This is a genomic window from Phormidium tenue FACHB-1050, assembly GCF_014696925.1.
GTDB lineage: Bacteria > Cyanobacteriota > Cyanobacteriia > Pseudanabaenales > Pseudanabaenaceae > Pseudanabaena.
Genome location: NZ_JACJQY010000008.1, coordinates 1 through 57,671 on the forward strand (window position 1 = coordinate 1; position 57,671 = coordinate 57,671).

Below are 57,671 nucleotides of genomic sequence, written 5' to 3' on the forward strand. Positions count from 1 at the left end.
TCCTTGTTAGACTTGGATTCTACTTCGATTAAATCTCATCCTAGATTTCCAGACCTTTGTTCATACGGTGCTATTGCTTACTAATTTTGTCCGAAGTATTGTACTTATACTAATTCACAAAAGTGTGGCGACACTTTTGTGAATTGAAAATCAAACTCAGCAAGGGTTTTAAAAGCACAAAATGGCGGAGCCATTTTGTGCTTTGGTATTAGACGGACTGACGATTGCTATACTTTTTGATACCGCGTTAATATCGCAACTTCTCCGTTCGCATCGACTAAAAACTGGTGGTATGTCATGGCGCTCAAAATCGGCAGACTTGAGATTGGGTATCGCTTGCTAATTTCTCTAACCGCGATCGCGATCGCCTATGGATATCTAGGCAGCTATATATGCTTGTTTTGGCTAGAACAGAGTTATTGGACCGCAGGCTTATTGTTTTTGTTAGCTGCTAGTGGCATATTTGCGATGCCTCGCAGCTTAGGTGGCTTAATCGCCGCGATCGCCGCCATAATTACAATTTATATTAATGCCAATCTAAATGAAAGCCTAATAGGGGCTGCTATCTGCTTATTTCTTTATTGGGTTGGCTTTCAAGATATCCGTTATAATCCTGCACCCAATAAAAAACTTAGCATTATCGATCTGATCGCCACAGCACTCACAATTGCTCTAATGATCGCGCTTACTATTGCCACATTTCAAATCCCTTTAAGTTGGTTAGCGAGTTTAACGATTGGCATAATAGCGGCTGCGGTAACCCTAATCGGCAAACAAATCGAGTATCTCGAATTATCAACAAAAGACAATTTTATTCTCCTTGGCATTTTGACTGGTAGTAGTTTGGTGATCGGAATTGCGATCAGAGTAATTTTCTATCTGCCAAAGCCCAACATTTTTTTGTAGCACCAAAACACAAAATGGCATAGCCATTTTGTGAATTAAAAATCAAACCCAGTAAGGGTTTTTAATTCACAAAAGTGTTGTCACACTTTCGTGAATTGGTATTAAATATCCTTTTCGATCATCACAAGTTGATCTATAACTAGTTCACCAAGTAAAAACCTTAATTCTTCACTAGCTTGGCGATCGCTGAGCTTACCTGTAGGTGTAATCCTGCCACTAACAATAGTTGTCGAAACCTTACGATATGCTTCTAGTCTGGGTTTATGTACACTCCAATAGGTGACAAGCTCAGAGAATTTACATTCGCATTTCCAGAGAAATCGCAGACATAGAGTTACCGTTAGTGAGTCAAGCTTAGAATTATGTAATTTTTGAATATTAGAGTCAGGTCGAAGTTGAGCGATCGCCTGCTCCAGAGTCTTAAAAAATGCTTCTGTTCGTAAAATTGGATGTAAATGGACTGTTGCTGATTCCCACATCGTTGCTGTCCACTGACTAATTTCTGTATAAGCAGAACGTCCTGAATGTCCACACCAAATATCAAGCAAACGGTTTACAGGATGTAGAAGTTCATAGGCATGAAGATTTTGTTCAGGTGTCGCATGATCTAAAAATTTAACAAATCCATCTGGAATATGCTCAGGAAATAGATTTGTCAATCGCCAGTCCGCAGGGTTGATCATACTGACAAATTCTAAGTTTGAACCTCTCAGCATCTGAAAGACTTCGGGAATTGTAAAGCCTTTATCTTCTTGAATGGCATAGTTTGCCAAAAAGAATCCCAAAGACTTATCAGACGGAGACCAAGTGTTAGCTTTGAGTAAAGTTCCATCTCCCAAAGCTTCCATAATTGCGTAAATCTGTTGATATTCATCCTCTGTGGGGTTGCGATCAAGGAATCCTAACAAACGAGAAAATGCCTGAGCGCGGAAGAAATCAGTACGCTGATAAAGACTATGTACATTGACTCGTAACAAGCCTTCAGGGGCAAGCACTGCTCCCATGATTTTCAAGCCAAGTACTGGATCATTCAAAAGATAAAGTGTATCTTCGCAGTTAATATAGTCGAAATGTAAACCCTCTTTATCTTTTAAGTTAGGAAGTTCTTCGATCGGCAATTTATGAAATTCAGCATTGGGGAACCCGTGATAATTCAGACGATCTCTTGCCAAGCTTAAAGAAGCTTCAGAAAGATCAATTCCTATAATTTTTGAATTGGGGTTTGCCATCGCAAGAGCCAAAGTGGTTACCCCTGAACCACATCCGACATCTAAAATAGTCAGATCTTGGCGATCGCCTACCCGTTGAGTTTTGGCATACCAAGCTGATGCAAAAGAATGCAAAATTAAACCGCGATCGCCATCACCACCAGTTTGATTTGCGGGCAAATTTGGATAAGGCATCAAATCAAACTGTTGCCGAATTTTTTCGTTGGGGTCAATGTTCATATTTAGAAAATCGTTCAATTTCAAAATTGTTTAAGCAAAACTTCTAGACAAGTGATTTCTATTTTTCTATGACAATGGGGTAACATCGCATAAACATTAACAGAACTATGACCGTAAACCCACAAATACCATGTAGCGTTATTCTTGGTGCTGGGCCCGCAGGGCTTGCTGCTGCTTACACTCTATCTAAGCACAACAAAATAATTACAGTTGTAGAGCGAGAAGCCCAAGTTGGCGGATTGGCAAAAAGCTTTCATTTTCGTGGGTTTATTCTCGACTATGGACCTCATCGTTTTTTTACCAAACTTTCACCTGTGATCCGTTTATGGAATGAGGTTTTAGGAATTGAGCAAGTTACTGTTAAACGATTAACACGCATATTTTATGGGGGGAAATATTTTAGCTACCCAATTCACGCTAAGGAAGTTTTATTTGCTTTAGGAATTAAAGAAACATTTCATATTCTTTACTCTTACTTAATTAGTCGTCTTTTTCCTAATTTTAATCCTCAAAACTTTGCTGAATGGATCATCGCTAGGTTTGGTAAGCGCTTATTTAGTATTTTTTTTGAAGGCTATACCGAAAAACTTTGGGGAATACCTTGCACTGAAATCGAGTCAGAATGGGCTGTGCAACGCATTAAAGGATTATCTCTTAGCAAAGCGATTCGCAATGCAATTTTTGGCAATAGCGGTAAAGTAAAATCTTTAATCGATCAATTTCAATTTCCGCGATTAGGTTCGGGGCAACTATACGATCGCATTTGCGATCGCCTCCATGAACAAGATCAATCAATTTTGCTCAATACTGAAGTCATCAGTTGCCATCATGATGGTTTCAAAATCACCCATGTTGTCCTACGCGATCGCCAGACAGGAAAAGAATCTTTAGTTAGCTGTAGTCATGTTATTTCATCAATTCCCCTAAACTTACTAGTACAGCAAATGCAACCAGCACCACCACCCGAAGTAATGGCGGCGGCAAAATCTTTACAGTTTCGCAATACAATTCTGGTGTATTTAATTGTTGATAGCGAATCCTTATTTCCTGATAATTGGCTATATATTAATGACGCAAAAGTAGGCTTAGGTAGAGTTACTAACTTTGCAAATTGGTCGCCAGATATGTTACCCAACTCATCAATTTCACAAACACCTTTATGCTGTGAATATTGGTGCAATAGTAATGAAGCGATGTGGCAAGAGTCTGAGGATATATTAATAGCTAATGCGATCACCGAACTACGTCAGATCAAATTACTAGGCAATCAAACCATAAGTGATGCTTTTGTAATCCGCTTACCGCGTACCTATCCAGTTTACACAGGTAACTATCGAGAAGCGATCAATACAATTCAAAACTATTTATCCCAATTCTCTAATCTGCAACTAATTGGACGCTACGGATCATTTAAGTATAATAATCAAGACCATAGTTTATTAATGGGGATTTGGGCAGCCGAAAATATTATTGGTCTATCCAAACATGATCTCTGGTCAGTCAATTCAGATACAGAATATGGAGAAGAAATGAATTTAGAAGCCGAGAAAACTAATGAAGCTAAAATCCCAGAAATACAAACACAAACTCAAAAAAAATGGCAAGAAAATTTGCAACAACTAAGCAGATATTTCTTGACAGGTGGTATCGCTACTATTATCGATGTCAGCATATTTTCACTTTTACGGCAATTAGATATCTTCTATATCTACGCCTTGTGTATTAGTTATTTCTTTGGACTTACGACAAATTTCTGGTTGAGTCGTAATTATGTTTTTGGCGTTTACTGGCAAAATGGATTGCTTCAATATCTTGTTTTTACGGCGATCGCTCTCAATAGTCTATTAGCAAATTTGGGAATGATTCAGCTATTAGTTAATGAGCTAAAGTGGCAACCAATTCCTGCAAGGATTATTAGTGCTGGTTGTATTGTATTTCTGAGCTTTATTGGTCATAAATTATATTCATTTAGTTCGCAGCAGGATGTTCGTAGTTCTTCTGTAAGTAAATAATCAAAAAAGATAAATATGAACCATTTAAAAAAAAGAATATATGAATTATTGCAAAAATATAAAATACCTATTGCTGTTTTTATATTCTTAGCTATAGTTTTAGGTTTAACAACTCCATTTAATAGTGGTGATAGTCCACCAATATTATTAGCAAAAGAACTTTTACTGGGTAAACCATATTTGCCTGAAAAAATATCTTGGATTGAAATGTTGGAATGGGATGGGCATCATTACATTGCCTATCCGCCCATGGTGACTTTTTTAGTTGTTCCCTATGTCTTACTTGGTGGTCAAAATTTAGGTGGTGCGCCTATTAATTCCATCTTTATTTTTGGGTCAGCAATCTTGTTATTTCTGTTAGTTAAGAAATTGCAAGGAATTAAACAATGGGCTAATTTAGCAGCGATCGCTTATGTACTTGGTACAACTAATTTGCATTCGGCGCATATTGGTAGTGTCTGGCTATTAATGCATAGTCAGGGAAATTTCTTTTTACTATTATCTCTATGGCTATTTATTAGCAGACGAGCATATTTTGGGGCAGGACTATGTTTAGCGATCGCCTTTCAAGTGCGCTATGTGATTTTAGCGACTATTCTCGTATTTCCTATATATGCCTTCATGTATTTTCGTCCATTCCCCTCTATTCAACAATGGCGTAACTTCATTTTAGGCATAATACCACCTTGTTTAATGTCTTGGGCTTTTCAATGGTGGACATTGGAAAATCCCTTTACATCTCCCTATACTATTGCATGGCAGCAATGGGGACCACCTGAATACATTTTTTCTCTTACTTATTTTCAGCGTAACTTTCAAATTTATTTTTGGGGAATGCCGACCATATTAGACAAATTTCCTTACCTACGGTTTGAGTGGGATGGTCAAGCAATGTGGGTAATTAGTCCATTCTTATTGGGACTTTTATTCTTAAATTTTCGATTTAGGTTTGTATGGGCTTTTTTGCCATCTGCACTTGTGATGTTAATTGCTTATCTTTGCTATTTTCATACAGGATTTACGCAATATGGAACTCGTTATATTCAAGATCTTTTCCCACTGTTAATCCCTCTTGCTTTTACAGGATTTAGCAGAAAGAGTCTATGGATACGCCAATTATTACCTATAGCAGTTTTAGTTTCTTGTTTAATTAATATATATGCTTTACTTTTTGCACTTGATACTAATTGGACATAAAATTTATCACGACAGTATCGCAATAATATTATAACAATAGTTTCAATTTCTCATTTCGACATAAATGCACTTTTTTGTTCATAATTCTTTCGGGGATGGCTTGCCATGAATCATGACAAAATTCTTCTATTTGTGAGCTAGCAGCTTCATCTTCATAGCTAAGAAATACTGGATTTAAGTCTTTTAAATTAGACAGATGTAGGCGATCTTTTATATAAGTTAATCCTTGAGTAGTGTAAACAAATCGATTAGCATACCAAGTTGGTTGCGGTGGTACTGAACCAATAAAAATCATGGGAGAATCGGAGATTGGCAAATCATCAGGTGTAATATATTTTTGAATAATCGCACCAACTTCTCTTGGAAAAGCTCCGCCTGATCCTGCAAATTTTACAAACTCCGAGGAAACATCTTTATTTGTAAAAATACCTAAAGTTCCTATGATAATCAGAGCTAACCAAGGCAAAGTAGAGAAAGATATTGACAATGAGTTTGACAAATAACTGATTAAATACTGTAGCAATATAAAAATAGAAATTGGGATAACTATCCAAATAATAAATATCGTCGGTAAGCCAAGCTTAAAAGCCGAGAAATCATGAATAGTTGAATGTTGTTTTAAAATAGCAATTTGTAATAGTGGCGCACCCAATATTAATAAACAGGTTGACATAAAACATAATTTAGCTTGACTATGCCAACACAGCCAAATTAGAAGTGTAAGGCTACCAATCGAGAATATTGGTAGAGAAAATTTGCCAGCATCCCATAGTTCTTTTAAGTAATGGGGTAAATAATAATGCCAGTATAAACTCATCACAAATATATCTTGACTCAGGTTAAATTCAAGGTTTATCCCTACTCTTTCTAGTGCAATATTCGTGATTTGATGAAAGCCATCTTTATAGTAAATCAGTTGGGCAGTAAACCAGAGAGAAATAACAGCGATCGCTATTACAATCGGCATAACAGCTCTAAATGCTGACCATATACTTTTACGCACTAATGGCACGAATATAGTTAGCATTAGCAACAGCAAAAATACCCATCCATACCAGTCAAATCCTGAGGCACACAGAGAAGATATAAAGAGAATTACTTGTTTAGGTCGCGATAAGTTTTCAAATTGAAATCGTTGCTTAATTGCAAATAAAATTAGGACATAAATTGGTAATAAAACTGCTTGATCGCAAAAATAAACATTCTGTGACCAATAGAGCACAGCAGGAGTTAACATCCAAGCTGATGTACCTATAAAAGCCAAAATTTTGCCACCCCAATTCTGTAGAAAATCAATCTTTTTAAATAGTAGAATGATTTCTAAAAATAGAAAGTAGATAGCTAATCCGCTAAATAAGCGATCGCATATTAAATGATAAATCTGTAAATTAGCTACAGTAGTAGAAATTGCGAAAATTTTAAAAACTATATAAGGAACAACTAGCCATAGAGAAGGATAACTAAGATAAACTCCATCACCTTTGTCAAAAATAGTGATGTCAGCTTGGAGATATTCCATACTCTTAGGTACAAGTACAGAAGCACCTAATAAATTCCCAATCCCCCATTGATCTAAGGCTCTTAGGCTAACTAAACTATGTGCAGTCAGATATTCATGATGAGCGTCAATATCTAAGGGACGATTAAAAACTGAACTAGATAAAAAAAGGCTAATCAACCAAATTATAATAACAATCAATACTTCCCAAACCCATGATTTTGACTCTTTACTTATTTGATATTTGTAGTTTTCAATTAAACTGGTATATTTCGCGATTTTTTCTCGTAGATACATAAATTTAAGAGTGATAATTTAAGCTGTTGATATGAATAAAAAACTTTTTATAGTCTGCATCCTAATGATAATTACATCTTGGGTGACTTTTTCTCATATCGATTGGTTAAACCAAATTCAGAAAATTATCCTAGATGCAGGGTCTTGGGGTGCTGTAATTTTTGTTGTCGCTTACGCGATCGCTACTTTGCTCATTTTACCTGTGACTGCTTTTAATATTGCAGGCGGGGCAATTTATGGAGGGGTTGAAGGATTATTATTAACTTCTTTGGGGGCTTTACTCTCAGCATTGCTTGGTTTTGTTTTGGCGCGATCGCTTGGTGCAAAATTCATTAACAATGATCGATGGCCAAACGTGAGCCAAAAACTCGCCTCAGGAGGAATTGCTTACTCCTTTGCCGCAAGGCTATTGCCCCTGATTCCTTACGGTGTGGTTAGCTTTGCCGCAGGTTTGAGTGCAATTAAACGCCGTGATTATCTATTAGGCACTTTATTCGGTACGCCTTTGGGGATTTGTCCTTTTGTGTTTTTGGGTAGTGCTGGCGTACAAGTGAGTTCAGGACATGATGTGCTACCTTTAGTGGCTAGTAGCATGGGACTAGCAATTCTGATTGTGGCGGGTACATGGTATAGCTCCAACAAGAAGGACGAATTAGTGCAGAGTGATTATGCAGAACCTACAAAATAATTTAGAGAAGAATGCATCCCAAGAGCCAGAGAGACAGTTTCATATTCAATCAGGACGGGATTGGTATTTAGTTTTGGGTGCTTTAGGCATTTTCATAATTGCTTTGTTTCTACATTTTTGGCAATTAGGAAAAATTCCCTATCCAGTTTTTGATGAAATTTGGTTTGGGCGATATGCCGAAGAGTATCTAGAGGGTAAACCAACATGGGAAGGTCATCCGCCACTAGGTAAATATTTCATCATGATCGGCATTTTACTGTTTGGACATAATGAAATTGGCTATCGGTTTCTTGATGCAAGTTTTGGGTCGATTATGCCTTTGTTAGTGATTGGGCTAGTCTATCGTCTGACTTACAAACGTAATTTTGCACTTTTGACAGGTTTATTTGTCAGTAGTGATGGTTTGTTTTTAGTAGAATCTCGATTAAGTTTGATCAATATCTTTTTGGTTGGCTGTGGCGTGACATCACAGATATTTTTGATTGCGGGTTTAGAGAATAAGGGGAAATTACGCACATTTTTACTTTGTTGTGCAGGGCTGATGCTTGGTGCAACTGCATCAGTGAAATGGAATGGATTGGGATTTAGTTTATTGCTGTTTTTATTGGTGATGTTAGTATGGGCGATCGCCAAATTTTTTCCAAAAAATTTGGAACGTTTAGGAATACTTGCCGAAATTATTAAATTGCATTGGTGGCAGTATTTATTTTGTTTTGTAGCCATGCCGATCGCCTTTTATCTAGTGCAGTGGTTACCTCTTTTTATGCTCAACCCTGGTGGTACTGCACTATTGAATGGCTGGGAATCGATTCCAAATTTTGGGAAGTTAATAGTTTCAGTACATCAACATATTCTCTGGTGGCATTCCTCGGACATTGTGACAAGTATTGATCCTGAGCATCCCGCCCATCCATACTGCTCATCGGCAATTTCATGGGCTGTCTCTGCCAGACCAGTTGGTTATTACTTCCAGAATAACGATGGATATTTTTCGGTTATTCAAGGACTGGGGAATCCGATTTTGTGGTGGTTCTCAACTTTGGCGATCGTAGTCACAACCATCACTTCCTTCTTGTCTAAATTTTTACCGAGATTTCACAAATCTACCAATGGCAGTAATGACTACTTACTTTTGGGCTATTTCTCTAACTATGCACCTTGGCTAATTGTGAAGCGTTGCCTATTTATCTATCACTATATGTCTGCTGCGGTGTTTAGCTTTATGGCTTTAGCATGGCTAGTTAGCCAAATGCTTGAACAAAAAGGGATTCTACGTTATCTGGGATATGCAATTATTTCCGCTGTAGTGCTAAGTCAGATTTTCTTTATGCCGATTTGGTTAGGTTTACCCATATTATCTGACGATTTTTATCATCGGATTTGGTTTATGCCAGAAAAAATATCTGGGTTTAATTGGATTTAAAATCTATAGCTATAGCTACCTGTATCAGGACAAATCAAAACCCAAATAGTGTGAGGCGGTGCGAAGCACCGCCTCACACTATTTGGGTTTAAGAATGGCGACAGCTATAGAAAATGAGATTTACTGCATCTCATTTTTGAGTAACTACATTGGAGATCTCGATATGATCACGGCATTCTTTTTTTAATTGCCAACATTCCCAAAACATTTTTAAGATTACTTTGATGTTAGCTCCTGTCGCTGTGCCAAATTTCCGAGGGAAGTGCTGCACAGGTAATTCGATAATCGGGAAATGTTGTAATTTTAAGAGAAATTCGGCGCTAAATAAGGCTCCATCAGATTTGATCGGTTTGATCGATTTGTAAATGCTGCGTGGAAATAGTTTAAAGGCGCAATCAATGTCTTTGGCTCGGATACCCAGTACCACTTGAATAAATTGATGATACAGCCAAGCATTGAGCGATCGCACAAAAACATCGGCACGTTTAGCTCGATAACCGATCACGATCTTGGATAATATTTGTCCTTGTGAATTGTAGATATATGGAAAAAATTGATCGAGATCGCTAATCTCAAACTGTCCATCTCCATCGGTTAAGAAAATATATTCATGCACAGACTGATCAAAACCAGTTCTCAAAGCTGAGCCATAACCCAAATTGTGCGGATGATTAATCAGTCGAATCTGTGGATTTTTCACTGCTAATTCAGACACGATCGCTTTAGTCGCATCAGTAGAGCCATCATTGACCACGATGATTTCATAGCAAATCTGGAGATCGCTTAGGTAATCAATGGCATTGGTGATCACCCGATCAATATTTTCCGCTTCATTGTAAGCAGGCAATACCACAGATAGAGATAGAGAATTGCTCATCGGTTTATGGCTCATGGATGCTAAGGCTGGTTAATAGATAGTGCTTGTATTGGTTGCCAGCGAATCGTATGGGAGAGCAGAACTCCAAATAAGATGATATTTACAGCACTGATTATTATAGATCACACTTTGACCCCACACTTCTGGAATGGCATTGAATAAGGCTTCATAGTTATATTGCAGATAAACATAGCCCACATTTACCGATCCTGTGATGGTAAAGCCCCAATAGATCCACTTGATTGTGGGAATTATAGCGATCGCAATTGCTATAAAAGCCAAACCATACAACATGTAACGTTCATGCATTCGCGTTGGCAACATAAAAAATCCGATCAACATCGTCGCTGCGGCTAAGCAATTAGCTGCAAAGTGTCGTTGTTGGTATAGAAAGATTCCTAACCACATCGTAAGGATTCCCAAAAATGCTAAACCAATTACCTTGTAACTAATTCCCAAAAATGTCGTAGCATCGCGCTGCCAATTTGCCCATCCCCAAATATTGAAAGCATTGACCGAGGCAAAATCATAATAATTCGCTGTACCTTGCAATCGTTGATATAAACCAAAGAATGGGGTGAGCATACCATTTTCAAGTCCATAGAAAGGCAAGACAATTGACCAAATCAATGCTAAACCACCAACAGCGATCGCCATCCATTTCCACCAAGTCTGACGAAACCATTGAGAGATTACCAAGAATGGTGCAAGAAAAAGTCCTTGTGGTTTCACAATGACCATCACGGCAATAAGTAGTCCTGCTCTAATTAGAAGATTTTGCTGAATTAAGTAAAAAGCCCATAGCATTAATAAAACCATGACACCATCTACCTGTCCCCAAACTGACGAGACAAATATCATTAATGGATTAAAGGCGTAGATTAGGGCTATTTTGTGAGCAACATCATGCGTTGTGTATGGCTTTAAGATTCTTGCGATTAAAAAAGCTGATCCAATATCGGCAAGTACAGGTGGTAATTTGATCATCGCCATTAGTATTACTCCATCAGTATGACTAAGGGTAGGATCGAAAAGTAGTTGATAAATCTTGCCAATCAACCACGATATATAAAGATAAGCAGGTGGATAGTCACAGTTTGAGAAGTTATAGAAATTGAAAAACCCCTGCTGAATCAAGTCTATTGACCAAGCCTTAAATAGATTCATATCAATCCAAAAGGCGATCGGTAGACTGATTAGCAGTAGATGTAAAACTAGGGCGATCGCCAATCCTAGATAAAACCTAGATGAATTTAGTTCTAATGGGGCTTTTGCGATATTGGTCATTTTTTCCGATATGTAACCAGACAAGTAATATAGCAAAGCAAGAGTTTAGCTAGTACCAACCAAAATCCAAATAGTGTGAGGCGGCGCTTCGTGCCGCCTCACACTATTTGGGTTTTGGCTATGGCTTATAACAATCGCTAGTCGAGAAAGTAGTGGTAATTCACGAATTACCACTACTTTCTCGATTCTGATCAAAATTTTTTGCAACTTTTACAACTTGCTTGGGTAACATATTGCAGTCAGGTTGGTAGAAACTGTTATGTCCGACTCTAAGCAAAGCCGCAAACTCAATCGTTTTTTTGCCGAGTTTCTTGCAAAAATCAGGAAATGGCTGAATAAAATCGGTAGTCCGATTAGGCTTAGTCGCCGCTTTATCCGTGCGTTGTTAAATGGCAGTAGCGGTAAAAGACGAAAGGCGGGCGGTTTTGTGTTGCCAACTGTGACGATGGTTACCCTAGTGGTGAGCTTGCTAGTAGTCTCGATGGTGGCGAGATCAGCTGATCGCGCTAGAGAAGCATCTAATGCCAGAGTTGAGCAAGTATATCGCAGTGCCAACTCCACCATTCTTGACCGAGCTAGGGCAAAGATTAGCGCCCTAATCGAAGATCCCAGCCTTCCTGGTGGTACTCCACCCGAATCTTCCCTCTACCAAGCCATTACTCAAGACAATGGCAACTACACATTTGCTGATGAAATAAGGCTGCAACTTGTTGATCCAACTTTAAATGGAGGAGCAGCTGATACTAATATTAACTGGGGTTCTCTTGCCATTGCCAATAACGATGTTGTTAGTACTGCTTGGAAGTTTCCTGTAGATACTGATAGCAATGGTAGATATGATTCCTTTGCTATCTATAGCATTTTGTTTCGGACAACGCCACGAGATAGCATCTCTAACCTAAATACCCGTCCAGTTAGTCCCCTTGAAGTGCGGACTCCGCCTATGGACAACGGGATCTTGAGTGGAGCTTGTGTCAGTGCAGCCCAATCTGGAGCTAGTACGACTGAAGGTTGGGTAACTACTTCTGACAATTCACTCAAAAAGAGTTTCTTTGTTTATGCACTTACAGTTCCAATTACCACCCCTCTAGATGATCCCTCTAGCCCTTTAACTGCGGCGGAGCAGGCAAGTGGTAACTATGAAGTTTATACCGGCAATCCATCATTTAGCGCCCTAGAGCTACAACAAGATCGGGCGCGATCGCCTCAAAATACCAACGCGGTTTGGTTTGAAGGTGACTTAGAGATCTCCCGCGCCGCTCGCTTTGACCTTAACGGTAGAATCTATACCGCAGGGAACTTGATGTTGGGAGCTACTGCACCAATTAGGTTGTTTCAGGTAAGCAGTCCTGAATCTTGTTATTACAAAGAAGAAAATAGCAAAATCCTTGTTGCAGGGAATGTAGTTGAGGGGGATGCGCTAGTTAGTGACAACTCCTTAAGTGTTGATCCTAATGTGGTTTCAGTTCACCTGTTCCGAGGAGCTGGAGCTGGCAAAGATCCAACGCAGGATGGCACTGGTTCAAACCCAGCACAAATTAAGTTAATCAATAACACTACCCAAAGTCTAGTTGACGACAACACCAATCGTGGACGTGACGTTGCCTTTAACGATTTTGCTTATAACTTCCGTGTTGATGCTTTAGTTACTCAAGCAGTTGGGACATTTTCAGGCGCTAGCGTTATTAATCCGTCTCTCACTGTCTTTGCAGATGTCAACGACACTGATGTCTTAACTAACGATCCAGTTGCTGTCAAAAAAGACATTGTCAGCCGCATCAAAGACGAAGGTTTGACCGCAGACGCTGACTTCAGAGAAGCAAGACGTAAATCTATAGAAGCTTACTTTAGATTAAGGACTCGTAAGGTTCCCTATCGAGAAGTTCCATTTGGCGCTCCAGACACTGTGATCTATGGTGGTGTCACTCCAAATTTTACGACTATTACTACTACTAGTGGCACTGAATGGAAGCCTCCAGTAGAATGGATGATTCCGGCCTATGCTAATACCACAGCGCTAACCTCTACGGCAACGGCTGACATTGAAGCTGGTAGAGCTTTGCGTAGAGGGACGGCTGGCGTTGCTATCACTGCTGCCACCGTACCACCAACTACAGTCGCCAAAATTGGAGACCTGACCTTAAGTGCATCAGGCAACATAGCCGCTTTACCCGCAACCAAGCCAGAAGTTGAGAAGACAACTAAGGAACAGTTCTTAGGCGATCGCGTTTTAGTTGGAAATAACCTTCCTGCACTTTGGCTCAAAACCGAGGGTTCTCTGAATCGGTATGTTGGTGCAACTGAGCCTCACGAACTTACCAATAACAACTCTATTTTTTGGAATGGGGCAGAAGGTTCGGCAGCGAGTACTAATGTTGCTGATGCTCGCAATCGCTTTACTCAGTCAAATTCACTCAAGTCTTTGGGGGTATCGGATCGTGGTGGTTTCTGGGAACTAAATGCTGCTGACAACCCTGCCATTGATGCAACAGGAACTGCCACGCCCACCCAAGCTCCAGTTAGTGGTGGACTTAGAGTGGTTACTGGTGCTGGGGTCTATAGTCGGGTAAGTACTCAAACATTTTTACCTCAGCCGCCTGCGTTAACAGATAACACCAACACTCCCGAAGTAAATGAATCGTTGTTTCCTGTTGTCTGGAGCGATGCGATGCCGATGACGGGTGTTGATACTGCGACTACAGCACCTAAGGGCGACTTGCAGATGCGAGCAACCGCAGTTTATCACTACAAAACTTCAGCTTACGATCCTGCTGTACCTGCAACCTATCAAACGCCACTCGCCTGTGTCAGTAGCTACTACGACCCTACCAACTCAGTTACAGCCCAAGACATACTGGTCACGGGCGGTCGCTCAAACAATGGGTTTACCTACAATGTTGGGACAACTGCCTCAGGTGTCACAGGCATTACCTATAACGCTACAACCAAGTTGTTTACTAGTAGTGCTGGGGGCGAGAATCCTCTAGCAGGTACATTAGCTCAAAGGCTATCCTATCAAGGCAACTTGATGTTTCCTAGTGGTCGATTTGTGAATGAGCCATTAAGAAATGCTCTGATCAAAATCGCGGCAACCCAGAGATTGACTCTGCCTGATCAGTCCGCAGTGGATTCTACACTTTGTGCTTTACAAATTCTTGATGGAACGATTACTAGAAATGCGGCAAATTTCCCTAACAATGCTGTCAAAGAGTCATCTTTCTTAGATGGACGTGAAGTTAAAGCGCTGAATAAAGACGAATCGTTAACTTCGCAAATTACAAATAACGCCAATCGTTCTGATCTATATGATCTTGAAATAGAGCAGCGTCAGCCCTTAGAGATTAGGGTGACTGATCTAGATATGAATATTTTGCGGGGAGCTACGATCTCTGGTGGCAATAATGCCGCTAGTTTAAATACAGACTTTTTACTTCCCTACAGTGGTGTTGTCTATGCAACTCGTGATGATGCCCTGCCCGATCTGAGCTACTTTGACACTAATAACTTAACTGGGGCTTCTGAGGCGACAAACCTAAGTAAACGCAAAGCTCTCAGTTCTACCGATTTTCGCTTAGATGCATCTCGTCGCGCTAATGGTATCCGTTTGATTAATGGAGCTAGGCTCTGGCGTGGTACAGGAACTGACCAGCCAAACTTCACTCAAGCAACACAAGGTGAAAAAGGACTGATTTTAGTTTCTAATAACCCTGTTTATATCAGTGCGGCTAATGCTACTGGTGACATTGGGTTTAACTTACATACAGCCGAAGAATTTACAACGGCGCTAACTAGTAACTGGAGTAATTTCTATACTCGTACAGCTGCGAATCTTAACCCCAACTTTGCCTACCGTCCTAGCCAAGCAAATGCAGCAGCAAGTCCTGCTGGTGGTGATCAATGGCGACCTGCAACAGTAATTGCAGATAGTATCACGGTGCAGTCGGCTAGCTTTAATGCAGGATTTCGCAATCAGGGTGACTATGACTTGCGAAATAACCGCAATACATCAACAGCCACGAATTGGCAGAGTCGCAGTGTCGCTACTAAGTTGATCAGTCAATCAGTTGGACAGACTAGTAGTGATATCTCTGTACTCCAAGATTTGCCTTCGATCAAACGCCTCAGCATGGGCTTCTTAAATAATAACTTTGTCACTAGTTACAACTGGTTGCCTAGTGCCTCGGCTGCTGATTCGATCTCTGGTGGGGCTACAGGGGTGGCAAGTACTGCTTCCAATAATGCCACTAATCTCTGGCCAGGACTGACTACTGCTAATAGCAATAGCTACTTCTCTAATGGAGTCACGCCTGTACAGCGTCGGGTGATCTTTGGGGAATATGGCATGGAGATTTGCCGCAAGGTTCCCACATCAGAATGTACTTTTAGTGATTGGGTGATGGCTGGAGCAGGGACGACAGCTCTGCCTAGTCGTACTGGTGCTGCTGGCATTATCACTCCAACGGATGCGCCGCGTTATATTGATCCTGCTGATGAGCGCTTCCCCCGTCGAGTTTCATTCTTGCGCTATGACGACATCTATAAGGATGGCAACAAAGCGCTAATCATGGCGGCGGGTAATTGCCCTCAACTCGACAACTGGTGGCCGATGCCAATTGGAGTCGCCTATGGCAACAACTCATCAACAATAACCACAAATCCTGGATACACCTATCCCAAAGTGTTGGGCGATCGCGACACACCTTTTAATGCATCTGGCTCGGCAAGCACGGCTTATGGCAATGTCGGCTGTCCTGCTACTAAACCAGTGGTGAGATTTGACAATAACAATGACATCTCAGGAAATGAAGGGCGGAGAATTTACAAACTGCCTCAGTTTGGCTTTAAGGATGCAACTGATCCTGTGATCGTCTCAGCACCAATCACTAATGATCCTGATCCTCAACATCCACCATTGAGAATCGGTGACAATCTACCCACTGTTTACCCTGCTACGGCTACTTCAACTTCGCTTGCATCAGACTACGTTAAGACAGCGGCTTTATATTCACCGATCGCGATCGCACCTGCTGGTGAACTCCTAGCACCTAACTTTGTTGCCCCTCTGACCAATGGAGTTGCCGACAACCCACCAACTCCTTGGGCTGGTCATACAAGACGTAATGTGGTTCGCAATTATCCTCGCACAACTTCACCTTTACAAAGTACTACTTTAGTTACCAATGAAGGGGATGGAAATACAGTTGCCAATCCACCAGCGACTGCCTTAACTCTAAACAATAATGCGGTTTATCGAGCATATACCTTTAGAGTAGTTGTTGATAATGCCAATAGCGCCAATAACGTCTCAGGGTCTGGTACACTTCCCGATCCGATCACTGTCGAGATATCCACTGTAGTTCCACCCTTAGCGAGCTTACCTGGCTCAGCAAATACTGACAATGGCAAATCACATATTGCCAGAAGAGGCGATTATCTTGGTACTGGTCCAACAGGGCTACAACCACAGGTTAGAAACACTCGCTATGCCAATAACACCACTTGCGGCACTCCCATCAATGCGATTGGTGATGAAGAAGCGATTCCTGGCTGTTCCACAGCAGCTGGGCGAGGCGAGGGCACTGGCGTAGACTATCTATCGACCATTTATCGCTGGAACGGCACAAATTGGGTTCCTGCGGACTATGTGGGCGCTCCTACTGCGGGTGGTAAACAAGTTCTCAAATTCCCTGACTCTACCAATCCTCAATGTTCAACTATCAACACTGGAACCTCCGCTACTGATAGCTGCTTCCAATGGGTCACAGTTCTCGTTGTTAGAGACAATGCGAACGAAGAACAAGAACGCTTCCGCGTCAAGATTGACAACCCTAATACTGCGGAGTCTGGTGCAGTATTAAGAACTGTAACTCCTGATACAGCTACTGGGAATAACTGGGACTTCCGTTGGGTGAGAATTGACAACGACGACTCTGCAACATCCTTTGGTACGGCTACACCAACCCCAACCCCAACGCCAACGCCAACGCCAACCCCACCCCCAGCAACCCCAACCCCAACACCGAAGCCAGCAACCCCAACCCCAACCCCAACCCCGAAGCCAACTGCTACCCCAACACCGAAGCCAGCAACCCCAACCCCAACCCCAACACCGAAGCCAACTGCAACCCCAACACCGAAGCCAACTGCTACACCAACACCAACACCAGCACCAACCCCAACACCACCCCCAACCGGAGGCACATTATTCCCACGTAGGTACTTCTTTGAAGGTAATATGCGCTTACCATTCTCTGCGCTTTTACCTCCTTTCTCTGACTCCATCTCACTTGCAGCCGCCTATCCTGCAACAGATGCAAGTGCAGCTCGCAACTACCCCTACCCTGGAGTAACTACAAATAAAAACTATGGTTTCGTTCCTAACACCAACAACAATAGTGTATGGGGCGAAGATGTTAATAACAACAATGTGTTAGATACAGGTGAAGATCTGAATGGTAATGGCATTCTAGATCGTGAGCAATTCCCTGATATTTCTCCTGATGGTGCTCCTGTAATCTCTGGTGGTGCTACTGATAATGGTCAAGTACCAATGCTTCCAGGTATGAATAAAGCCATGCCTCAGAGAGTAGCGCGATCGTTGTGGTATCGAGTTGTCAATAACAATAATGAGGAAACTGGAGATAGCAGCACTGTATGGTATGACAATGATGGTGACTTATTTATTTACAACACCAGTTACAACTCCTCCACTGCTAACACAAATGGAACCTTCAACGTCAATCAACCCGCACCGTTAATCTTGCCTGAAACGGTCTGTATTGAGACAGGTACTACCACAAACGGCACGATTGACAAAACCTGTACTGCTTCAACATTGCTCAATCTCAATTTACCTGCAAATCCTGTATTCCCCAATAATAGTGGAACTAATCAACCAGCATCGTCGTTTACAGTGTGCGGTGTTACAGGTAATTCCAGAAGATATCAAGCGGTTGAAAGAGTAGGTACTAACTTCTTATTCGATATCACAGGTAGTAGTTGCCCAAGTACTTTGGGTGATCCTCGTAGTGCGATCGTTAACTTTGCGGATGGATTGAAGGCGATCTCCTCTGCGGCTCCTGCCACAGCAAACACTGCACAGACTGTAACCCTTGGTGGTACTGGTACAACTCGCATAGTAAATGCGCTGAGCAGCACCAAGCTCAATGTCTTAGATTTGACTGCCGCCAATATCAATACAGATCTCAAAGATGCCACCCTCACCTTGAGTGCAAATGGCAATCCTGACCCGACCTTCTTGCTCCGCGCTCCTAATGCTGACGTGACGATCGATGGCTTGTATGTCAAGTTAAATGGAGTTGATCCAAACAAAGTATTTTGGGTATTCCCAAGGGTTGGGCTTAAGGCTCTGACCATCCAAGGTGGTAGCAGTGCGGCGGCGAAACCAACCGTATTGGTGGGTAACTTTATTGGTACTATGCCTGCCACTGCTGGCACAGCAGCAAACAGCACAGGACTAAACATTGGTTCCACGGGCGGTGGTAAGGGTGTATCGATCAGAAGTGCAAGATTCCTTGGCTTTAGAGCAGTAAATGTCGCAACTGCTGCCACAGAATCCGCTACTGCTTCGATAACCCCAGCGGCGATCGGGATTGACTCGACTGCAAAAATCACGGCGATGACCACAGTTAATCAGCCAGTAGTTGTACCAGTCTTACAAATCCACGCACCAGTCACCACTACTGTTGCCGCATCAGGATCTGAGGCGACCTTACCACAGCCAACCGTTGGATTTGCTAAGTATCTACAAGGCACTAATGGTATCCCCAATACTACCGACGGTACTGGACAATGGACGCAGCGAGTAGCTGCACCCGCAACTACAGTCAATGTTTACTTTGTGGCAGGAAATACGCCTTCCCGATCCTATGTGCCTTACCTCACCTCTGCAAATGCTGGTAATGCAAATCTTTCACTCTACACAGGTGAAACTGGTGGTGGTTTACATAACTTCGTCCGATTTATGGAAAATTGGACTAGCACGTCACTACAAATTGCAGGTGGATTTATTCAAAACACTCGCAGTACATTTGCAACGGCTCCGTTCTCTAGTACTGCTCCTTACACCAGCTTAGATTTAGCTGGATGTCTCTCTCCAACTGCTACATATGCGACTCGTGCAACCTGTATTGATACAAGTAGTGACACTCAAAGTTGGTTTACCAATCCTAGTGCTGGTAGTAATGATCCTCTAATTAACTTTGCTAAGTATTACCAATCAACTAATATTCAGTCGATTCCGTTCTACACAGCGCCTACTCGCTTGTGGGGATTTGATGTTGGACTACTCGTACAACAGCCTGACTTGTTTGCCCAACGCTTCTCGCAAGCATTACCCAACCCTAACGAGTTCTTTAGAGAATCTAGTAGGGAAGATCCTTGGGTAACAACGATGCTCTGCGCCTTGCAGCCTGCTCCAACCGCCTTGAATACCAACAACGTGGCGGCTGATGGTATCAATGTCGGACTTGCACAGCGCTTGGGTACTAGAGTCACCAATTACACAAACTTTGCCCTAGGTCAGAGGGATCGTCCCGCAGACTGTAATACTAGCGCAGTTCCAACTACGACTTATTCTCCTGCTACTTAGCGATCGCTATCTCAAAAATGGTTTCTGGGTAATATCCTAGAAACCATTTTGCTTTAGAATCTAAGGCTAAAAAAAATCAAGTAAAATCAAGCAAGTTTTGCAGATTTGTACTAACCAATCTCAACTATGGTGAACCGCTATGCGAAAACAAAATACTCGTTTGTTACTTATAAAGTATTTGCTATCTACACAAGCAGGCTTTTCGCTGATCGAGTCACTTGTAGCTGTAGTCGTAGTTGCTATTTTGCTGGCTGCGATCGTGCCTATGGTCGTATTATCCACTGCTTCACGAGTACAAGCAAGGCGAGTTGACTTAGCCACGCAGGCTGCTCGTAGCTATGTTGATGGTGTCCGCGCTGGCGTGATTAACATTGTCAATCCTGTGGCATCTTTTCCCTATATTGATAATGGTTCAACTTGGGTCGGGACATCTCGAAGCCAGTACTTTCAATCAGTACCTGCTCCGACCAACGCTACAGTGGCAGCTTTAAACGCGCTTCCTGGTATTAAAGTTGACACTAATGGTGATGGCTTTAGTGCTGATGATCCTCAAGATTTAGTGATTCAACCCATGCGTAGTGGTGCGCCTGATGGGAATAATCTAGACAGCCAAGGATTTTATATGGCGGTGCGAGTATATCGAGCCGATGCATTTCTAACAGATACCGCAAATCCTCCCAACCTAACTGGGATTAGAACAGGAGTCACCTTACAAACAGGGAATAATGAGGCAGACTGTCCTAATGGTAGTCGAGTTTTTACAAGTACAAATGGCTCACTCACCTGTCCTTTGGTAGTCATGAAAGTTGATATTTATCCTGCTGATAGTACTCTCGATCAGATTAGAGGTCGCTTATAAATTTATCTAAGTTTTAATTAAAGGTTTGATTTCACATTCTCCATCCCAATTCTTGGTAATGCCATGATTTTCTCAAGTCGCAAATTCTGGAAGCTTGATCGCTCTAATAAAAAGCAACGTAGTAATCGCTCATCTCTGATTATTTCTTGGGTTAGAGACATGAAGCGGTTAATTGCGAAGATGTTTGTGATCAGCGATCGCAAAGCTCTGCAAATAGGTGGTTTTACTTTAATTGAGCTTTTGGTTGCGATGTTGATTGCGACCTTAATCATTAGCACCATGCTCGCCTTTACGATCAATATCATGGAAACTGATCGCCGCGAACAAGCAAAGGTAGAGACACAAGGAGAGGTGCAGGCCGCTCTTGACTATATTTCTGACGATCTGCAAGAAGCTGTTTATATCTATAATGCCGATGGTCTAGAGCGAGTTAGTCCTAATGGGATTAGCAACCAGATTCCCACTTTTGCCAACAGCACACCAGTTCTCGCCTTCTGGAAGCGCATCTACTACGATCCCAATGAGAATGTGCCTGTAGGTGGAGGTAATACCAAAAGAGTTGGATGTTTGGAATATGGTACATCGATTACTAACTCTACAGCTGCTTTAACTTGCGATGCGAATAACCCAACTGGCTCTGGACGTTATTCTTACTCCCTCGTTGTTTACTATCTAACTTACAATAACGCCAATGGCGCAAATCAAGCTTGGTCAAGTGCAGCAAGACTAGATCGTTGGGAAGTCAGAGATGGTATTCGGGCAAGTTGTCAGTTAGGCGCGGCTGGTAATCCTTCTCTCATTTCGCCTACCTGTCCTGAGCCTGTGCCAATTAGCCGAGTTGAAGTCACCCCGAATAACTTTGTTAACTATTGGGTTGCCCCTGATGCTGGATTTAAGCCATTCGATGCTCAAGGTGCAGACCTGACTACGGTGATGAATAGTTGGACAAAAACTAGTGCAGCCTATACAGCTACACCAACCCCTCTATTGGATTTAGTTGACGATACGCCTTTTGTAGCTGGTCAAGATGATGGAACTGCTACAAATCCACCATTTAGGATTGCGATCGGACCAAATACTGGAGTTGCAGGTAACTGGAGTAATGCCAGCTGCTCTGATCCAATGGTTGGTGTTGGTGGTGCTTCAATCCAAGCAGCTCAAAGAATTCCTAGTACATTTACTGTGGGTGGACTGAGTAGTTTTTATGCATGTGTGAACTCAACTAACACAGTTGCCCGTGTCTATTTGCGCGGTAATGCATTGGCAAGACTAAGACCAAATCAAACTCAATCTCAAAGAGCAATCACTGATCAAAACAATACGTTTCTATCAACTAGCAGTGTGAGAGCTTATGGACGCGGTAAGTTGTTCTTCCAACAGTAAGTTGTTTGTGTTGTTAAAACTCGCGAATTTTTAAGGAGATATCTCAGATGCTGTGGCTATTTAAGCAAAATCGACAATCACATAGAAAGTTATCAGGTCGCGATCGCGGTTTTACCTTGATCGAACTGTTGGTAACAATGATCATCATCGGCATTTTAGCCGCGATCGCCGCTCCAGGATGGCTTGGGTTTGTGAATAATAATCGCCTAAGTTCATCGCAAAGCCGAGTATTCGGTACATTAAAGGAAGCCCAATCTACTGCGAAAAGGAGCGGAACTGCGACGATCTTTACCATTGGCAATGACGCAACTAATGGTGCTTATGTGCAGACTAATCGATCTCAAGCGCAATATTTAGAGCAAGGTGTACAGATTTTATCCGTCACCGCAGCAACTACTCCAACTCCAACAGCGATGACATTGCCACTAACCATCACATTTAATTCGCAGGGGTTACCCGTATCTGTAAATGCGACAACGAGTTTTACGGATTATCCACTCCGCATTACTTTAAATACTAGAGACAGCCCTAATCGCAAACGCTGCACAACTATTACAACGATTTTAGGAGCAATGAGATCAGAATCTGATACTGATTGCGACAGATCTCTTTAAAGCGTAAATAAACTAAATAATTCGCTAAAATCATAACTAGCAAATAATTGCATTTAAAAACCGCAACATATTATGTTTTGGACTGTGAATGAACGACGAAAGCAAAAGCTCGATCGCCGTTCTGGAATTAGTGGGTTCACACTGCTCGAAGTTCTAGTTGTGATGGTGATCATTGGCATTTTGGCGGCGATCGCTGCGCCATCTTGGTTAGGTTTTGTGAATAATCAAAGTCTCAATTCAGCGCAAAGTCAAGCGCTTAGGACGCTGCGCTTAGCCCAAAGCAATGCCAAACGCACCCAAACCATGTGGCAAGCAACTTTTAGAAATACACCTAACATTTCTCAATACGCAGTACACCAATCTCCTCCATCATCCATGACCAAAGAATATTGGGACAATCTGCCTTGGCAAAATTTTGATGGAGGAGTGCGAATTGTAGATAACACGGAAGACCAACCTAGAACCACCTTTACAAAGCTAACAGCAGTTCCAGAACCAGATATTTATCGTGTCCAGTTTAAATCTCAAGGCAATCCCAATGGACTAGGAGAGATGGGGCGGATCACTTTGGGAACTAGATCAGGCGATCGCAAAAAATGTGTGATTATCTCAACACTATTAGGCGCAATGCGTTTAGCTGAAAACTCAGACTGCAATCAAACGTAAAGGATATATAAGCGTCGCTTTGCGACGCTTATAGCCGAGCTAACGAATGTCGTAACCAAACAAATTAGGATTGGCTCCGTCTAGCTTTAAATCTGCCAAACCATATTCTGCCCAGCGTCGCGTTACCATATCCGCTACATCAGGATCACTTTCTAAGGGATCTCCCCAATCGCGATCGGTTTCAGGATAGATTTTAGTAGTTGCATCAATGCCCATACGTCCGCCTAGCCCTTCCTTTTCACAGGCAAAATCAAGGCTGTCAAAGGGATTATCAGGCAAGATAAACACATCGCGAGTAGGGTCAACTTTGGAGCTGAGCGCCCAAACTACCATCCTTGGATCGCGAATATTGATCGTATGGTCAACCACAATCACAAATTTGGTATAGGTGAATTGCGGCAAGGCGCTCCAAAATGCGAGGGCGGCGCGTCTGGCTTGACCGGGGTAAGCCTTTTTGATGGAAATAATTGCAGCTTTATAGGACAGTGCTTCCATCGGTAAAAAGAAATCGGTGATTTCAGAAACCTGTTGGCGGAGAATAGGTGTATAAATGCGATTTAAGGCGATCGCCATCATTGCTTCTTCCTTAGGAGGTAAGCCGCTAAAGGTAGTCAGATAAATCGGATCTTTGCGATGGGTCATGCAATGGAATCTGATCAAAGGTGCTTGCTCGTTAATGCCACCGTAATAGCCCATGTGATCTCCAAAAGGTCCATCGGTTCCCACTTCATGGGGCGTAATCGTTCCTTCTAAAACATATTCGGCACAGGCAGGAACTTCCAAATCAAGGGTTTTACATTTGGTAAGTTGTACGCCTTCGTTGCCATAGAGGCCTGCAAAAATCCATTCCGATAGATCGACAGGAATTGGAGTCGCCGCCGCCATGATCAGCACGGGATCAACACCGATCGCGATCGCTATTTCCAGTTTCTTTCCTGCTTCAGTTGCTTTGCGTAAATGTCTGGCTCCACCGCGCACTGACAGCCATTGCACAGTCATTGTGTTTTTGGACTGTTGCTGTAAGCGATAGACTCCCACATTAGGAATTCCATTCTCAACATCTTTGGTGATGACTAGCGCCAAAGTCACGGCTCGTCCGCCATCTTTGGGATAGGGCTTAAGAATGGGAATTTGATCGAGATCCACTTCCTCATCTTTTAACACCACATCTTGACAAGGAGCGTTCCCAAAGAGAACTTTTTGGGGACGGGACTTAACTACATCAAAGAGAATTTTCCCGAATTCGATCGCTTGAGAGATTTTCTTGGGTGGTTTTGGACTTTGCAGTTTCCCTAATTTTGTACCGAGGACTTCTAATTCCGACTGTTCCTTCATGCCCATCGCCCAGCAGACGCGCTCTACTGTACCTAACAAATTTACAGCGACAGGTGTTTTGTAACCCTTGACATTCTCAAATAGCAGTGCTGGCCCAGCTGATTGCAATAGACGATTGCTGATCTCGGCAATTTCTAACTCAGGATCAACAAGGGCTTTGACGCGATGGAGTTGTTTGCGTTCTTCGAGCAGATTGAGAAACGATCGCAGGTCACGGGTCATAGGAATTTGGTGGCGCTTTGGCAATTAGTCAGTAACCTATTGTAACTAAATGTTACACACTCCAATCCCAAAAAGATGAAAGGCGGCGCTTCGCGCCGCCTTTCATCTTATAGTCCTAAAGTTTTGGCATATTCACAGTCAGCATTTGCCCCTTCAGCATCACCAAGCTTAGCTCTAGCTAAACCCCGATTAAAATAGGCGGGGGCAGCATCGGGCGCGAGTTCGATCACTTTGTTATAGTCCTCGATCGCTCCCGCATAATCTTCAAGCTCAGAGCGATCATAGGCGCGGTTATAGTATGCCTCAGCATAGTTGGGATCAAGATCGATCGCGGCGGTGTAATCAGCGATCGCCCCAGCAAAATCTTCATTTTCAGCACGTTCCATACCGCGCTCATTGTAGGCTTCTGCGGAATCAAGTTTGTCCGTCATTGCTTTAAAAAGTAATTACTGATTGTGCTTTTCTTCTAAGATATAGCAATAAAACCCAGAAATTTAGAAAGGTAATCTTTGCGAACCCATTCTAAATTTAATGCCATGTTGATTAAGTTGATCCTTCCTGTATGAATTCCAAGCTCAAACTACCATTCCTCAATGTCTACAGTAAATTTTTGCAGCTAATTAGCCCATTACAGGATTGGCGCGAAGGTAGTCGTTTGTTGAGGGCAAGATTTTTGGGCGGTTTGTTAGTCGTCCTGATTGCAACTTTACCCTTTCTAGAAAATGCTCAAACTGGAGTAATTGGTGCGGCGGTAGCGATCGCTTGGTTGATGTTGTGGCTTAGCGATCGACGTGATGCTGAGGATCAGACAGTACCAATTTGGACACCGATTCATTTACCTCTGATTAGTTATTGGGCGATCGCTCTCATTGCTACATTAATTTCGCCTGTGCGCGTAGCGGCGCTCGATGGCATGGTCAAGCTCACAATTTACATGTTGGCGTTTGTGTCCATGAGTCGGATGATGCGCTTGGGATGGAGATCGATTTTGATTGCCACTTATCTAATTACAGCCCTAATATCAAGTGCCTACGGAGTGCAGCAATGGTATCTTGGCGCACCCGAACTAGCTACATGGACTGATCCTACCTCCGAGGTTGCAGGAATTACCCGCGTTTACAGTTTTTTGGGCAATCCGAATTTATTTGCAGGATATTTGATGCCAGCTTTGCCGATGGGTGTAATTGCAGCAATCCACTGGAAAGGTTGGGGTATGAAAGCTCTAGGGGCGATCACTGCGATTATGGGAGCGTTCTGTATTACCCAGTCGCAAAGTCGGGGTGGACTGATGGGACTTGCTGCCACGGGTTTTACCCTAGCGTTGCTCTTGGTTTATTGGTGGGGCAAGCGTTTACCAACTTGGACTTTACCTGTCACTTTTGGCGGAACCGCAGGGGCGATCGCCTTAGGGACAATTCTCGTTCCCACATTGCGAAAGCGTGTTGGCAGTATTTTTGGAACCGAGGATAGCAGTAACGCCTTTCGAGTTAACGTTTGGCAGTCTGTACTAAACATGATCAGAGCCAAACCAATTTTGGGGATTGGACCTGGTAATAAGGCTTTTAACTTAGTCTATCCGCAATATCAGCGTTCAGGATATAGCGCTCTTGGGGCTTATTCCGTGCCATTGGAACTAACTGTCGAGACAGGAATTATTGGTGTAATTTGCTATGGTTGGCTAATTTTCACGATCTTGAGCCAAGCATGGATTGCTCTCAACCGTTTGAGAAGCGATCGCGACTCTAGTGGCTTATGGATAATCGCTGCGATCGCGACCATCGTGGGCATGATTGCCCATGGCTTAGTAGATACAGTTTGGTATCGTCCTCAAGTGCAATTACTCTGGTGGCTAGCGATCGCGATCGTCAGCAGTTTTTATATCGCTCCAATCAAAAATGCCGAATAAAGCAAGTATTGCTTGGTTGATTATATGAAAGTGCAACAGAAAATTATTGTGATCGGGGCGGGAATCGGCGGCTTAACCACGGCAGCGTTGTTAGCAAAGCGTGGATATGAAGTCATTGTTTATGACTTAGCATTAGTTGCTGGTGGCTGTGCATCCACATTTAAACGACGCGGATTTACCTTTGATGTCGGTGCAACACAGGTAGCAGGATTGGAATCTGGAGGCATTCACGATCGCATTTTTAAAGAAATAGAAATAGAAACTCCTGAAGCGACCTATTGCGATCCTGCCTGTGCAGTATTTTTGCCAAATGAGATTGAGCCAATTAATGTCTGGCGCGATCGCCAAAAGTGGAAACTCGAACGACAAAGACAATTTCCTAATAGCGAACCATTTTGGGATTTTCTGGAAGACTTATTTTGGCGAAGTTGGCGCTTTCAGTCACGCGATCCAATTTTGCCGCCACGCAATTTTTGGGATGCATGGCAATTAGTTAAAGCTTTGCGAATCGATACCTTGGCAACAGTTCCCTATACTTTCTCAACTGTGGGCGATGCTCTGCGCGGTTTTGGATTAGCCAGTGATAAAAGATTACGCACCTTTCTCGATTTGCAATTGAAACTCTATTCACAGGTGAATGCCGAAGAGACGGCTTTGCTTTATGCAGCAACGGCTCTAGCAGTTTCCCAAACTCCGTTAGGTTTATTCCACCTTAAGGGAAGTATGCAAGTTTTGAGCGATCGCCTCATCGAAAGCATTGAGCGCGATGGGGGAAAGGTGTTGATGCAGCATCAAGTTACAGCGATCGCTGCTCAAGGTAAAAGTAAAAAGGTTAAAGTAAAAAATCTACGATCTCAAGAGATTTTTGAAGATAGCGCCGATCACATCGTGGCAAATGTGACGGTGAATAATTTTGTGCAGCTTTTAGGAGATGATGCGCCCAAGGGTTATGCTAAACGAGTTGTTAATCTCACACCCGCTTCAGTAGCTTTTGTGGTTTATTTGGGAGTAGATCGGGCTGCGATTCCTGAGGACTGTCCGCCACATTTGCAGTTTTTGGAAGCCTATGAAGATTCCACAATTAATAAACCCCATTCGCTATTTGTTTCCGTTAGCAAGGAAGGAGATGGTCGCGCTCCCGATGGCAAAGCTACGATTATTGCTTCTGAGTTTACAGATGCAGCTGTTTGGTATGGCGGCGAAGATTATCAGGAACTCAAAAAGAGATTTACAGAACGTGCGATCGCGCAGTTAAGTGGATATTTTCATCTCAACGAAAAGATAATCATTCACATCGAAGCTGCCACGCCACAAACTTTTGAGCGATATACAGGACGCGATCGCGGCATCGTTGGCGGCGTAGGAATGCGCGTTTCTACTTTTGGTCCCTTTGGTTTCGCTAATCGCACACCACTCAAAAATATTTGGCTAGTCGGCGATTCTACTCATCCTGGGGAAGGAACGGCTGGGGTCAGTTATTCAGCGCTCACAGTAGTAAGACAGATAGAGCAAGCGCGTCATGTAAACTGATGGGATAGACCTGTTGACAAATAATACTAATTCACAAAAGTGTTGTCACACTTTTGTGAATTATAGCTATAGCCACCTGTATCAGGACAAATCAAAACCCAAATAGTGTGAGGCGGAGCTTCGCGCCGCCTCACACTATTTGGGTTTGATTTCCTAACAGGAATGGCGACAGCTATAAAAAGGGCGTGCGAAGCACGCCCTTTTTGTTATTCAGCACAGGCAAATAATTTTTCTAGCTGTGATTTTTCGGTGGGATTTTCGATAGTTTGAGCGATCTCCTTAGCTTGAGCACGTTGACCGATCGCCCAATAGCTACTACTGATATCTGAGTAGGCTCTGGAGCGAATGTTGGGATCGGGAGCAGTTTTAGCGATCGCCAGACTCTCTTGGAGAATTGGTTCCACTTTATCGGTTAGACCAAATTCACCATAGGTGCTTGCCATAATATTGAGGGCAAAGAGACGATCAACTGGGGTTTGGAGATTTTTGGCGATCGTCAAGGATTGATCCCAAGCTTTGCTAGCCAAATCTATAGATTTGGCGGCTTGATATTGGCGACCGACCTCCACTAATAAAGTAAAAACATCAAGCGAAGGAGCGACAGTACTTAATCCTTGCAAACTTTGATCAAACAATTTGATTGCTTCATCATTTTTCTGATCCTTGGCATAGGCGATCGCCACATTAGCAATGCCGACGCTTTTCTCAATTGATGTAGGATCAAGATTGCTGATTACTTCTAGCGCCTTTTCATACTGCTTTGAGGCTAAATATTGACTAGCAACTAGAAACAGCGATCGCGTTTTCAAGAGTTCAGCATTAGCGATTGCAGCCTGTTCAACATCTTTAGGATCAGGTACAGCCTTTTCCTCTTTAGTCCCATCATTTTTTAGAGCTTTATTGGCGAGCTTGGGGGGAGTTTTTTTAGCAGTTTTGGCATTCTTGGCGGCTTCCTTGGCTGAGGTGATTGCATTATCACGAATCGCATCAAATTCTTGGAAAACCGCATTTAGGGAAGCGATCGCCTTAGCATGGTTTCCAGCCTGCGCGTAGCTACCTGCAATTTCAACTCTTGCTCTAGATTTGATATTGCGATCTTCAATCATTGGCAACAAATCGGTTGCTGCCGAAATTGATGCCTCAGAATTGAAATCATCACCAATCTCGGTATAAGCATTAGCGATCGCCGAAAAAGCTCGTGATCGTACATAAGCATCAATAATTTCTGGTGTCGCTTTAGCGGCATCAGCTAATAAATTTTGAGTAATATCCTTTTTACCAGCTTCTCCATAGGCTTGAGCAATTTTGATATTCGCAAAAACTCTATCAACAGGGTCAGGTAAATCCTTCGCGATCGCCAAAGCATTACTTAGAGCATCTACCGCCAACTTAGGCTGTGAAGCTTTGGTGAGGCGACCTGCGGTATCTAATAGGGCAAAAGCTTTGAGCGATGGCGTATTAATTGTATTTGCGGTGGTTAAGCTCTTTTCTAAAACTTTTTTGGCTTGGTCTGGACGCTGCAATTCTATATATTTGCTTGCGATTTCAGTGTAGGCAGCAACCTTGGCTTCGGGAGATGTTCCTGCATCAGCTAATGACACAAAGCACTGAAGTGGCACACCTTGAAATTTTGGTTCTCCAGCCTTTTTGGGACTAGCTGCCCATACTGCACCTGTTGTTGTCAGATTGACTAACAATGCTAAGCAGCCAGCTAGAAGCCGCATCCATATTTTTCGCATAGTTAATTTTGTCCTTGCGTTGATTATTGCGTGAAGATCTCTTGGATTCTACCCAATTAGTTAGCGATCGCACCTAAATAAGTGCTTTCACATAATTTAAACCCAGAGCCTAAACCTTTGGCGCGTGCGCCAAAGGCTTTAGGATTTTATTGTGAAGATCAAGTTTGTCTGTCTAAAGACAGAAAATATAAAGAAAGATTGTGAATATCGAAATAATCTGTTACATTACTAAATATAAGTTAACTAATTACAAAGGTAATTCGATTATGTCTGACGAAAGCCGTAACGTATGGAACTGGGGTTTCACTTCTGGTGCTGAAAACTGGAATGGACGCTTAGCAATGATCGGATTCGTATCTGCATTAGCAATTGAGCTAATCAGCGGTCAAGGTGTATTGCACTTCTGGGGCATCCTATAATTTTTTAAGATTTTGCCAATAAAAAATCCTCGACTAGTCGAGGATTTTTTATTGGCAAAATTAAGGCTGTATAACGCTTTTACAACTATAAGATAAAACCCAAGAAGACGAATGGCGGTGCTTCGCGCCGCTATTCGTCTTCTTGGGTTTTGAATTTGTACTAATACACGATAGGTACAATTTTATTCAGCAGCATCAGCAGCAACGGCTACTGGTTCTTCAGCATCAGGAATAATTGCTTCAGCATCTTCGGCTTCGACAGCCTCTGGCTCAAGTTTGATAGTCATATAACGAATTACATCGTCAGCTAGACGCATAGATTTTTCTAGGCTCTCGATGGTTTTAGGAGTTGCCGTGTAATTTACTTGGATGTAAATTCCTTCGCGATGTCCTTTAATGTCATAGGCTAATCTCCGTCTGCCACGATGTTGAATCGTGATGTCTTCAGATTCTTGTTGTACTAAGAAATCTTGATATTTGGCGATCGCGGCATCAGCTTCCTGATCGGGAAGATCGGGACGCAGGATATACATGGTTTCGTACAAACGCTTAACAGTCATTTAATTTTTTCCTTACGGTCAGTATTTGGCTTCTATTAATTTAGTTTTAGAAGCAAGGATTTACTATTATATCGCTTCAAGCCAATTGAGCAACACAAAAAAAACAAAAGCAGCAATTCCCATTATAAAAATCGGTTTTTTGAAAGCCCTACGTTGTCGGGCTTTCAAAAAACCGATTTGGGTGTTTCCAGTACCGAAGGTACTGGAAACACCCAAATCGGTTTCATAATTAGAATTGCTGAAACAAAAGTAAGATAGCGGAGATTAGCTCTGCCATCTTAACTTTTGTTTTTTTGTGGAGACAATATTTTTGCCTCCTGAATTTTATATATTAATCGTATAATTAAACAGTAAGTAGCTCTTTGAGCAACTTGCGCTCAATGGCAATTAGAGACAGATAGAGTGAATACCATGACAGTGAAAACTAATACGATCGCTGATGTCTTGATTGTCGAAGATGAACTGGTTACTGCAAATGCGCTCTCAGATGTTCTATCAGATTTGGGTTATCGAGTTTTGGCGATCGTTGATAGTAGTGATAGCGCCATATCTCTAATTCATCAGAAGTTGCCAGATATTATTTTGATGGATATTAAATTACGCGGTACAGATAGTGGGATCACTGCGACCAATGAGATTCATAAAATAGCGCCGATCCCCGTAATTTATCTGACTGCTTTTAGCGATCCTGAGACTTTAGAACTAGCGATCGCTACTTCTCCCTATGGATATCTCACGAAGCCCCTGAGATATGCGGAAGTAAATGTCGCAATTATGCTTGCCTTAAAGAAACATCACGAAGAAAAAATATTGCAAGAAGCACTGGACAAAGAAAAAGAGCTTCATATTTTAAAGTCTCGATTACTTGCTATGGCATCCCATGAATTTTCAACGCCAATGTCAGTAATTAGATTGTTAATTTGGAAATTACAAAACTTTGAAGAGCAACTAACTAAAGAAAGTAGAGCTAAAAATCTTGCTTCTATTCAATCAGCAATTAAAGATATTAATTGGTTACTAGAAGAAGTCAAGTTTATTGCTTGTTCTGAATCTGGGAAATTCCCATTTAATCCTGAGAGTGTGGATGCGATAATCTATTGTCAACAACTAGTTGATAGCTTTCAAACAGAAGATAGTACACGCAAATGTCGAATCAAATTTCATAGCCAAGGTCAATGTCAAAAGTTAAAAGTTGACAAAAAGCTACTATGGCACATATTTATGAATTTAATTTCTAACGCCATTAAATATTCCTACGAAGGAGGCTCTATTGATGTGGAGGTAGTATGTAAGTCAAAGAAATTATTTCTAAGTATTTGTGATCATGGTATTGGTATACCTAAAGAATATTTAAACAACCTATTTTTACCTTTTTTAAGGGCTGAAAATGTTGGTAATGTCAAAGGCTTAGGGATGGGATTGTATATCGTAAAGCAAGCTGTAGAAGCTCATTCGGGCAAAATAGCAGTGGAAAGCGAAGTGAATATGGGTACAAAGTTTACAGTTGTGTTACCTTCCGCAGATAGTTTGTAAAAGCATAAAAAATGAGCGGAGTATAGATTGAAATTTGCTATTTATATTGGTTGATATTTTTATATCTTTAGGAATAACTCTTTAGGATTATTTTTTATCCTCAATTTGAAGTAATCTGCTATTGAACCTAGATAAATTTAGAGCAAATCATAACTTGTAAAGTAGATAGAGTAAGAACTTCTCACTTTCAATAAGTTCTTAATAGGGTGGTGAAAGCAAATCAAAAGTGTATTTAACAATACTTTACATATTGCGAAAACAGATGTAAGGTTTGATGCATGTTAAAAGTCTGTATCAATTTTCCTTTATTACGGCATAGACCATGTTTCCCTAAAGGAGGTAACGACATGACAAGACTAGAGATGAACTGGAAAGATTAATCATCGACTGCTTACTCGTTGTGAGCAACGTGACTAAACTAAAACTTTTTAAAACTCAACGCATATAAAAGTTTGGTCACAAGTTGTTGGCAAAGAGATTATTTACCGTCTCACAAAATTTACTTTGGGTAAGTTATTAGTTAGCGGCATAGGCTAGCAAACTTACATCAATAACAAATAGTAAAACTAGTGAGACCTCAATATTGGAGGTTTTATGATTGTTCGTGGAAAAACAGCTCTAATTACTGGAGCTTCGAGGGGTATTGGTCGGGCGATCGCTTTAGAGCTAGCCCAAAAGGGAGTTAAATGCTTGATCTTGGTTGCTCGCGATCTAGAACGTTTAAATTCCGTTGCTTCAGAAATAGAAGCTCTAGGCATCAAAGCAGTGAGTTTACCGCTAGATCTATCGCAGACAATCGAGGTGAATATTGCGATCGCTCAAGTTTGGCGGGATTTTGGTCCCATTGATATCTTAGTTAATTGTGCAGGTGTGGCCCATCAATCATCCTTTTTGCGATCGCGTTTACAGGATGTGCAATCCGAAATCGAAGTCAACTTACTCGGTATGTATGCAATCACAAGGATGGTGGCTCGACGGATGGCGGCTCAGCGCAATGGCAGAATAGTCAATGTTTCTAGTCTCATGGGCAAAGTTGCCGCACCGACGATGGCAACTTATTCGGCAACGAAGTTTGCGATCTTAGGATTCACTCAAGCTCTGCGCGGTGAATTGGCAGCTTACAACATCAAAGTCACAGCTTTACTGCCATCGCTGACGGATACTGACATGGCGCAGGATTTGGAGTGGTTTCGCTGGGTATCACTAATGACTCCTAAACAAGTAGCTAAAGCGCTAATCGCTGGATTAGAACGTGAAACCCCTGAAATTCTTGTTGGATGGCAAAGTCATCTAGCGGTGTGGTGTCATCGTCTATTTCCATCCCTAATGGAAAAGATCTTGCTAATTGCTGCTCCTAAAGTTGGCTAAGGTTCTATAGCAACGTAAGAGATAGCTAGGAAAAATCAAAACCCAAAAGATGAGTGGCGGCGCTTCGCGCCGCCACTCATCTTTTGGGTTTGGCGACAGCTATATCAACGCTTTGTTCTCAAAATTGTGAATACTAACCACAATCCCAATAAGCTAGCAGTTGCAAAAAGACCATTACTCAGAATTAGCAATTGCGGCGAGGATTGATTAGTCGAGATAAATGCTGCACCAATAATTAGGGAACCAATAATTAATCCAGATGTGAGGCGATTTGAGACATCTTCTATTGTTGTCCGTAGTGCATTCAGATCCTGAAGATGGATATTCAAGCGAAAGGTTTCGTTGCTCAATTGCTCTAGTAGAAACTCCACTTGGCGAGGTGCTTTTAGAGATAATTGCTTCAACTCTAAGCCAGTTTTCAACATTGCTTGCATAGGATTATGACCAAGTAGCTGTTGCTGAAACATATCTGACATCAAGGGTTTCATTTCATCCCAAATGTTGACAGAGTTATCAAATTCTCTTCCTGTTCCATCCAGATTTGTAATTGATTTTGCCAATAAGCCAATGCTGCTAGGCATTCGCAAGTTATTGTTGTGAGCAATTTGCAAAATATCCTGTAGAGCCGAACCTAGCTTTAAATCGACTAAACTTAAGCCATAGAACTTCTTTAATAAATTATCGTAATCGGTCTGAATTTGCCGCAGATTGATCGCTTTTGATGAATCAAGAGGATTAGCGAGTTGTAGTGTCACTTGAGCGCAACGCTCAGCATCAAAGTCCAGCATAGCGAGGAGCAATTCTACCAGAGATTCCCTCAGCTTGGGGTTGAGAGTTCCCATCATCCCGCAGTCGAGAATCGCAGCGCGACCGTCCTGTAGATAGAACAAGTTCCCAGGGTGGGGATCGGCATGAAAGAATCCATCCACGACATATTGCTGTAAGAAAGCGCGAAAGAGTTGTCGGGTGAGATCATGACGTTCTGACTCAATATTTCCAAGAGAATTTTTGCCATTAAGTTCTGCTTTGAGAAGTGATGTACCATCTAACCATTCAAGTACCAAAATCTTGGCACTAGTTAACTCGCGGTAAACTTTCGGTACAGTAATCCGCTTAGAATTACACCACTTTCCTTTAGCTAGATTTTCGCGTAACCGCTCTGTAAAACTCGCTTCCTGAACAAAATTAAGTTCGTTATGTAAAGATTGGGCAAACTCATCGGCTAGTGACACCAAGTTATATCGCTTCCCCATCTCTGTACCCGAAAGCCTCACAGCAATTCGCTTGAGAACTGCCATATCTTCCGCAACAGTAATCTCAATGCCAGCTCGTTGAATCTTCAGGGCTACTTGTTGTCCATCCTTGAGGGTGGCACGATGCACTTGGGCAATGGAACCAGCCGCGATCGCATTTGGATCAATTTTGTCAAAGATATCCTCTATCGGTCTTGGTAAATTTTGCTGTAAGACTGGCGCGATCGCTTCCCAGTCTACTGGGGGGACATTCGATTGGAGGTGGCTCAGTGACTCAATATAGGTGGCGGGGAGGAGATCTGGACGGGTACTTAAAAGCTGTCCAAATTTTATATAAACTGGCCCCAGATCAATCAGGATGCTACACAAAATTTCTGGCATTGGCGCATAGTGATGTTCGCTCTGACCAAGAGTAAGCATCTGATGTAAATATTCCCACCCATGTTTGAGCAGGATGGCGATGACTTCTCGCTCACGCGCTTGGGGATTAATTGTCACTTTCGCTTTTATTAGCTGTCTCCTATTTTCTGAGCTAGCTACATTATAGGGAGAAAGTATTTGTCAGTGCGATCGCCTACCCATCAAGCAAATTTACGCAACATTTTAAAAAAGTAGGGAATATGATATTTCGCCGCCGCTTCGTCGTCAATTTGTTTTGCATAGAACTCTCTAGCGATTTCTAGTGAGAGTTGATCTCTATACACAGAAACATCTCTACTCCATTCATCATTTGGTTTCACTTGATGCCAATATTCTTTAGCTTTTCGGGTAGTTAACAAACTGAAAACTAGTTCGTGTTTTCTATTCTCATCTATAGCATTTTGAAATTCATTTATCCAGCTATCTTTGAGTTTATCTATTCCACTAAAATCTAATCCAACACAATGATTAATACGAGAACAAGCGATTGCAAAGTTAGTTTTTAAATCAGCATCCGAACACAGATCTTGAGACATTGCGAGATAAATATCTTCAAGTAATAATTCACTATCTTTGTAAAATGGCTGGATGGAATATCCCTCAAATATTGATTGCAGCGCTGGAACTAAAAAATATGCTTCTTTATGAATCAATCCTGTCACTAATATTTCATAAGTCTCTTGATCATTATTGGCATTAATCTCATTGATTTTGAGCTTGTCATAAAGATTACAAAAGATTTCCTGAGTATTGACAAATCGATAATTGTAAATAGGTCTTATTTGGATATCAAGATCTACGATCGCAAATATTTTTTTAGGATGAAAATATTGATTGTCTGTATCTTCCTCAAGCATTTCTAAAAGGGTGAAGTATGTATTCGCAACATTGTTACAGTCACCACAGTTAAAAAACTCTGGTCGAGAGTTTCTCCAATCGCTAGAAATACAAGCTTTGTAAAAATTTGAATCTGGTAGCTCATCCATTCTTCCATAGGATTGTGGAGATAGTCTTCCTTGTTCTTTAGGGATAACTCCTTCGCATAAAACAATAATCTTATTGCGGATTTTACGTTGCTTTAAAATTATTTGGCAATGCTGCTTTAATTCTTTCTCACTAAAACTCATAACTAATCACTACTTCTTTCTGTGAGTTTTGGTTCTAATATTTTTACATGAGATGGAGTTAGAGCATTACATAATTCATAGGAATGAGTAGCTAATATATATTGGTTTTTTGCTGACCATTCAAGCAAATCAGAAACTATTTGATATTGCCAATCTGGATGTAAAGCAATATCAATTTCATCCATTAACACAATTGAATCTTCAATATTTTTATATTTAAGCCAGCAATAAATACTAAGCCTTTTTAGTTCACCGTGGCTTAAATCTTCTGGATAAAGCTCAATACTTTTATTTGATTTTTCATCCCTAAAGCTTACTCCCGACAGATTAAATGACGAATCTAAATTAGGTTTTAAATATGCTTTTTTTTCAATCATTATAGAATGCAGTTCTTCTGATAATTTTTTATAGTTATCTCCATATTCACCCGTATCTACTACATCTTTAAAATCTTTATCTCTAGCAGATTGAAATAGATTTATAAGATAATTTACAGCTAAAAAGTCATATGTAAATAGTCCAGTTAAATTAGATTTTATTTCTCCAAGCGATTTTGAGTAAACATCATTTTCTTTTGCAAACAAAGACTTTCTAGCATTTTGTGACAAAAAAAGAAAAACCTGTGTAGAGGGAGCGGCTAGAAAAATTTTATTGGATAAAATATATAAAAATTGTCTGGCTGTATCTATTGGTATATTATCGACAAGACATAACAGAACTTCTCTAGATATATTACCTTGTGAAAAATATGTAGAAATGTATTCAATATTTTTTGATTTAAGCTTTTTAATGAGAGAATCTTCTTGAAAAGACAATTCATCTATTTGTTGTTCTAACCTAGCTATTTGCTCTTTAATATCTGAATTTATTTTTCTTAGCTGTTGTATCAAAGTACTACGATCTGAGTAAATAAATTTTGGTATTCCAATATTTAAACCATGCAAAACGATGGGAAGATTCTGGGTGAAATGATATAAAGATTCATCATAATTACTAATAGTATTTTCATTGAGACTTTGACCAAAATCCTGTAATTCATTCTGACATTGTAATAACTCAGATTTTCGATTTTTGATTTTTGATAAATACGATAGACTTGCAGTTACTGAATTATCAATTAAGCCTCTAAATTTATTTAAATAATCAAAACTTAATGTCTCTTTTATATATGAATCATTACAAACAAAAAACTCCAGTGTTACAGATTTTATTCCATCCCAAACATCAATTATCGCTAATACTCTTTTATCTTCATCTTCACGTAAAGTAAAATTATTAAGCAAGTTTTTTATAGCAAAATGTCTGTCATGACTAGCAGAGCAATGTAATAATACAAAAATCAATTGTAATAAAGTACTTTTACCGCCACCATTTTGACTGCCAAGTGGAAAAACTCTAGGATTAAAATCTTTCTCGAAAGTGATATCTACATCCTTTAGAACTCGGAAATCAGGAACTTGAACTCTTTGTAAATGCATATAAACTCCTGTTGTTTTCTTGTAACCGCTTAATTAACTGACTCCTGCTCAATTAATTTTACTGCATCTGCCAAAATCTCATCGCGATCGCACATTGCCGCTAACTCATCCGCCTCATAGCGACCTTCAAAAGCCTCGATCGCTGCACTAGAAAGCGCAATATCGTAAGCTTCTGCCAAAGTTTCACTAAGTTCTAATTGACTAAGATAAGTTCCCTTAGCCTTACGACGCTGATTTGCACGCCGAATTTGAGTTGTCGAGTTATAAATTGAAAGATCCCACGATCTCTTAGTGCGTTTTTCTACCTTTTGCTTAATGAGATGAACTAATAAAATAATACTGTAGCTAAAAATTTTGCTGATTTTATCATCCTTACTCATCTCCGTCATTTCCTCAACCAAAACCATCGCCGCAGGAATATCCCCACAAACCAGCAATTCCTTCAGAGTCAATAATTCTTCCATAAAGACATCGCCTCGTTATTGAGTAAATAGATGGGGTGGCGAAAAACACCACCCACAAACTTAGACAACTACAAAATTCACCAATTTCCCGGGAACTGCAATTACCTTCTTAATCTCCTTACCTTCGAGATACTTCTGCGCCGCACTTGAACTGCGAGCATATTCTTCCAATGCTTGCTTATCATTGCTGGCACTAGATGGCACTTGGAGACTGCCGCGCACCTTGCCATTGATTTGAATGACAAGGGTAATCTCATCAACAATGAGAGCATCAGGATCGTGGGTAAGCCAAGTTTGGAAATGTATAGAATCTGTGTGACCAATCAATGACCAAAGTTCATCAGCAATGTGTGGCGCAAAGGGAGAAAGCAAGATTAAGAGAGTTTCGATACCTTCTAAGAAAGTAGCCGAACTCTTATCTTCCGTGTCTTGCAAAGCATTGCTGAGCTTCATCATTTCCGAAATGGCGGTATTCAATTGATAGCCTCCATCAAAATCTTCAGAAACTTCCTTAATGGCGATGTGAATCGCTCGGCGGAGATTCTTATCAACTTTTTTAGAGATCCCATTCTGCTTAGTTTCGGCAAAACTAGACACCAAACGCCATACCCGATTTAAGAAGCGTTGTTGACCTTCGACATCGGCATCTTCCCATTCCAAATCCTTTTCAGGAGGAGCTTTAAAGAGCGTGAACATCCGCAAAGTGTCGGCTCCATATTTAGCGATCGCATCTACAGGCGATACCCCATTGCCCTTAGATTTGGACATCGTGGCAAAGAGCGCTTGCAAAGGTTCGCCTGTTTTTGGATCTTTAGGATCTTTAGGATCGACTAAAGCCGAAGGAACCCATTTGTCCTTGCCACCCTTGTTAGGATTTATGTAGGTTAAGCCCTGCACCATGCCCTGCGTGAGCAATCTTGTAAAGGGTTCATCGAAATCAAGCAAACCGCGATCGCGCAAGACCTTAGTCACAAAGCGTGAATAGAGCAAGTGCAAAATCGCATGTTCTACGCCGCCCACATATTGATCGACGGGCATCCAGTTGTTAATGGCATTGCGATCGCCTATTTCTTGATCATTCTTAGCATCGGCAAAACGCAAGAAATACCAAGAGGAATCGATGAAGGTGTCCATCGTGTCGGTTTCGCGCTTGGCGGCTGTGCCACATTTAGGACAGGGGACATTGATCCAAGATTCCTTTTGGGCGAGAGGTGATGCTCCGCGTCCTGTGAGTTCCACATCTTCAGGCAAAATTACGGGTAAATCCGCATGGGGAACAGGAACGATGCCGCAGTTTGGGCAATGGATGACAGGAATTGGACAGCCCCAATATCTCTGGCGCGAGATCAACCAATCACGCAAGCGATAGGTGATTTTGGCGGTTCCCCATTGATTCTTTTCCGCAAGTTCCACAATCTTATTTTTTGCGGTTACAGAATCTAAGCCATCAAATTCGCCTGAATTAATGATGATTCCTGCTTCGGTGTAAGCGGATTCCCTCTCCCCCAGCCCCTCTCCCGATGGGAGAGGGGAGTTAGAGGTAATGACAGTTTGAATCGGAAGATCGTACTGCTTCGCAAAGGCAAAATCGCGGACATCGTGGGCGGGAACTCCCATCACTGCGCCTGTTCCATATTCAAAGAGAACATAATCGGCAATCCAGATGGGAACTTCTTTGCCAGTGAAGGGATTAACCACACTCGCGCCGATCGCTACACCGCGTTTAGGCTGATCATCGGAGGTGCGATCGATTTCGCTAAGGTTTTTGACTTCTTCGATGAATTTGCTGACGGATTCTTTTTGAGTAGCGCTGGTCAACGTCTCGACTAAAGGATGCTCAGGAGCAAGCACGACATAGCTCACACCGTAAACGGTATCAGGACGGGTGGTAAAAACTGTGATTTTTTCACAGTCCGCCTGTAGGGGCAATTCATGAATTGCCCCTACAGGATTGACAATAGGAAAACTTAGCTCTGCGCCTGTGGACTTACCGATCCAGTTGGCTTGCATGATTTTGACATTAGAGGGCCATTCATCGAGCTTGTCCAAATCTTGCAAAAGCTGCTCAGCATAGTCGGTGATTTTCAAGAACCATTGACGTAATTTGCGCTTCTCTACGATCGCACCCGATCGCCAAGATCTCCCCTCATTATCCACCTGTTCATTGGCAATTACAGTCTGATCAATCGGGTCCCAGTTAACCTTTGCTTCTTTTTGATAAGCCAAACCTGCTTCCAAAAATTGCAAAAAGATCCATTGTGTCCATTTGTAATAGTCGGGCGAACAGGTTGCTAACTCGCGATCCCAATCGTAGGATAAGCCCACTTGCTGAAGCTGCGATCGCATATTGTCGATATTGGCATAAGTCCATTTCGCAGGATGGGTATTGCGATCGATCGCTGCATTTTCCGCTGGCAATCCGAAGGCATCCCAACCCATTGGGTGCAACACTTGATAACCCTGCATTCTTTTGTAACGGGCAATTACATCGGTGATCGTGTAGTTACGGACATGCCCCATATGCAGATCGCCCGATGGATAGGGAAACATTGACAGCGCATAGAATTTCTTTTTGTCTGCACCAATTGCGTCGTTGCTTACCTTGTCAAGTTGTTTCTCTGCCCAAACTTTCTGCCACTTGGGTTCGATCTGCTGGGGATTATATCTGCTGTCCATTACTTATCAATCAATATGCGAATATGAATGTGAGCAGTACTTAGTACCACTCACATTCAGCAATAATACTAAATATTAAGACTCAACCAACCTATCAAACTTAATTTATGTCACCCGATTATATAAAAGCTCAAGTAATTCTGCTTATTGCCATCGTTGCGGCGATCGCTTTTGTTGGTTGCATTTACGAAATATCCTACGGCGCACCAGATTTTGGTTTTGCGACGACTTGGGCAATTTTGCTAATCAGCTTACCCGTGGGTGTCTATAGCTTTGTTAAAGCAGTCAGCCTTGCCCGTAAATCTATGCAATAGGCTCATTGGGGGGCGCTTAGCGCCCTTTCTAAAATATCTTGGAAAAACAACAGTATGACCACGCATCCACTTCCTCAACCCCAACTCGATCGCGCCTCCATCACCCTCGATCAGTACCTGCTTTACAAAATCCTAAGCTTGATGATGCTATGCGCGATCGCTTAAACCAAGACCTAGCAGATTTGATGGTAGTAGTAGAGTATTTGAATAATATTGAGTAGAAGCAAATTCACAAAAACGATTATGTTTCAGTGAGATATAAACTTAAAATTGATTGAAGACAGCCAATAATTCTTTCGATTTCATTTATGTAGTAGCGATCGCTATCAATGCTCACAACTTGATCGACTAACTTTAGAAATTGCCAACGCTCACCTGTGGTCACACATCCGTAGATCGTATCAATTTGCTGCTTAGGATTTTTAAGGTTAACTAATTGTGCACCATACATCTGAGCAATACATTGTCCTAAACCTGACTCCACGTCATTTTTTTTAGCTTCAACCAAAGCAAAAATAGGTGTTTCGAGAGTGTAGGAAATCGCCCCCTTACTAAGAATAAAGTCACATTCCCCAGTCAAGCCTCGATCTTTATCAGCATCAAGATTCTTGCCAGAATAAATAGCAAATTTTTGATCGTTAATCCTTTCCATTTCCAGCAAAATTGGCGCAACAATAAACTCTGAACGAGCCTTCTCACTCCCAGACTTCAAAGCAAAGTCCAAACTAAGATTGAGAGTTTCAGTGAGCCATTTACTAGGCTGAATTGGTAATGAATTCTCAAAAAGTCGATTATTAACCAAGTCTAGAGATAGCCTCTCACGAACTTCAACTAGACCAAAATCACTGTATGCCATACCATCTAAATTCCCGCTTTTACAAAAAATTGCTCTGAAGTTACTGCCAAGTTAGGAAATAAATCATCAGCTAATAGGCGATCGCCTCGATAAGTTTCAGGAGGGCGATCAACAAAAAACACCGTCAGGCTCCGCATCGGTGGATAAACGACCCAAACGCGATCGACTCCTGCACTCAAATAATCCATCGCTTTTTGGGCTAACTGATTGAAAGTCTGATCGGGCGATACAATCTCAATCACTAATTCAGGCAATACGGGGCAAGGTGCATCCTCACACCAATCTGCGGCAAGACGCTCATGGGAAACATAGAGTAAGTCAGGTACAGGAACCCAATCTTTTCCCCTTCGTTTTAAGACTACTGACCACTCTACTCTTACGCGCCCAAAACCATCACACCAAGATGAAAGCTCAACCCAAAAAATAGTTGTTAATGAGGAATGAAAAAATTTGGGTGACTTTTTTTTTATTGCTTCTCCTTCAACTAACTCATAACTTGCGTCTATATCTGGTAATTTCAAAAACTCCTCTAAGGTTAATGTTTGCTTTACCTCTAAGTTAGTTTCTTCTTTTTCAATAACAATGCTGGTCATGTTTTGCTCCTAATCAAATTAGGCAAGTTATGTCTTAATCTAGCAAATGCGCGATCGCCTCAATCAAAAAAGGCACAGCACCCTCATCCCAAAAGCCTTCAGAGCGTCGTCCAGTTAACAACTGAAAATGCAAATTAAAGGCATGAGGATAGCCATTCACCTCAAGGCAAAGCTCCTCAGTCTCCAACGTACAACAAATCTTTTCCCCATCTGACAACTCGCTTGCCATCAACTGCATTGTCTCTGCAAGTTGCGAAGCTAATTTACAAAAATCTTTAAACTCACCCTCAGTTAGCTCGATCGCCCAACTGTCAGCCCCCACCAAGCCTTTATACAAATCTACATCTGAGCGAAATCCGATCCGCCAACCTTCACCGTTTAACAGCCGTTTAGATGTATCTTGAGACGTGAAATTCAGCATAGTAATTAGGAAAAATTGGCGGCGCTACGCGCCGCCAATTCTAGGGCTTTCAGTCGCTTAGAATTTCAGGCTGGGAAATTTCGTCAGACATTTCCATAATGGCGCGGAGGATCGGCTTCATCATGCGATCGTCATAGTCATCATCTTCATACCGTCTGAGCTTGGCACGATTAGCCACTTGCACAGTAATACGATAACGATTAGAAGAAGCATCTATCAATTCTTCGACACGACGAATAATTTGTGATGAGTCAATAGTGTAGCGTTTTGCCATAAAACCGAAAGAAAATGGGTCTTTTAAGTCTAACGCGATCGCGCTCATGTTGAACTGAACAGAAAATATTTTAACCAATCAAGTTTTGTGATGTAATATGATGGTCTCGCATAGCTATTTGGGGCGGATTCTTCAAATCCATGACTGCAAAGAAAGTACTGGTAATTGACGACAGCATCATGATCCGCAAAATGGTTAAAAGCATTTTGGCGGGAAAATATGATGTTTTAGAAGCAAGTGATGGCAAATCAGGTTTAGATGCTGCTCGCCGAGCCTTTCCTGACCTAATTTTGCTTGATTTCGTGATGCCCAAATACAATGGCTATCAAACCTTACAGGCTATCCGTCGCGTCGAAGGATTACAAAAAGTTCCTGTAATCATGATCTCAGGGCTTAAAGAACAAGTTACTGAGCATGTGCCTGAGCCATTCACGGAGTTTGATTTTCTTGAAAAGCCCTTTGAAGCGGATGTGTTAGTAGCCCGCATTCAAAACTTTTTAACAACCGAACCTGCTCAACCCGTTTCAGCAGCTACGGCTCGATCATCTGCACCTGCTGCGGTTAGAGAGATGCCGCGTGCCGAAGAACCAAGTCTGCAAATGATCGTCAATCGACTCACTGCGACTGAGACTTTGCTAGTACAAGGAATCGAAAATCTAATTCAACGTGAAGTTGTGGCGCGTTTTAATGAGTTAAATACTCGCATCGATCATCAAGATCAGGCGATCAATTCTTTAACTCAGCGCATGGACAAAATCTCAGAACAAATCGATCATCAAAATAAAGGTTTGATGGTGATTTTGCGAGAACTAAAAGCTTTACAAAACAAATAAAAAAGGGGAGGCGCAAAGCGCCTCCCCTTTTTTATTTGTTTTATAGCTGTCGACATTCTTGTTAGGACATAAAACCCAAATAGTGTGAGGCGGCGCGAAGCGCCGCCTCACACTATTTGGGTTTTGATTTGTCCTGATACAGGCGGCTATAGCTCCTCATACACTTGGTGACAGCTATAAATAGCTAGACATAATTGATTACAAAGCAGACCCCTTAAAGTTTCGCCTCGCGAGGCGGAACTTTAAGGGGTTTGGTAATTTATTTTGCACAAGTACTTAACGAGTAGCAATTGTTTCTACTTTGGCGCTATCTACTGCTATCACTGGGATATTTGTAGAAGAGTTAGCAATGATCTCTTGTTCGTCTTCGCCATTAGGGGTAGTCAAATAAAGTACCACAAGCGGCAAGGCTCCAACGACAATACCTAACAGGGCTGGCACGTAAAAACCTGCATTAAAGCTCAATATCAACGCAAACATAAAGTTTCCCGCATACATGATTGTAGGGAAAATAATTTGTTGACGATTGAGAATTGGTTGATTGTCTTTGCCCCAAATTAGTGAGGCAACGGTCATAAATACGCAGCCAGTTCCGAACCAACCAAAAAAGTTTTGATAAGGCATTCCGTAGAATTCACCTGCTTGATGCCATTCCCAGAAAGGATAGGGTGTTTGGCTCATCGCGGGATCAAGTACAAAGTCCCATGAGGTTAGCATTAGAGAACCAAGAGCGATCGCCACAATTCTATAGACCCAGCTTGTACCGAAGCGCATCAGAGTTGCGGATACTAAAAACGCAGAAAATCCCATGTAAAACCATGACAGGGGAATTGTGAAAGGTACTAAATCTGCAATTTTGTAACCTAAACCACTGAGATAAGCATAAGCACCAAAAGGAAAACCAGTACTAGTCCCAAGTAATTCACTACTTAGGGAAAGCCCGATCGCAGGAATGCAAAATGCAAGTGTGCGCTTGAGCCCGATAGTTTGCTTTCCATAGAGGAAAGCGGCGATCGCGCCAAAAATCATGTAGGATGCACCGCCATTTTGCATTCCCCATGAAAAGACTTGCAAACCAGCTTCAGATAAGCTTTCAATAAACTCGGTATTTGGCAGTACGAAAATCAAGCCAAATAGACCAAACACCATTGAAACTAGGTGCATTCCTAAATTAATCCATTGTGCGGGGATCGCTCTCCTCATCACGCCATTTACTCCCAGAATTAGTTGAAATTTACTTGATTAAGTTTGAATTTTGCTTTAATTAACTTAACAAAAGTATAAACTAGCATACCATTCATTTTTGAGTTTGATGTTTACAGCACTTAAAGCTACAGAATAGAGGCAGGGATTAGCACTATTGACTTATTTTGTTGCCCAAAATGCTAAAAGCATGAGAGAAACGGCGATCGCAAACCACAAAAAGTTATTGTTACTTTCAGTATTTGGCTTCTCTAGGGGAACTTCGCGAAATGGCTTTTGATTATTAGTTGTAACGTTACTTCTGGGCGCAGGCTTAGATTGATAACTATCAGGTGATTGTAAAATGGGAACCTCCGATACAACACCTTCAAGTTTGCTCAGTTGTGGCGCAGTCAAAATTCCTAACATGTAACGGGCTGATTTCCGCACACTATTAACTGGGTGCTTTTTAAGGCTACGGCATAGGGCGATCGCCTCTTCAGTTCTACCCATTGCATCATAGGCATTGGCTAGCCATATGAGAATTTCGCCACCCAAAGCGGTTTCTAAAATGGCTAAAGCACGGGCGCGTTCGAGTAGGGCGATCGCCTGTTGATAGTTGCCACCCTCAAAGTTGCTCAATCCTTCTTGATATAGCTCCGACGCTAGTTGTTCCGCACTGATTTCTTCCATCAGTAAATTTCTTACCTCGATTAGTAAAATTAGTCAGACAATTGTGAACAAGAGTTACTTTATAGCGTTTATCAATCTATTGTTTCCCCGCCAAAGGCGGGGAAACAATAGATTGCTTGAAAAGCTCTAAGACACGCTTATCCGCAATTTAATGATTTTGATTCTTTTAATGCATGGACTATTTGATAGTTAGCGGCGGGCAATTGATAGGTATCTAATTCATCAACCGTTACCCAACGGATTTCTGAACAAGCGATCGCCTGTGGTTCGCCTGAAATATGCATACAGTGATGCACAATCAAACTTACTCTCAGTGTTTCATATTCAAAATCTACAGTGATCAAATGATCGCCAACTTCCACATCGATCGCTAGTTCTTCTTGCAACTCGCGCTTGATGCAATCCGTCGCAGTCTCATGCCCCTCAATCTTGCCACCAGGGAATTCCCAATAGCCAGCCAGTTCGCCCTCAGGCAACCGTCGATCAATCAGGATACGTTGGCGATCGCGATCCCAGACCACACCAACACCGATACAGCGATACTTTTTCGTTGTTAAATCAGTCCTCAAATTAGTCATCAATAAACTCCAGCCCTGTAGCCACTGGAGTTAAACCTTTTTCCGCGAGCCACTCTGGGTTATACATTCGGCTCTGATATCGACCACCACCATCACATAGAATTGTGGCGATCGTGTGACCTTTGCCTAGTTTACGTGCCAGTTTGACTGCACCAACTGCATTTAAAGCGGCTGAACTGCCTATAAACAAGCCATCATGCTTTAGTAAATACTGTGCCATCTCGATTACTTGCTGATCAGTACCTTGGAAAGCCCCATTAAGTCTTGCTCGATTAAAGTTCGCTGTGGCTCGATTGATGCCAATACCTTCAGTAATCGAGTTGCCTTCAGCCTTAAATTCACCCGTAGTCACGTAACTATATAAACCTGAACCAGTGGGATCAATTAAATAAGTAGCAATTTGGGGATTTTGTTCTTTAAGATAAGCCGTCACACCGCCGATAGTACCTCCAGTACCAGAGGACATGACAATCCCATCCAGTTCGCCGCCAGTTTGTTTCCAGATTTCAGGTGCAGTCGTATAGTAGTGAGCGTCAGAATTAGATAAGTTCTCAAACTGATTTGCCCAAAAAGAATTGGTAACTTCTTCCGACCGTTTTCGAGCAACGTGATAGTAATTATCAGGACTAGAAAAAGGCGCAGGGTTAGTCAGTTCTACTTCAGCACCCAGAGTCCTCAGTAAATCAATTTTTTCTTGCGACTGGTTACTCGGCATCACAATTACACTCCGATAACCACGCGCATTAGCTACGAGAGCTAAGCCAATGCCAGTATTGCCTGCCGTTCCTTCAACAATCGTGCCACCAGCTTTGAGGGTTCCAGCTTTTTCAGCTTCTAACACCATAAATAGAGCAGCGCGATCCTTAACGCTACCACCTGGATTCAGAAATTCAGCTTTCCCTAAAATAGTGCAGCCTGTCGCTTCTGAAAGAGACTCGATTTTAATTAGAGGGGTATTACCCACAGAGTTAGCAAAACCAATACGAATATCGCGTGTCATGGAATATTACAAGAGATGAACTACAGCAAAGATTTACAACTTGTTGATTAACTTCAGTATATTTGGGTCTGTAATTAGTTATATAGATATTTGCAAATTTGAATTTTCTGGGTTTATTACAGTTAGACGTTAGTTATCGCTAATAATCGCGCTAAATTAACCAAATCTTGAAAATTAAAATTGGCGATCGCTATATGTGAATGAATGCATTACTTACCAAGCATTTTAAAGATGCATGACAGACACTATAAGTTCTATATTACGGTAAACATATGAAATTCTTAGTTGCTATTGATGGCTCTCAAGCTAGCGAACATGCTCTTGCCAAAGCTTTAAGCTTTGCAGTTCCTCTAGAAGCCGAAATTGTCTTGTTGACTGTGGTTGAACCACTTAGTAGCTATATGCCTGAGGTCATGCTACCCACAGGTGATTGGGTTGGTTGGCGGGGACTGCCCGATGTGGAACTGGAGCGCAAAATCTTAAATGCAGGTCAAGCCCTGCTCCAAAAAGCCCAAGATACTTGCCAAGCTTCACAGATGAAAAACCGTACTAGATTGGAAACAGGTCAACCTCGTGATGTAATTTGCTATGTGGCAAAAGAGGAAACTCCAGACTTAGTGATACTGGGATCGCGCGGGTTAGGTTCGATTGAACGTTTGATGTTGGGGAGTGTGAGTGATTATGTAGTTCACCATTGCGTTTCACCTGTTCTGGTCGTGCGCTAAAATTTCAACAGTTTAGAAGTATTGCTAGTTAATACTTCTAAACTGTATCTAATACCAATTCACGAAAGTGTTGCCTCCACTTTTGTGAATTAAAGACCAAACCCAGTAAGGGTTTTAAAAACACAAAATGGCGTAGCCATTTTGTGTTTTGGTATAACAACGCGATCGCTACTACTTTGGATAATCTTCCCACCCGCCAAGTTCTTGTTTGTCAGCATCGCACCTGTGCAAAGGATGGTGCGGCTAAAGTTTTGGCAACATTACAACAGCAAGAAATTGTCAAGGTAAGTGTAGAAGCTTGTGGCTGTTTGGGGCTATGTGGTTCTGGCCCCATAGTAGTTGTATTGCCAGACAATGTCTATTACTGGCGTGTTACTCCCAAAAAAGCTCAGACAATTATTGAAACGCATCTAATTGGCAATGTAGAGATCCGCTCAATGATGCATCCTCGATTACATCCGAATAATTAGAGGTGCGCGGCTTCGCCGCTCACCTCTAATTATTCCAAAGCACTAGATGGGTTTGGCTTTTAATTCACTAAAGTGTTGCCATACTTTAGTGAATTGGTATAGCAAAGCAAGTTTTGTTTAGAACATAAAACCCAAGAATCGAGTGGCGGCGCTTCGCGCCGCCACTCGATTCTTGGGTTTTGTTTGTCCTGATACAGGTGACTATAGCTATAAAGAGAGTTATACCAAATCACTTAGATAGGGCGACAGATGGGATTTTCACACTCTAAATATTGGTTTGGGTTTACGAGCATTTTTTAATAACCATCTGTCGTCTTTACTTTGTGTTTTGGTATTACATCGCTTTGCGCTCAAACCCAAACCAAGAAAAACCCTAAAAACTTTGCGAAGCAACGTTTTTAGGGTTTTTCTTTTGGTTCGTTTGATCGGTAATTGCTGTAGGTACAGAAAAGCCCACGTAGAAACATGGGCAAACTTGCGAATATTAAGTGACAGATACAGTCCTGAGAAGAAATTGATATCTTTCGCTCAACTCATAATTAAAAAAACAACTCTAGTAAGCTCCAAATCCAGACAAGACTTTTGGAACAGTCATAAACAAAATTTTCAAGTCTGACCACAAAGTCCAATGGCGAAGATAACTTAAATCGCACTCAGTAACTGCATCTAGATCTAGCATCGTTGAACGAGCGCTTACTTGCCACGCACCAGTGACTCCTGGTAATGAATTTAATCTTCTTTTGCGATCGCCATTAATACGCAAAGCATCATATAAAGCCCAAGGACGAGGACCTACCAAACTCATTTCACCACGTAAAACATTGAAAAGTTGAGGAAGTTCATCAAGGCTATACTTACGCATCCAACGACCTACGTTAGTAATCCTTGGATCGTCTTCACACTTATGCAATCCAGTTTGACCAGTCATTACTAGGTGGTGCAGTTTGTCAGCATCAGTAATCATGGTACGAAATTTAATGATTCTAAATAACTTGCCACCTTCCCCGACTCGCCATTGGTGAAAAAATATTGAACCACTTGAAGTCGTAGCAATAATCACAGCCAATGCAGACATGACTGGGCTAAGGATTAAGAGAATAAATAAAGCTGCCAACCAATCCAAAGCCCGTTTTATTGTCCAAGTGATTGGCTTATTTATTTGTGGTAACTCATTTGTATGAGGCAGGTTTAGCAGCACAGATTTTTCGGATCTATAGCATACTTCAGCTAAATTTTTAAGTTTAGCTTCACCAATTTCAGGCTTAACTTTCACTAAATTTAGTTTGGGTTGACTATGTTTATCAGATTTAGTGTTATTTGATATCAAGGATATGAAGGTAGTTAATTGATTACGAAAACTTGAGCCTAATGGAATTGTATTAATCTTAATTTGGTTAGTATTGAACATTGAATTAGATATAGATGAAATCTCTTTTTGTTGATCAATTTGAATTACTTGTGGTTTTTTGACAATAATCTCAGTCATTTTTACCTCTCTGTATATTCTTATATCTCTGATGCTTCAGCCTACCTAGTCTAGGTTTCAATAGTTTAATCTTGGTTAATATTGATGCAGATATCGTAGAAGTTTTATGGTTAAGAAAATCTAATGTATCTGGCATAGCAAACATATTTTACTGATTAAGTCACCAATAGGTAAATTAAAAACAAAAAGATTTTTGTTGCTATAACATTTATGGATATGATTATTCTAAAAAGAGTCATATCTTCTTCGGTAAATTTGAAGATTTACATGATTTATCCATATATACTTATCTATCAATTCCATCGATATAGCAACTACTAGAAGTTAGTAAAAGGTCATACTAAAAGTTATATAAAAGTTATATTTTGGCATTACAGATTGTTGGAGTGTCTAATTTAGGTGCATATCCCACCCAAAAACATGAGAAAGCAGATGCATCGCATCTGCTTTCTCATGTTTTTACTTAACGTGAGTTCGGGATAAGCTATAGCAAAGCAAGTTTTGCGTAGGACATAAAACCCCAGAATCGAGTGGCGGCGCTTCGCGCCGCCTCACACTATTTGGGTTTTGATTTGTCCTGATACAGGTGGCTATAGCTACACTAGCTAACTCTTTTTTTGCTATAAAATTTTAAAAGCCAAAACAGTAAAAGCCTTGCAAAGCAAGGCTTTTACTGTTTTGGCTCCTAGAGAGGATTAGCACCGCGAACCCTCTCTAGGAGCTAGTTTGCAATTAACCCGAACTGAGGTTATTTATGCTGTTTCCTCGTCATCGCTAATGGCAACGGATTTGTAGGTATATGGCAAATCTTTAACTGCATTAGCAATTACCCCAATGAAATTCAGCTTTTGGAGAATAGATATAGCCTGCGAGAATTCAACACGAGTAATTCGATCTATCCGAGCTACAGTAACTACTCCACCACAGCAGGAAGCTATTTGAATTGTGTCAACTGTTCCAAGAATAGGTGGTGAATCAACAATGACAAGGTCATATTCCTGCTCAAAACTAGTGACCAAAGTTTGCATCCACTCTGAACTTAGTAAAGTAACGGAATCACTGGTAATTGGTCCAGCAGTAAGAATATCAATAGCTGAGTTGGACGATTGGATTACATCTTGACTATTTATACTGCCATTACTAGCCAGTAATGTTGATAAGCCCCTCTCATTTGGTAAGTTGAGTTGCTTATGTAAAGTTGGCGATCTCATGTCTGCGTCTATCAGTAGGACTCGTTTATGTAATCTTGCCGCACTAGTAGCCAGTCCAAGAGCGATCGTAGATTTACCCTCACCAGGTAGAGCCGAGGTAATTACCAGCGATCGCACGCTTATTTCCTGAGAAAAACTATTAATCTGAATATTTCTATAAATTACATCCAACCCTTCTCGGAAAGGCAACCACTTAACAATCTCAACTGTAAGTGGTGAAACTGGCTGACTTTTAAGAAACTGTGGTAAGAAACTAGGGCTTGATGCTTCAGTCTGCAAATATTGTGGAGTCATGCCCAATAAGGATATAGAAGCAATTTGCTGTTCTAACTCACTGTAGGTATGCACCGTATCATCTTGCATATCCCTAAGAAAAGCCGCCATACCACCAATAAACAACCCAGCAACTACTCCCAACAATAAATTTCGGCGTAAACTATCTGCTGCATCTGTAGAACCCAGCCCAGGTTCCTCAACAACTTGCCAATCAAAGCCACCTCGAGCAATTTCTAGACTTAACTCTTGGCGGTTTCTAAGTAATGTTTGTAATGTTTCTTGCAGAACTGTCAGTTTAGGTCTTAAAGATTCGTACTCACTGAGCAATTTGGGCAATCGATTAATTTCTGCTCGAAGATTTCGCTCTTGAGATGCCAAAGAATCAAGTCGAGATAATGATAATGTAATCTGAGATTGGGTTTCTACAATTTGACTTGCTAAAGTTACATCAATATTACTTAGCTGATCGGCATTCCATTTGGAATAGCTAGTCAAATCAGCATCACCTAAAATACTTCTTCTCTCTTCTTCCAGACTACTCTGCTGTTGCCTAAAACGTAACTCAAGGGCTTCAACAATAGGATTAGTAGGTTGAAATCTAGCTTTTTCGCGATTTAGTGCAACTTCTATACTTTGCATCTCTACAATCAAGGCTTGATAACGAGGTGACTGATTTAATCGAGTAAGTAATACAGCATCCTGTGAAGACAGGTTGAGGTTTTGTTGTAGAGAATCTAACCGAGTGACTGCTTGATCATATTCTAATTGGGCGGTGCGTTTTTGTTGCTCAATCCCATTCAGGGCTGTTGTAATTTCTGTAACTCGCTGAGTAGCATCAAATAAATTATTCTTGCGACGAAATACTTCGAGCGCTTCAGCAGTTTCTGAGATACTTTTACGCACATTGGCAACTTGCTCATCAATACCTGCCAAGCCTTTCTGCAAACGCTTTTCCTGCTGCTCTCGATTGTAATCAGTATAAACTTTTTGAAAAGCTCTTAAAACTGCTCTTGTCTTCACAGGATCTAAAGCTGTGTACTGTACTTCAACAATTTTGGTTGGATTTGCATTATCACCCAACATATTAATTTTTAATGATTGAAGTTCAGCGCCAGTAATGCCAGGATATTGATCGTTTAGCAAATCAGCAGCTTTTTGAAACAACGAAGAACTTTGCAGTAAATTCAGCTGTGTTGCATAGTCAATCTGGATATTTGAGTCAACAAATGAGGTTGTATTTGTATTGGATCTGTAAGTTGATTCGACCAGTAAACGCATGTTACTAGTGTATTTAGGCTTAGAGTTAATATTTATAAAAGCAGCAATTACCAGCCCTAAACTTAATCCGCCCAAAAGCCAAAGTCGTCTACGGGAAAGAACCGCAAAAATTTTCCCGTAGCCTGGATCTTGCTCGGAGAGGACTGGAGATGTTGAATTTGCAGCACTAATATTCATTATTTGTCCTTTGTTTAGTTCCAGCTATAAAAATGCTTTTGGTCAGTTAAGTCTTTTTTGTAATTCCCCTGATCGTACAGATTTCCTCTACGATCTGATCTACTCTTGAGAAAAATACTAGTTCAGAAAAGTTAGAGATAGCATGTTCTCGAATTTTGGCATAGTCCCAATCAATTTTTTGAGCCTTGATTATGGCCTTTTTTAAGGATTCCGAAGTTTGGTTTTCAAATAAAATTCCCGTTAGCCCTGAGATTTGTGTATCTAAAACGCCACCAGCGCCATAGGCAATTACAGGAGTACCACTAGCATTAGCCTCAATGGGGACAAGTCCATAATCTTCTAAAGCGGCAACAACTACAAACTTTGCCTTTGCCATAAGATTGCACCGTTCGCGATCGCTAACATGACCAAGAAATTGAATGTTGGGGCGTGCTCTTGTTCTCAATTGATTCGTTTCGGGACCTTCTCCTGTAATCAGCAGAGGCAGGTTTAAGCTATTAAAAGCGTCAACGATTATATCAAGCCTCTTATAACCAAGATGCCTCGAAGAAACAAGACAGTACTCATCTTTTTGATCTGAAAAGCTAAATCGACAATCATCGATTGGATAATTTACAACTACAGCATCTTTTTTATAGATTTCTCGAATCCGCTTTGCGACTGTGGTGGAATTAGCAATGTAATAATCGGGAGATTGTGCATAGTAAATGTCTTGTTGACGCATTTTTTGAAAAAGCAGTTCAATTAAGGGTCTAAACAAGCTATATGCACTATATTCTCTCAAGTAGGTATTGGTGTCCCAAAGAAAACGAGTAACGTTGTGACAAAAGCAAATATGCACTGCATCGGAACGCTTTTGGACTCCTTTGGCAAAACTAGCACTGCTGCTAAGAATTAAATCATATTTTTGGAGATTTAAAGATCTAAAAGCCTTGTAATAAAATGGTGCAAATAGGCGAAAGTATTTACCAATTGCAGGAATATTTTGTAAAAACGTTGTGTAAACTGGGCGATCGCCTAAGTCAATTGTATTTTGGCGATCACATACAGACGTGTAAATATCTGCCTCTGGGAAATGTTTGCATAAAAGTTCAAATACCCTTTCAGCACCACCACGTTGCGTAAGATAGTCATGAACCAAAGCAATTTTCATTTAATTTTTATAAAGCTGTCTAGAGGTACTAATTAACAAGGATCAATATTCCAACAACTCTCATTATAAAATCATTTTTGATGAAAGAATGCTGTAGTTTGACTGTCATCAAAACCAATTTGGGGATATTCAACGTCACATGGAGTGAATATCTCATAATTAGTTTCATAATTAGAATAGCTATCAATATTCATGACAAAATACAACAAAGCATAAAACGTCTTAGAATGACAAGAGTGAAGTTATATAAAAGTTATATTTATATATTTAAGGCGCATCTATGACGGCTGATGAGGCGGTGACATTTGTAGAGTTGTCGTTAAAAGAGCGCAGTCTGTCTCGTGTTGAGCAGTCTGTCTTTCTTGGAGTGTGGCAGGGCTTGTCTTATTCTGAGATTGCGAAGCAGACTGGCTATGATGCTGGCTACATTAAGTTAGTCAGCCATAAGCTTTGGCATTTATTAACCGAGACTTTTGGCGAAAAAGTAACTAAAAGTACGGTACAAAATCTAATTCGTCGTCAAATCCAAAAGAAGTTAGTTGAGTCTCCCCCAACTATCCCCAATTTACAGTTTGAGGAAAACAGTCATCAAGACTGGTGCGAGGTAATCGATGTCACTTTTTTCTATGGTCGCCAAAATGATCTGGATATCCTTGAAAAATGGATAGACCATGATCGTTGTCGGTTAGTGGCTCTTCTGGGAATGGGTGGCTTGGGTAAAACTGCTCTATCGGTCAAGCTGGCTCAACAGCTACAAGATAAATTTGATTTTGTGGTATGGCGATCGCTAAATAATGCTAAAACCCCAAGTGAAATGTTGACGGCTGTGATCCATTTCCTGTCACAGCAGAAAGAAACTCCTGATACCACTGATACCAACGCCTTAATTTCGAGATTAATGGAATATTTACAGCGTTATCGCTGTTTATTGGTATTGGACAATTTTGAATCAGTTTTGAAAGACGAAGCTCAAGCAGGGGCGTATCGTAAAGATTTTGAGGGCTATGGCTCACTGCTAAGAAGGGTTGGTGAAGTTTCCCATCGTAGTTGCGTTGTGATTACTAGCCGCGAAATGCCCGAAGAAGTCGCCACCTTGGAGGGGGACATTTTGCCTGTGCGAGCCTTGCAACTAACTGGGTTAGATGAGCCTGCTGCCGAGCGAGTCCTCGAAGCTAAGGGGATCAAAGCCATGAGCAATGATTTGCATCGTCTCGTAGATTGGTATCGTGGTAATCCTTTAGCACTGAAAATTGCCGCAGCTTCGATTAAAGATCTTTATTCAGGTAGTATTAACCGCTTTTTAGAACAAAAAACGATCATTTTTAGTGGCATTAGTAATCTGATTGAGCAGCAATATCAGAGATTAACGGCGCACGAAAAACAAATCATGATTTGGTTAGCAATTAACCGTGAGCCAGTTCAGCCTAATGAACTGCACTCCGATATTGTGCCAAAGATCGAGCAGAATCATCTAATGATGTCGCTGCGATCGCTAAAACGGCGATCGCTAGTTGAGCATACAGCCGCAGGTTTTACGCAGCAACCTGTGGTCATGGAGTTTGTCACCAATTTATTGATTGAGCAAATTTATCAAGAAATTACCCAAGAGCATCCTCTCGGGGCTTTACCAAGTATTCAATTAAAACTGAATCGCCAGCTTTTCTACTTACGTCACTACGCTCTGATCAAAGCAACTGCCAAAGACTATATTCGCCAAAGTCAGATCCGCCTGATTTTAGAACCTCTGGTTACCAAACTTTTAGGACGTTTGGGTAGTAAGCAAATGGTTGCTAAAGAGCTATTTCAAACGCTTGAGGAATTACGAAGACGCGAATTACGCCCCGAAGGAGAACTGAAATCAACCTTTGGCTATGGGGGCGGCAATATCATCAATTTGTTATGCAATCTCGGTATTGATTTGACAGCGAGGGACTTCTCCTATCTTGCTATCCGCCAAGCTTATTTGTCTGAAGTCAAATTACATCGAGTTAACTTTGCTCAGACGGCAGTAATTAAATCGGTGTTTGCGGAGGTAATTGGCGGAGTCTTATCAGTAGCTTTTAGTGCTAATGGCAAGTTATTAGCGATCGGTGATACTAAAGGTGATATTCATCTTTGGCAAGTCAGTGACGGTAAGCCAATACTCACTTATCGTGGGCATAAAGGATGGGTGGTTTCTGTAGCTTTCAATCCTGAAGGAACGGTTTTAGCTAGTAGTAGTGTTGATCAATCCATTAAGTTGTGGGATGTCTCCACAGGAGATTGCTTAAATACTCTCCAAGGATATATCGGTGCTGTGATGTCAGTCGCTTTCAGTCCCGACGGCACAATTTTGGCTAGTGGTCATGCCGATCG

44 protein-coding genes (1 of these 44 running past the window's edge) are annotated in these 57,671 nt (G+C 41.4%); 20 read left to right on the forward strand and 24 right to left on the reverse strand.

The genetic code is table 11. The features are described from left to right. The first annotated feature begins 297 nt into the window (after nucleotides 1-297). Nucleotides 298-906, forward strand: a complete 609-nt coding sequence (locus H6G05_RS06895) for a hypothetical protein (RefSeq protein WP_190577467.1) — start codon at nucleotides 298-300, stop codon at nucleotides 904-906. A gap of 101 nt (nucleotides 907-1,007) precedes the next feature. On the opposite strand, the gene H6G05_RS06900 is transcribed toward H6G05_RS06895, so the two are convergent. Then, on the reverse strand, nucleotides 1,008-2,354 hold the full coding sequence (locus H6G05_RS06900; protein WP_190577468.1) for a class I SAM-dependent methyltransferase: 1,347 nt from the start codon (nucleotides 2,352-2,354) through the stop codon (nucleotides 1,008-1,010). Between the two features lie 107 nt (nucleotides 2,355-2,461). Between H6G05_RS06900 and H6G05_RS06905 the strand changes: the two genes are divergently transcribed. Then, nucleotides 2,462-4,366: a GtrA family protein gene (locus tag H6G05_RS06905; protein ID WP_190577469.1), complete on the forward strand. Its 1,905-nt coding sequence runs from the start codon at nucleotides 2,462-2,464 to the stop codon at nucleotides 4,364-4,366. Between the two features lie 15 nt (nucleotides 4,367-4,381). Next, nucleotides 4,382-5,563 (forward strand): hypothetical protein, encoded by a 1,182-nt coding sequence (locus H6G05_RS06910; protein WP_190577470.1) that lies wholly within the window; start codon nucleotides 4,382-4,384, stop codon nucleotides 5,561-5,563. A 28-nt stretch (nucleotides 5,564-5,591) separates the two neighbouring features. Here H6G05_RS06910 and H6G05_RS06915 read toward each other — a convergent pair whose 3' ends face one another. Beyond that, nucleotides 5,592-7,262 carry a hypothetical protein gene (locus H6G05_RS06915; RefSeq protein WP_190577471.1) on the reverse strand — a complete coding sequence of 557 codons (1,671 nt, stop codon included), beginning with the start codon at nucleotides 7,260-7,262 and terminating at the stop codon, nucleotides 5,592-5,594. Nucleotides 7,263-7,389: 127 nt separating this feature from the next. Here H6G05_RS06915 and H6G05_RS06920 point away from each other — a divergent pair, with 127 nt between their 5' ends. Continuing rightward, complete coding sequence (locus H6G05_RS06920) at nucleotides 7,390-8,046, forward strand: TVP38/TMEM64 family protein (protein ID WP_190577472.1); 657 nt, start codon at nucleotides 7,390-7,392, stop codon at nucleotides 8,044-8,046. Further along, the gene (locus H6G05_RS06925) at nucleotides 8,027-9,469 is read left to right on the forward strand and encodes a phospholipid carrier-dependent glycosyltransferase (protein ID WP_190577473.1); all 1,443 of its coding nucleotides are present in this window, start codon (nucleotides 8,027-8,029) and stop codon (nucleotides 9,467-9,469) included. The genes H6G05_RS06920 and H6G05_RS06925 overlap by 20 nt, the downstream gene beginning before the upstream one ends. A 130-nt stretch (nucleotides 9,470-9,599) precedes the next feature. On the opposite strand, the gene H6G05_RS06930 is transcribed toward H6G05_RS06925, so the two are convergent. Then, nucleotides 9,600-10,361: a glycosyltransferase family 2 protein gene (locus H6G05_RS06930; protein WP_190577474.1), complete on the reverse strand. Its 762-nt coding sequence runs from the start codon at nucleotides 10,359-10,361 to the stop codon at nucleotides 9,600-9,602. Nucleotides 10,362-10,376: 15 nt separating this feature from the next. Further along, nucleotides 10,377-11,633 (reverse strand): glycosyltransferase 87 family protein, encoded by a 1,257-nt coding sequence (locus tag H6G05_RS06935; RefSeq protein ID WP_190577475.1) that lies wholly within the window; start codon nucleotides 11,631-11,633, stop codon nucleotides 10,377-10,379. A 259-nt stretch (nucleotides 11,634-11,892) separates the two neighbouring features. Here H6G05_RS06935 and hpsA point away from each other — a divergent pair, with 259 nt between their 5' ends. The 5 genes from hpsA (at nucleotide 11,893) to H6G05_RS06960 (ending at nucleotide 23,766) form a co-directional block, all read left to right on the forward strand. Continuing rightward, nucleotides 11,893-20,244 (forward strand): hormogonium polysaccharide biosynthesis protein HpsA, encoded by an 8,352-nt coding sequence (gene hpsA, locus H6G05_RS25580; protein WP_190577476.1) that lies wholly within the window; start codon nucleotides 11,893-11,895, stop codon nucleotides 20,242-20,244. Nucleotides 20,245-20,383: 139 nt separating this feature from the next. Continuing rightward, complete coding sequence (locus tag H6G05_RS06945; protein ID WP_190577477.1) at nucleotides 20,384-21,103, forward strand: prepilin-type N-terminal cleavage/methylation domain-containing protein; 720 nt, start codon at nucleotides 20,384-20,386, stop codon at nucleotides 21,101-21,103. A 63-nt stretch (nucleotides 21,104-21,166) separates the two neighbouring features. Further along, the gene (gene hpsC / locus H6G05_RS06950; RefSeq protein ID WP_190577478.1) at nucleotides 21,167-22,486 is read left to right on the forward strand and encodes a hormogonium polysaccharide secretion pseudopilin HpsC; all 1,320 of its coding nucleotides are present in this window, start codon (nucleotides 21,167-21,169) and stop codon (nucleotides 22,484-22,486) included. A 47-nt stretch (nucleotides 22,487-22,533) separates the two neighbouring features. Then, a complete protein-coding gene (locus H6G05_RS06955; RefSeq protein ID WP_190577479.1) occupies nucleotides 22,534-23,100 on the forward strand; it encodes a pilus assembly FimT family protein in 567 nt (188 codons plus the stop codon). A gap of 72 nt (nucleotides 23,101-23,172) precedes the next feature. Further along, complete coding sequence (locus H6G05_RS06960) at nucleotides 23,173-23,766, forward strand: pilus assembly FimT family protein (protein ID WP_190577480.1); 594 nt, start codon at nucleotides 23,173-23,175, stop codon at nucleotides 23,764-23,766. Nucleotides 23,767-23,805: 39 nt separating this feature from the next. Here the strand turns inward: H6G05_RS06960 and H6G05_RS06965 are convergent, their stop codons facing one another. Further along, nucleotides 23,806-25,323, reverse strand: a complete 1,518-nt coding sequence (locus tag H6G05_RS06965; protein ID WP_190577481.1) for a UbiD family decarboxylase — start codon at nucleotides 25,321-25,323, stop codon at nucleotides 23,806-23,808. 107 nt (nucleotides 25,324-25,430) lie between these two features. After that, a complete protein-coding gene (locus tag H6G05_RS06970; protein WP_190577482.1) occupies nucleotides 25,431-25,754 on the reverse strand; it encodes a tetratricopeptide repeat protein in 324 nt (107 codons plus the stop codon). Nucleotides 25,755-25,885: 131 nt separating this feature from the next. Between H6G05_RS06970 and H6G05_RS06975 the strand changes: the two genes are divergently transcribed. Continuing rightward, nucleotides 25,886-27,229 (forward strand): IctB family putative bicarbonate transporter, encoded by a 1,344-nt coding sequence (locus H6G05_RS06975; RefSeq protein ID WP_190577483.1) that lies wholly within the window; start codon nucleotides 25,886-25,888, stop codon nucleotides 27,227-27,229. A 24-nt stretch (nucleotides 27,230-27,253) separates the two neighbouring features. Further along, a complete protein-coding gene (gene crtD / locus H6G05_RS06980; protein ID WP_190577484.1) occupies nucleotides 27,254-28,759 on the forward strand; it encodes a C-3',4' desaturase CrtD in 1,506 nt (501 codons plus the stop codon). A 206-nt stretch (nucleotides 28,760-28,965) separates the two neighbouring features. Here crtD and H6G05_RS06985 read toward each other — a convergent pair whose 3' ends face one another. Next, nucleotides 28,966-30,498, reverse strand: a complete 1,533-nt coding sequence (locus H6G05_RS06985) for a tetratricopeptide repeat protein (RefSeq protein ID WP_190577485.1) — start codon at nucleotides 30,496-30,498, stop codon at nucleotides 28,966-28,968. Nucleotides 30,499-30,764: 266 nt separating this feature from the next. Between H6G05_RS06985 and H6G05_RS06990 the strand changes: the two genes are divergently transcribed. After that, on the forward strand, nucleotides 30,765-30,917 hold the full coding sequence (locus tag H6G05_RS06990; protein WP_094534911.1) for a chlorophyll A-B binding protein: 153 nt from the start codon (nucleotides 30,765-30,767) through the stop codon (nucleotides 30,915-30,917). Between the two features lie 182 nt (nucleotides 30,918-31,099). On the opposite strand, the gene rpsF is transcribed toward H6G05_RS06990, so the two are convergent. Further along, complete coding sequence (gene rpsF, locus H6G05_RS06995) at nucleotides 31,100-31,477, reverse strand: 30S ribosomal protein S6 (protein ID WP_190577486.1); 378 nt, start codon at nucleotides 31,475-31,477, stop codon at nucleotides 31,100-31,102. A gap of 411 nt (nucleotides 31,478-31,888) precedes the next feature. On the opposite strand from rpsF, the gene H6G05_RS07000 reads away from it, so the two are divergent. Together H6G05_RS07000 and H6G05_RS07005 are read left to right on the forward strand one after the other, a co-directional pair. Continuing rightward, the gene (locus tag H6G05_RS07000) at nucleotides 31,889-33,010 is read left to right on the forward strand and encodes a hybrid sensor histidine kinase/response regulator (protein WP_190577487.1); all 1,122 of its coding nucleotides are present in this window, start codon (nucleotides 31,889-31,891) and stop codon (nucleotides 33,008-33,010) included. Between the two features lie 594 nt (nucleotides 33,011-33,604). Continuing rightward, nucleotides 33,605-34,378 carry an SDR family NAD(P)-dependent oxidoreductase gene (locus tag H6G05_RS07005; RefSeq protein WP_190577488.1) on the forward strand — a complete coding sequence of 258 codons (774 nt, stop codon included), beginning with the start codon at nucleotides 33,605-33,607 and terminating at the stop codon, nucleotides 34,376-34,378. Nucleotides 34,379-34,482: 104 nt separating this feature from the next. On the opposite strand, the gene H6G05_RS07010 is transcribed toward H6G05_RS07005, so the two are convergent. The 5 genes from H6G05_RS07010 to leuS all read right to left on the reverse strand — a co-directional run bounded on the left by H6G05_RS07010 (nucleotide 34,483) and on the right by leuS (nucleotide 41,796). Beyond that, nucleotides 34,483-36,129: an ABC1 kinase family protein gene (locus H6G05_RS07010; RefSeq protein ID WP_322096332.1), complete on the reverse strand. Its 1,647-nt coding sequence runs from the start codon at nucleotides 36,127-36,129 to the stop codon at nucleotides 34,483-34,485. A gap of 83 nt (nucleotides 36,130-36,212) precedes the next feature. Next, nucleotides 36,213-37,178 (reverse strand): hypothetical protein, encoded by a 966-nt coding sequence (locus H6G05_RS07015; protein WP_190577489.1) that lies wholly within the window; start codon nucleotides 37,176-37,178, stop codon nucleotides 36,213-36,215. Nucleotides 37,179-37,180: 2 nt separating this feature from the next. Next, the gene (locus H6G05_RS07020; protein WP_190577490.1) at nucleotides 37,181-38,656 is read right to left on the reverse strand and encodes an AAA family ATPase; all 1,476 of its coding nucleotides are present in this window, start codon (nucleotides 38,654-38,656) and stop codon (nucleotides 37,181-37,183) included. Nucleotides 38,657-38,685: 29 nt separating this feature from the next. Beyond that, nucleotides 38,686-39,120, reverse strand: coding sequence for a DUF29 family protein (locus tag H6G05_RS07025; RefSeq protein ID WP_190577491.1), 435 nt, complete (start codon nucleotides 39,118-39,120; stop codon nucleotides 38,686-38,688). Nucleotides 39,121-39,180: 60 nt separating this feature from the next. Next, the gene (gene leuS / locus H6G05_RS07030; protein WP_190577492.1) at nucleotides 39,181-41,796 is read right to left on the reverse strand and encodes a leucine--tRNA ligase; all 2,616 of its coding nucleotides are present in this window, start codon (nucleotides 41,794-41,796) and stop codon (nucleotides 39,181-39,183) included. Nucleotides 41,797-41,903: 107 nt separating this feature from the next. Here leuS and H6G05_RS07035 point away from each other — a divergent pair, with 107 nt between their 5' ends. Then, the gene (locus tag H6G05_RS07035; protein ID WP_190577493.1) at nucleotides 41,904-42,110 is read left to right on the forward strand and encodes a hypothetical protein; all 207 of its coding nucleotides are present in this window, start codon (nucleotides 41,904-41,906) and stop codon (nucleotides 42,108-42,110) included. Nucleotides 42,111-42,351: 241 nt separating this feature from the next. Here H6G05_RS07035 and H6G05_RS07040 read toward each other — a convergent pair whose 3' ends face one another. Genes H6G05_RS07040 through H6G05_RS07055 form a run of 4 tightly spaced genes read right to left on the reverse strand, consistent with a single transcriptional unit; the run spans nucleotide 42,352 to nucleotide 44,254 of the window. Beyond that, nucleotides 42,352-42,966 carry a hypothetical protein gene (locus tag H6G05_RS07040; RefSeq protein ID WP_190577494.1) on the reverse strand — a complete coding sequence of 205 codons (615 nt, stop codon included), beginning with the start codon at nucleotides 42,964-42,966 and terminating at the stop codon, nucleotides 42,352-42,354. Between the two features lie 5 nt (nucleotides 42,967-42,971). Next, nucleotides 42,972-43,559, reverse strand: a complete 588-nt coding sequence (locus H6G05_RS07045) for a Uma2 family endonuclease (protein ID WP_190577495.1) — start codon at nucleotides 43,557-43,559, stop codon at nucleotides 42,972-42,974. A 34-nt stretch (nucleotides 43,560-43,593) separates the two neighbouring features. Beyond that, nucleotides 43,594-43,980 carry a DUF1818 family protein gene (locus tag H6G05_RS07050; RefSeq protein ID WP_190577496.1) on the reverse strand — a complete coding sequence of 129 codons (387 nt, stop codon included), beginning with the start codon at nucleotides 43,978-43,980 and terminating at the stop codon, nucleotides 43,594-43,596. A 49-nt stretch (nucleotides 43,981-44,029) separates the two neighbouring features. Further along, nucleotides 44,030-44,254: a DNA-directed RNA polymerase subunit omega gene (locus H6G05_RS07055; RefSeq protein WP_094532780.1), complete on the reverse strand. Its 225-nt coding sequence runs from the start codon at nucleotides 44,252-44,254 to the stop codon at nucleotides 44,030-44,032. Nucleotides 44,255-44,394: 140 nt separating this feature from the next. Here H6G05_RS07055 and H6G05_RS07060 point away from each other — a divergent pair, with 140 nt between their 5' ends. Beyond that, complete coding sequence (locus tag H6G05_RS07060; RefSeq protein ID WP_190577497.1) at nucleotides 44,395-45,087, forward strand: response regulator; 693 nt, start codon at nucleotides 44,395-44,397, stop codon at nucleotides 45,085-45,087. A gap of 276 nt (nucleotides 45,088-45,363) precedes the next feature. Here H6G05_RS07060 and cruF read toward each other — a convergent pair whose 3' ends face one another. From cruF to H6G05_RS07080, 4 genes are all read right to left on the reverse strand, one after another. Continuing rightward, on the reverse strand, nucleotides 45,364-46,290 hold the full coding sequence (cruF, locus tag H6G05_RS07065) for a gamma-carotene 1'-hydroxylase CruF (RefSeq protein WP_190577498.1): 927 nt from the start codon (nucleotides 46,288-46,290) through the stop codon (nucleotides 45,364-45,366). 162 nt (nucleotides 46,291-46,452) lie between these two features. Beyond that, on the reverse strand, nucleotides 46,453-46,962 hold the full coding sequence (locus H6G05_RS07070) for a tetratricopeptide repeat protein (RefSeq protein WP_190577499.1): 510 nt from the start codon (nucleotides 46,960-46,962) through the stop codon (nucleotides 46,453-46,455). A gap of 137 nt (nucleotides 46,963-47,099) precedes the next feature. Next, entirely contained in the window at nucleotides 47,100-47,540 is a 441-nt protein-coding gene (gene mutT / locus H6G05_RS07075; RefSeq protein WP_190577500.1) for an 8-oxo-dGTP diphosphatase MutT, read from the reverse strand. Beyond that, nucleotides 47,533-48,540, reverse strand: coding sequence for a cysteine synthase A (locus tag H6G05_RS07080; RefSeq protein WP_190577501.1), 1,008 nt, complete (start codon nucleotides 48,538-48,540; stop codon nucleotides 47,533-47,535). The genes mutT and H6G05_RS07080 overlap by 8 nt, the downstream gene beginning before the upstream one ends. A 272-nt stretch (nucleotides 48,541-48,812) precedes the next feature. Here H6G05_RS07080 and H6G05_RS07085 point away from each other — a divergent pair, with 272 nt between their 5' ends. Next, nucleotides 48,813-49,265: a universal stress protein gene (locus tag H6G05_RS07085; protein ID WP_190577502.1), complete on the forward strand. Its 453-nt coding sequence runs from the start codon at nucleotides 48,813-48,815 to the stop codon at nucleotides 49,263-49,265. A gap of 143 nt (nucleotides 49,266-49,408) precedes the next feature. After that, on the forward strand, nucleotides 49,409-49,735 hold the full coding sequence (locus tag H6G05_RS07090) for a (2Fe-2S) ferredoxin domain-containing protein (protein WP_322096333.1): 327 nt from the start codon (nucleotides 49,409-49,411) through the stop codon (nucleotides 49,733-49,735). 553 nt (nucleotides 49,736-50,288) lie between these two features. Here H6G05_RS07090 and hepC read toward each other — a convergent pair. From hepC to H6G05_RS07105, 3 genes are all read right to left on the reverse strand, one after another. After that, nucleotides 50,289-51,221: a heterocyst development glycosyltransferase HepC gene (hepC, locus tag H6G05_RS07095; RefSeq protein WP_190577503.1), complete on the reverse strand. Its 933-nt coding sequence runs from the start codon at nucleotides 51,219-51,221 to the stop codon at nucleotides 50,289-50,291. Nucleotides 51,222-51,973: 752 nt separating this feature from the next. Next, on the reverse strand, nucleotides 51,974-54,163 hold the full coding sequence (locus H6G05_RS07100) for a GumC family protein (RefSeq protein WP_190577504.1): 2,190 nt from the start codon (nucleotides 54,161-54,163) through the stop codon (nucleotides 51,974-51,976). A 46-nt stretch (nucleotides 54,164-54,209) separates the two neighbouring features. Beyond that, nucleotides 54,210-55,316 (reverse strand): glycosyltransferase, encoded by a 1,107-nt coding sequence (locus tag H6G05_RS07105; RefSeq protein ID WP_190577505.1) that lies wholly within the window; start codon nucleotides 55,314-55,316, stop codon nucleotides 54,210-54,212. A 280-nt stretch (nucleotides 55,317-55,596) separates the two neighbouring features. On the opposite strand from H6G05_RS07105, the gene H6G05_RS07110 reads away from it, so the two are divergent. Then, nucleotides 55,597-57,671, forward strand: the 5' portion of a protein-coding gene (locus H6G05_RS07110; RefSeq protein WP_190577506.1) for a WD40 repeat domain-containing protein. The gene runs 1,666 nt beyond the window's last position; only the first 2,075 of its 3,741 coding nucleotides appear in the window; the start codon lies at nucleotides 55,597-55,599; its stop codon lies off the right edge, out of view.

Coding starts and splice junctions, on each gene's coding strand:
- H6G05_RS06895 (WP_190577467.1), top strand. CDS start 298: ATGGCGCTCAAAATCGGCAGACTTGAGATTGGGTATCGCTTGCTAATT.
- H6G05_RS06900 (WP_190577468.1), bottom strand. CDS start 2,354: ATGAACATTGACCCCAACGAAAAAATTCGGCAACAGTTTGATTTGATG.
- H6G05_RS06905 (WP_190577469.1), top strand. CDS start 2,462: ATGACCGTAAACCCACAAATACCATGTAGCGTTATTCTTGGTGCTGGG.
- H6G05_RS06910 (WP_190577470.1), top strand. CDS start 4,382: ATGAACCATTTAAAAAAAAGAATATATGAATTATTGCAAAAATATAAA.
- H6G05_RS06920 (WP_190577472.1), top strand. CDS start 7,390: ATGAATAAAAAACTTTTTATAGTCTGCATCCTAATGATAATTACATCT.
- H6G05_RS06925 (WP_190577473.1), top strand. CDS start 8,027: ATGCAGAACCTACAAAATAATTTAGAGAAGAATGCATCCCAAGAGCCA.
- H6G05_RS06930 (WP_190577474.1), bottom strand. CDS start 10,361: ATGAGCCATAAACCGATGAGCAATTCTCTATCTCTATCTGTGGTATTG.
- H6G05_RS06935 (WP_190577475.1), bottom strand. CDS start 11,633: ATGACCAATATCGCAAAAGCCCCATTAGAACTAAATTCATCTAGGTTT.
- hpsA (WP_190577476.1), top strand. CDS start 11,893: ATGTCCGACTCTAAGCAAAGCCGCAAACTCAATCGTTTTTTTGCCGAG.
- H6G05_RS06945 (WP_190577477.1), top strand. CDS start 20,384: ATGCGAAAACAAAATACTCGTTTGTTACTTATAAAGTATTTGCTATCT.
- hpsC (WP_190577478.1), top strand. CDS start 21,167: ATGATTTTCTCAAGTCGCAAATTCTGGAAGCTTGATCGCTCTAATAAA.
- H6G05_RS06955 (WP_190577479.1), top strand. CDS start 22,534: ATGCTGTGGCTATTTAAGCAAAATCGACAATCACATAGAAAGTTATCA.
- H6G05_RS06960 (WP_190577480.1), top strand. CDS start 23,173: ATGTTTTGGACTGTGAATGAACGACGAAAGCAAAAGCTCGATCGCCGT.
- H6G05_RS06965 (WP_190577481.1), bottom strand. CDS start 25,323: ATGACCCGTGACCTGCGATCGTTTCTCAATCTGCTCGAAGAACGCAAA.
- H6G05_RS06970 (WP_190577482.1), bottom strand. CDS start 25,754: ATGACGGACAAACTTGATTCCGCAGAAGCCTACAATGAGCGCGGTATG.
- H6G05_RS06975 (WP_190577483.1), top strand. CDS start 25,886: ATGAATTCCAAGCTCAAACTACCATTCCTCAATGTCTACAGTAAATTT.
- crtD (WP_190577484.1), top strand. CDS start 27,254: ATGAAAGTGCAACAGAAAATTATTGTGATCGGGGCGGGAATCGGCGGC.
- H6G05_RS06985 (WP_190577485.1), bottom strand. CDS start 30,498: ATGCGAAAAATATGGATGCGGCTTCTAGCTGGCTGCTTAGCATTGTTA.
- H6G05_RS06990 (WP_094534911.1), top strand. CDS start 30,765: ATGTCTGACGAAAGCCGTAACGTATGGAACTGGGGTTTCACTTCTGGT.
- rpsF (WP_190577486.1), bottom strand. CDS start 31,477: ATGACTGTTAAGCGTTTGTACGAAACCATGTATATCCTGCGTCCCGAT.
- H6G05_RS07000 (WP_190577487.1), top strand. CDS start 31,889: ATGACAGTGAAAACTAATACGATCGCTGATGTCTTGATTGTCGAAGAT.
- H6G05_RS07005 (WP_190577488.1), top strand. CDS start 33,605: ATGATTGTTCGTGGAAAAACAGCTCTAATTACTGGAGCTTCGAGGGGT.
- H6G05_RS07015 (WP_190577489.1), bottom strand. CDS start 37,178: ATGAGTTTTAGTGAGAAAGAATTAAAGCAGCATTGCCAAATAATTTTA.
- H6G05_RS07020 (WP_190577490.1), bottom strand. CDS start 38,656: ATGCATTTACAAAGAGTTCAAGTTCCTGATTTCCGAGTTCTAAAGGAT.
- H6G05_RS07025 (WP_190577491.1), bottom strand. CDS start 39,120: ATGGAAGAATTATTGACTCTGAAGGAATTGCTGGTTTGTGGGGATATT.
- leuS (WP_190577492.1), bottom strand. CDS start 41,796: ATGGACAGCAGATATAATCCCCAGCAGATCGAACCCAAGTGGCAGAAA.
- H6G05_RS07035 (WP_190577493.1), top strand. CDS start 41,904: ATGTCACCCGATTATATAAAAGCTCAAGTAATTCTGCTTATTGCCATC.
- H6G05_RS07040 (WP_190577494.1), bottom strand. CDS start 42,966: ATGGCATACAGTGATTTTGGTCTAGTTGAAGTTCGTGAGAGGCTATCT.
- H6G05_RS07045 (WP_190577495.1), bottom strand. CDS start 43,559: ATGACCAGCATTGTTATTGAAAAAGAAGAAACTAACTTAGAGGTAAAG.
- H6G05_RS07050 (WP_190577496.1), bottom strand. CDS start 43,980: ATGCTGAATTTCACGTCTCAAGATACATCTAAACGGCTGTTAAACGGT.
- H6G05_RS07055 (WP_094532780.1), bottom strand. CDS start 44,254: ATGGCAAAACGCTACACTATTGACTCATCACAAATTATTCGTCGTGTC.
- H6G05_RS07060 (WP_190577497.1), top strand. CDS start 44,395: ATGACTGCAAAGAAAGTACTGGTAATTGACGACAGCATCATGATCCGC.
- cruF (WP_190577498.1), bottom strand. CDS start 46,290: ATGAGGAGAGCGATCCCCGCACAATGGATTAATTTAGGAATGCACCTA.
- H6G05_RS07070 (WP_190577499.1), bottom strand. CDS start 46,962: ATGGAAGAAATCAGTGCGGAACAACTAGCGTCGGAGCTATATCAAGAA.
- mutT (WP_190577500.1), bottom strand. CDS start 47,540: ATGACTAATTTGAGGACTGATTTAACAACGAAAAAGTATCGCTGTATC.
- H6G05_RS07080 (WP_190577501.1), bottom strand. CDS start 48,540: ATGACACGCGATATTCGTATTGGTTTTGCTAACTCTGTGGGTAATACC.
- H6G05_RS07085 (WP_190577502.1), top strand. CDS start 48,813: ATGAAATTCTTAGTTGCTATTGATGGCTCTCAAGCTAGCGAACATGCT.
- hepC (WP_190577503.1), bottom strand. CDS start 51,221: ATGACTGAGATTATTGTCAAAAAACCACAAGTAATTCAAATTGATCAA.
- H6G05_RS07100 (WP_190577504.1), bottom strand. CDS start 54,163: ATGAATATTAGTGCTGCAAATTCAACATCTCCAGTCCTCTCCGAGCAA.
- H6G05_RS07105 (WP_190577505.1), bottom strand. CDS start 55,316: ATGAAAATTGCTTTGGTTCATGACTATCTTACGCAACGTGGTGGTGCT.